We start from the raw sequence: 55,824 nt of genomic DNA, 5'->3' as shown, positions 1-55,824 counted from the left end.
CCCGTCGCGCTGGCCGGCATGTTCTCCAAGCGCATCGTGGTGCCGCTGGTGCAGCGCTTCGGCTACCGCAATGTGCTGGTGGTCAACACCGTGCTGACCGGTCTGACGATGGCGAGCTTTGCGCTGGTCGACGTGGGCCAGCCGACTTGGTTGCACATCGTCCAGTTCGCGATCTTCGGCGCGGTGAACTCGCTGCAGTTCACGGCGATGAACACTCTGGCGCTGCGCGACCTGTCAGGCCCCGAAGCGAGCGCAGGCAACAGTCTGCTGTCGATGGTGATGATGCTGGCGATGAGTCTGGGCGTCGCCACGGCCGGCGGGCTGCTCGGTGCCTTCAGCGGTGAGCCGGTCGGCGATGCGCCGGTGCTCGCGGCGTTCCGCTGGACTTTCGTCTGCATCGGCGCATTGACGCTGGCGTCGGCGGCAATCTTCGCCCAGCTCGGCCGCACCCATCGCATTCCCGGGCGCGTCGTCGACACCAGCGATCAGGCCTGACGCGATGCCTGTTTGACCGCGCGCAGTTCCCACAGCAGGTACGGTGCGCGCGGCGTATGCGCGCGACCGCGCATCCAGCGCAGCCAGCGGCGCAGCGCGCGGGCGGCGAGCTTTCGGGGGGCGTGGTTTTCAGGCGAGCCGGGCAGGGCGCTGTAGGCGGCACCGCGCTCGGTCCGGACGACCCGCACGATCTCGAAATGCCCGTGGAAGCCGTACATGCGCCCGTCGGGGTAGGGCCCGCAGAAGTACGCGTGGCTGTCGTCGGTGATGATGTTGACGTGGGTCGGATCGACGAAGGCGTCGGTATGCGGGAACGCCGGCGTGAGCGCATACATCCGGCCGTCGTGCGCCAGTACGCGCCAGATCTCGTTCATCAGCTCGATGAAGGGAAAGCGCGTGCCCCCCCAGACCGTCGGGAAAGATCCGCGGCACGTGCTCGATGAAATCGAAAGCCGACACCGAGCCGAAGCTGTCGTCGGGATATGGAATCGGCGCGACCACGAGATTCGCGGTGCGGTGTTCGTGGCCGACATCTCCGTCAGGCGCGCGGATGTCGATGCCGCACAGCTGGGCACGACCGTACGGGTTGCGCGGGGCGTCGCCGCAGCCGAGATCGAGGTGGCGGTCGGGGCATGCCATCGTCGAAGTGTGCCGCGAAACGCGTATTCAGGCGTTACGCGGCGGTTACGCCGCAGCTGGCTGTCGGTCGCGTTGAATGCGCTGCGCGGCCACGGTCGTCGCGATCGTCAGACTTCCAGCGTCGCCAGATCGCCCTTGGTCTCCAGCCATGCCTTGCGGTCGCCGGCACGCTTCTTCGCCAGCAGCATGTCGACCAGCGAGCGCGTCTGCAGATCGTCGTCGATCGTCAGCTGCACCAGGCGGCGCGTGTCCGGATGGATCGCCGATTCACGCAGCTGCGAGGGATTCATCTCGCCCAGACCCTTGAACCGGGTCACGTTGATCTGGCCCTTGAGCTTCTCGCGCGCGATCTTCTCCAGCAGCAGGCGCTTCTCTTCTTCGTCCAGCGCGTAGAACACCTGCTTGCCCACGTCGACGCGGAACAGCGGCGGCATCGCGACGAAGATGTTGCCGGCCGCGACCAGCGCCGGGAAATGGCGCAGGAACAGCGCGCACAGCAGCGTCGCGATGTGCAGGCCGTCGGAGTCGGCATCGGCCAGGATCACGACCTTGCCGTAGCGCAGGCCGGAGATGTCCTCCTTGCCCGGATCGCAGCCGATCGCGATCGCCAGGTTGTGCACTTCCTCCGATGCCAGCACCGAGGTGCTCGCCACTTCCCAGGTATTGAGGATCTTGCCGCGCAGCGGGAGGATCGCCTGGAAATCCTTGTCGCGCGCCTGCTTGGCGCTGCCGCCGGCCGAATCGCCTTCGACGAGGAACAGTTCGGTACGCGAGAGATCCTGGCTGATGCAGTCGGCCAGCTTGCCCGGCAGCGCGGGTCCTTGCGTGACCTTCTTGCGGACGATCTGCTTCTCGGTCTTGAGCCGCGCGCTGGCGCGGTCGATCGCGAGCTGGGCGATCTTCTCTCCCAAATCCGTGTGCTGGTTGAGCCACAGGCTGAAGGCGTCGTGCGCGGCGCCTTCGACGAAGCCCGCGGCCTGGCGCGAGGACAGCCGCTCCTTGGTCTGGCCGGAGAACTGCGGGTCGGTCATCTTCATCGACAGCACGAAGGCGACGCGGTCCCAGACGTCTTCCGGTGCCAGCTTGACGCCGCGCGGCAAAAGATTGCGGAAGTCGCAGAACTCGCGCAGGGCGTCGGTGAAGCCGGTGCGCAGGCCGTTGACGTGGGTGCCGTGCTGCGCGGTCGGGATCAGATTGACGTAGCTCTCCTGCACCAGTTCGCCATCGACCACCCAGGCGACCGCCCAGTCGACGGTTTCGGTGTCTTTCTTCAGCGCGCCGACGAACAGCTCCGGCGGCAGCAGTTCGCGCTCGGCCAGTTCGCCCTTGAGGTAATCGCGCAGTCCGTCCTCGAACAGCCACTGGTCGCGTTCGCCGGTCGCTTCGTCCAGCAGGGTGACGGTCAGGCCCGGGCACAGCACGGCCTTGGCGCGCAGCAGGTGGCGCAGGGCGCGCACGCTGAACTTCGGGCTGTCGAAATACTTCGGATCGGCCCAGAAGCGCACGCGGGTGCCGGTGTTCTTCTTGCCAACCGTGCCGACGACTTCCAGCGGCGAGGCGCGATCGCCATCGCGGAAGGTGATGCGGTGTTCGCTGCCGTCGCGTTTGATGTGTACTTCCACCAGCGTCGAGAGCGCATTGACCACGCTGACGCCGACGCCGTGCAGGCCGCCGCTGAAGGTGTAGTTCTTGTTGTTGAATTTTCCGCCCGCGTGCAGACGCGTGAGGATCAGCTCCACACCCGGAATCTTTTCTTCCGGATGGATGTCGACCGGCATGCCGCGGCCGTCGTCGGACACCTCGCAACTGCCGTCCTTGAACAGCGTGACTGCGATCTCGCGGGCGTGTCCGGCGAGCGCTTCGTCGACGGCGTTGTCGATGACTTCCTGCGCCAGATGGTTCGGGCGCGTGGTGTCGGTGTACATGCCGGGGCGGCGCTTGACCGGATCCAGGCCGGAGAGGACTTCGATGTCGGCTGCGTTGTAGCGGGTGTTCATTCGATGCTGCGCGGCGGGAATCGGCGCATGTTAAAGGAATTGCCGGTTCGCCGATTTGCCGGCCCGTCACAGCGCGAAATCGCGGGATCCGCGCCACCGCTGCGTGTAAACGGTTGCAGCGAAGTTAGAGCCTTGTGCACCCGTTGTAAGCAGGCTGTTGTTCAGTTCCCGGCCGGGTTGGAATGGCTAGGTTCGAACCGTCGAGCAGTCCAGCCGACACCCTTCATCCGCCGCTCCACTGCGGATGGCTTGCAAGACGAAACGCTGCTCCATCTTTCGAATTCAAATCCGGAGAGTCCTCATGAAGACCCGCAACGTGCTGTTCGCCGCCATCGTCGCCACCGCCTTTGCCGCCCCCGCCTTCGCCCAGGATGCAGCCGCCGAGCAGCAGGCTCGCGACGCCCAGGTTGCCGCGCAGCAGGCCGAGCAGGCTGCCCAGACCGCCGAGGCATCGGCGCAGGCGGCTGAAACCGCTGCGACCGAAGCCGATTACGCATCTGATGCAGTGAACGAGGCCTACGACGCGCAGGCCGAGGCCGCGGCCCAGACCGCTGAAGAGCCGGTGCCGCAGGTCGAGGAAGAAGAGGAAGATCCGGCCTGATCCAGGCGCCTGGCATCACCCACGGAACGCCCCGGTCATCCGGGGCGTTCTGCTGTCCGGAATGGCAGCGATGTGCGCCATCGGTGCGCCCGACCGGGCGCCATTCGGTCACAGCCTGTAGAATGGGGCTTTCCAGCGACCCGCTGTCCCCATGACGCCTCCTTCCAGTTCCATCACTCCGCTCGTGTTCGTGACCGGCGGCGTGGTCTCTTCCCTCGGGAAGGGCATCGCGGCCGCCTCGCTGGCCGCCATTCTCGAAGCCCGCGGTCTGCGGGTGACGATGATGAAGCTAGATCCGTATATCAACGTCGATCCCGGCACGATGAGCCCGTTCCAGCACGGCGAGGTCTACGTGACCGACGACGGCGCGGAAACCGACCTCGATCTCGGCCACTACGAGCGCTTCATCAACGTGCGCCTGTCGGGCAAGAATTCGATCACGACCGGCAAGATCTACGAGAGCGTGATCCGCAAGGAGCGCCGTGGCGATTACCTCGGTGCGACCGTGCAGGTCATCCCGCACATTACCGATGCGATCAAGCGCGCGATCGACGAAGCCACCCAGGGCTTCGATGTGGCGCTGGTCGAGATCGGCGGCACGGTCGGCGACATCGAGTCGCTGCCGTTCCTCGAAGCCATCCGTCAGATCCGCACCGATCGCGGCAGCGACAAGGCCGTCTTCATGCATCTGACCCTGGTGCCCTACATTGCGGCCGCCGGTGAGCTGAAGACCAAGCCCACCCAGCATTCGGTCAAGGAGCTGCGCTCGATCGGCATCCAGCCGGACATCCTGCTGTGTCGCAGCGAGCAGCCGCTGCCCGACGGCGAGCGCCGCAAGATCGCCTCCTTCACCAACGTGTCGGAGAAGGCGGTCATCTCGGCCGTCGATCTCGACAACATCCACAAGATTCCGATGTGGCTGCATGCCCAGGGTCTGGACGAGATCATCGTCGAACGCCTGCAGCTGGGCGGCAAGGCCGCGCCGCATGCGGACTTGTCGGAATGGGTCGATGTGGTCGAAGCGGTCGAGCATCCGATCGACGAAGTGACCGTCGGCGTCGTCGGCAAGTATGTCGATCACAAGGACGCCTACAAGTCGGTCGGCGAAGCGCTCAAGCACGGCGGCATCCGCCAGCGCACGCGCGTGAGCCTGAAATGGATCGAATCGCAGGACATCGAACGCGACGGCGCCGCCGCTTGGCTCGGTGATGTCGACGGCGTGCTGGTGCCCGGCGGCTTCGGAGATCGTGGCTTCGAAGGCAAGGTTCTCGCTTCGCAGTACGCGCGCGAAACCGGCCTGCCGTATTTCGGCATCTGCTACGGCATGCAGGCGGCCGTCGTCGACGTGGCTCGCAATGTTGCCGGTCTGGCCGGCGCCAACAGCACCGAGAACGACAAGCAGTCGCCGCACCCGGTGATCGGCCTGATTACCGAATGGCGCACGCAGAACGGCGAAGTGGAACGGCGCGACGAGAAGAGCGATCTCGGCGGCACGATGCGGCTGGGCCTGCAGGAGCAGCGTCTCAAACCCGGCACGAAGTCGCGCGAGGTCTACGGCCAGGATGTCGTCGGCGAGCGCCACCGTCATCGCTACGAATTCAACAACCGCTACCGCACCCAGCTCGAGGATGCCGGCCTGGTGATTGCCGCCAAGTCGATGGACGACCTGCTGGTGGAAATGGTCGAACTGCCGCAGCACCCGTGGTTCATCGCCTGCCAGGCGCACCCCGAGTTCCTGTCGACGCCGCGTGGCGGCCATCCGCTGTTCGTCGGTTTCGTTCGCGCATCGCGCGAGCGCAAAGCCGGCGGCGCGCTGCTCAAGGAGGCACACGCATGAAGCTCTGTGGATTCGAGGTCGGTCTCGACCAGCCCTTCTTCCTGATCGCAGGACCCTGCGTCATCGAGTCCGAACAACTGCAGCTCGACGTCGCCGGCCAGTTGAAGGAAATCACGTCCGATCTCGGCATCAACTTCATCTTCAAGTCGAGCTTCGACAAGGCCAACCGTACCTCCGGCACCAGCTTTCGCGGCCCGGGCATGGAAGAAGGCCTGCGCGTGCTGACTGAAGTGAAGCGCCAGCTCGGCGTGCCGGTGCTCACCGACGTGCACGAATACACGCCGATGGACGAGGTCGCCTCGGTCGTCGACGTGCTGCAGACGCCGGCCTTCCTCGTGCGCCAGACCGACTTCATCAAGAAGGTCTGCGCGGCCGGCAAGCCGGTCAACATCAAGAAGGGCCAGTTTCTGTCGCCGTGGGACATGAAGCCGGTCGTCGAGAAGGCCAAGTCCACCGGCAACGACCAGATCATGGTCTGCGAGCGCGGCGCGAGCTTCGGCTACAACAATCTGGTCAGCGACATGCGCTCGCTGGCGGTGATGCGCGAGACGAACTGCCCGGTCGTGTTCGATGCTACCCACTCGGTGCAGTTGCCGGGTGGGCAGGGCAACTCCAGCGGCGGTCAGCGCGAGTTCGTGCCGGTGCTGGCACGGGCCGCGATCGCCGTCGGCGTGGCTGGCGTGTTCATGGAAACCCATCCCAAACCCGAAGAGGCGCTCAGCGACGGCCCGAATGCGTGGCCTTTGCACCGCATGCGTGCGCTGCTGGAAACGATGCTTGAACTCGACTCCGTGACCAAGCGCGCGGGCTTTGCCGAATCCGATCTCTGACTGCAGCGTCGCCCGCATCATCTGCGGCTGCGCCATCGTCTGATCCTTCCCTTTTCTGCCGAACGAGACTTCCGAACCGACCATGACGACCATCGCCAAGATCCACGCCCGCGAGATCCTCGACTCCCGTGGCAATCCGACCCTCGAAGCCGAAGTCACGCTGACAGACGGTAGCTTCGGCCGTGCGATGGTGCCGTCCGGTGCGTCGACCGGCGCCCGTGAGGCGGTGGAACTGCGCGATGGCGACAAGACGCGCTATCTCGGCAAGGGTGTGCAGAAGGCCGTCGGCAACGTCAACGGCGCGATTGCCGAAGCGCTGAAGGGTTTTGACGCCGCCGACCAGGCCGGTCTCGACAAGCGCCTGATCGACCTCGACGGCACCGAAAACAAGGGCCGCCTGGGCGCGAATGCGCTGCTGGGTGTCTCGATGGCGAATGCGCACGCGCTGGCTGCGTCGAAAAAGATTCCGCTGTGGAAGCTGCTCGGCGGCGACCGCGCGCCGGTGCTGCCGGTGCCGATGATGAACATCATCAACGGCGGCGCGCATGCCGACAACAACGTCGATTTCCAGGAATTCATGGTGCTGCCGGTCGGCTTCTCGAGCTTCTACGAGTCGCTGCGCGCAGGCACCGAAATCTTCCACGCACTCAAATCCGTGCTCAAGAGCCATGGCCTGAGCACGGCGGTGGGTGACGAAGGCGGCTTCGCGCCGGACTTCCGCAGCAACGTCGAAGCGCTCGACACCATCCTCGAAGCGATCGGCAAGGCCGGTTACGCCGCAGGCGACGATGTGCTGCTGGGTCTGGACGTCGCCTCGAGCGAATTCCATGACAACGGCAAGTACCACCTGGTCGGCGAGAACAAGCGCCTGACCGGCGAGCAGTTCGTCGACTTCCTCGCCGACTGGGCCGCGCAGTATCCGATCGTCACGATCGAGGACGGCATGGCCGAGGACGATTGGGCCGGCTGGAAGCAGCTGACCGACCGCATCGGTGACAAGGTGCAGCTGGTCGGTGACGACTTGTTCGTCACCAATCCGAAGATCTTCAAGGAAGGCATTGATTCGAAGACCGCGAACGCGATCCTGATCAAGGTCAACCAGATCGGCACGCTGACCGAGACGCTCGAAGCCATCGCGATGGCGGATAAAGCCGGCTATGCCGCGGTCGTCTCGCACCGTTCGGGCGAGACCGAGGACACGACGATCGCCGACATCGCGGTCGCCACCACGGCCACGCAGATCAAGACCGGTTCGCTGTGCCGCAGCGATCGCGTCGCCAAGTACAACCAGTTGCTGCGTATCGAAGAGGCCCTGGGCAGCGCTGCACAGTACGCCGGCCGCGATGCGTTCGTATCGCTGAAGCGCTGATCCCACAGGACACAAGTCAATGCGCGCGTTGATCGTCGTGCTGCTGGTGCTCGCCACGCTGCTGGCCTGGCTGCAGTACCGGCTGTGGTTCGGCGTGGGCGGAACCGAGCAGGTCGAGGAACTGCGCGGTCGCGTTGAAGCGCAGGCGCGCCAGAACGAAGGCCTGGTCCAGCGCAATGCCGCGCTCGCGGCGGAAGTCGCCGATCTGAAATCCGGTGAGGCGGCGATCGAGGAACGTGCGCGTGGCGAACTCGGCATGATCAAGCCCGGCGAGACGTTCTACCGCGTCGTCGACGATGCGCGCATCGCGCCGCTGCCGGCCGAGCACGCGCTCGATCCCGACGCCCAGCGTCGCGCGCAGGAACAGGCGCCTTGAGCAGCTGGGTGATCGTGCCGGCAGCCGGTCGCGGCAGCCGGTTCGGTGGCGAGGTGCCGAAACAATTCCTCGACGTCGGTGGGCGCAGCCTGCTGGCGCACACGCTTGACGCGCTCGCGTCTCATCCCGGCATCGGTGGCGTTGTGCTGGTGCTTGGCACGGAAGACGCGCCTGTCGTGCCCGAGGCCGTGCTGCATGGCAAGCCGTGGGTTCGCGCTGCGGGCGGTGACACGCGTGCGGCCTCGGTACTCGCGGGTCTTCGCGCATTGCCCGAATCGGTCCGTCCGGACGACTTCGTGCTGGTACACGATGCCGCCCGCCCGAACCTGCATGCCGACGATCTCGATGCGCTGCTCGAACGCGGCCGCATGGATCCGGTCGGTGCGATTCTCGCCGCGCCCGTACGCGACACCCTCAAGCGCGCCGGCGATGATGGCGGCATCGATGGCACCGAACCGCGCGAACGCCTGTGGCGGGCGCTGACCCCGCAGCTGTTCCGCCGCCTGCAACTGGGTCGCGCCCTGGAAGCGGCCGATGCCGACGGCATCGCCGTCACCGACGAAGCGATGGCCATGGAGCGCCAGGGCGCCCGTCCGCTGCTGGTCGAAGGCCGCGAGGACAACTTCAAGATCACCACGCCGGCCGATTTCGCGCGCTTCGAGTTCGAGTTGTCGCGACGCGGATAGAGCCGGACATCCCGAGCGTCAAGATCCGAGTCCGAGCTATCGGATTGCACTATGCGACACAGCAACTCTCCCTCCGGGAGAAAGCCTGACCCGGACACGATCCGGGGTCGACGCGCACCGCGCGTCGGGTGAGGGGCGCGCGCAGCCGGCAGCCCATCGGAGCGCACTGAAAGCGCTTTGTAGGATGGGTAGAACGTCAGCGAAACCCATCGCTTGCACGTCGAGAAGTCACTCGTTCGATCGATGATGGGTTTCGCTCCGCTCTACTCATTCTGCGTTGGCGTATCGCACTCCAACTTGCCCACGCCCCGATCCATGGCAAGCTGCCTTCCCGTTTTTCTGCAGGGCCCAACCCATGACCGCCACGCCTGATTTCCGCATCGGCCAGGGCTTCGACGTCCACGCCTTCGGCGACGGCGACCACGTCATGGTCGGCGGCGTCCGCATTCCATTCGAGCGCGGCGTACTCGCGCACAGCGATGGTGATGTTGCACTGCATGCGCTGTGCGACGCGATGCTCGGTGCGCTGGCGCTCGGCGATATCGGTGTCCATTTCCCGCCGTCCGACGACCGCTGGAAGGGCGCCGACAGCCGTGCGCTGCTGTGTCATTGCAATACCTTGCTGGCGCAGCGCGGCTGGCGCGTGGGCAATGCCGACGTCACCGTGATCTGCGAGCGGCCGAAGATCGGTCCCCACGCGTCAGCAATGCGCGCGGCGATCGCCGAGGACCTCGGCATCGCGCTCGACTGCATCTCGGTCAAGGCCACGACCAGCGAACAGCTCGGCTTCACCGGCCGCGGCGAAGGCATCGCCGCGCAAGCGGTATGCCTGCTGGTGCGCGATGGCGGCTGAGCCGGACGACAGCGCCGACATCGCAACCGGCACGCCCACCGCGCACGGCGCGCCGGTGCTGTCGGCGACGATCCGCCAGCATCCGTCGGATTTCCGCGTCGACGAGATTGACGGCTTCGAGGCCAGCGGCGCCGGCGAGCACCTGCTGCTGACGGTCGAGAAGACCGGCATGAACACAGCGTTCGTCGCGCGCCTGCTCGCGCAGTGGGCCGACGTCGACGGCCGCGGGGTCGGCTACGCGGGCCTGAAGGATCGCCACGCACTGACGACGCAGCGCTTCACCGTGCAGCTGCCAGGCCGCGACGCGCCGGACATTGCCGCGCTCGAAGCCATGGCAACCGGCCACGGCCAGTCGCTGCGTGTGCTGGCGCAGGCGCGGCATTCCAGAAAGCTGCCGCGCGGTGCGCTGGCGGGCAACCGCTTCGTACTGACGCTGCGCGATGTCGTCGGCGATGTCGCGGCGATTGACGCGCGCCTGCAGACGATCGCCGCGCGCGGCGTGCCCAACTATTTCGGTGAACAACGCTTCGGCCACGACGGCGGCAACGTCGACAAGGCGCTGCGCATGTTCGCCGCGCCGCGCCGGCGCATGGACCGCGACCAGCGCGCGATGCTGCTGTCGGCGGCGCGCTCGGCGCTTTTCAACCGCGTGCTCGCGGCGCGCGTCGACGCCGGCGACTGGGACACCGGTCTCGATGGCGAGGTCTGGATGCTCGACGGCAGTCGCAGCGTGTTCGGTCCAGAACCGGTCAGCGCCGAACTCGACGCGCGCGTCGCCGCGCATGATATCCATCCCACCGCGCCGCTGTGGGGACGCGGCCCGCTGCGGAGCACGGGCGCGGCGCTCGCACGCGAAACCGCGGCGCTCGAAGATGCGCAGGCGCTCGCGCTGCGTGAGGGACTGGAAACCGCCGGTCTGTCGCAGGAGCGCCGCGCGACCCGGCTGCGACCGGGCGATCTGGAGTGGACCTGGCAGTCGCCAGACCGGCTGCAAATTGCGTTCGTATTGCCGGCCGGCTGTTACGCGACCTCGGTGCTCGCCGAACTCGGCACCATCGGCAACGCCGCCGCCCGTCGGCTGGCGCCGGATGCGCCGACCGACGGTTGATCGGCCGGCGCGCCGCGGGTGTATAGCGCAAGGGCAGGTGCGCATCGGCGGTGGGCCTGCATCCGAGCCAGTCGCCGCGGAGTACGGTCATGCGGTATCACCTCCGGGCCATCGTCCTGCTGTCCATATGCACGCTGGCGGCCTGCGCCAGCACGTCGACGCGTCTGGCGGATGCACCGCCTGCGGGCGTCCGGGTGCAGTCAGCCGATCCGCTGCGGATCACCACTGACGACGACTACGTCGCGCGGGTCAACCGCGAGGCGCAGCGCCGCGGCCTGCACGTGCAATGGATCAATCCGCCGTTGCGGCGGCCTCGCAACTGAGTCGCCTAGCCGACGACCCGCAACGCCGGATCGCTGATTTCCAGGCCGCGCAGGATCACACCGGCGTGGGTGCGGTTGCGCGCGCCGAGCTTCTCGAAGATCGCCGACATGTGCGCCTTGATCGTACGTTCCTGCACGTCGAGGCGATCGGCGATCTGCTTGTTGAGCAGCCCCTCGGCGACCAGCCGCAGCACCCGGAACTGCTGCGGCGTCAGGCTGGCCAGGCGCGCGGCGAGATCCATGTCCGCCGGCGCCGATTGCGCACGCGCGACCGCGCCGCGCAATGCAGGCGGCAGCCATTGTTCGCAGTCGAGCACCGCGCGGATCGCCTCGCGCAGTTCCTCCAGGCCGGCACTCTTGGGGATGTAACCCGCAACGCCGTGATCGAGCGCGCGGCGCACGACCAGCGGATCCTCGTTTGCCGACACCAGCACCACTGCGACCGCCGGAAACTGCGCGCGGATCGCTGCGAGCCCTGCCAGCCCGTGATTGCCGGGCATGTGCAGATCCAGCAGCACGAGGTCGATATCGTCCTCGCGCTCGAGCGTGTCGAGCACGCCATCCAGTGTCTCGGCCTCGCGCGTGGTGACGTCCGGCGCCGCATCGGCTGCCGCACCGCGCAGGGCGGCGCGGAACAGCGGGTGGTCGTCGGCGATCAGCAGCTTGGGCATTCGGGGGCCGGGATTGGGGATTTCGGAATCGGGGATTCGGCTGGGTGGCAGCGAACGCTGGCGTCAATCTCGCGTCCGGGTCCGATCGCCACACTAGCAAGCCCGGGCCGGCCGCGCGGCTGGTACCAAAGTACGATGTCCCCTGGCGAGCGCGCTGCTACGGTGCCTGCATGACCAAGACCCACATGCGCCGGCCGCTGTGCCTCGCCACCCTCGCGCTCTCGCTCGCCGCCTGTGCCGGCAGTTCGACGCGAGGCGACCCTGCCTCGATGCGCGGAGACGACGCTTTGATGTTCAGCGCCCAGCGCACCAGCCTCCACCGGGGCGACGACGATCTGCTGACCGCCGGGCTCGGTCTGGCCGGCCTGCAGGCGATGACGCCGCCGACGTTCGCCGACCCCGAGCGTCCGCTTGCGGTGGAAGCGCGCCGCCGCGCGCTGTGGGCGAACTGGCGCGGCATCGCCGATCTCGCACCGGGCGGCGGCTACGGCACGCTCTACGGCAGCTTGGCTGCCGTGCCGGGTCGCGAATTCCATGCATTGGCCACCGTGCCCGGTGCCTCGCAGCCGCATCGCGTGCTGGTGCAGGTACCTGACGGCTTCGATCGCACGCGCCGCTGCATCGTGGTGACCGCGTCGTCCGGCTCCCGCGGTATCTACGGCGCGATCGCCGTCGCCGGTGCGTGGGGGCTACCGAAGGGCTGCGCCGTCGCCTATACCGACAAGGGCGCCGGTACCGACTACTTCGACACCGACGCGGGCATCGGCATCGCGGCCGACGGCACGCCGTCCGCCGATCGCGCGCAGGCCGTATTCGCGCCCGCGGGCGCGGCGCAGGGCGTCGCGTTCAAGCATGCGCATTCCGGCGACAACCCCGAGGCCGACTGGGGCCGCCACGTGCGGCAGGCCGCCGAGTTCGCGCTGCAGGCGCTGGGCGAGGCGTATCCCGATGACGCGCCGTTCGATTTCGACAGTACGCGCGTGATCGCGGTCGGCATTTCCAACGGCGGCGGCGCGGTGCTGCGCGCGGCAGAGCTCGAAGGCGACTGGCTCGATGCCGTGGTCGCCGGCGAGCCCAGCATCCATGTCGATGCACCGGGTGCGCGTTCGCTTTACGACTACACCACCGAGGCGGCGCTGCTGATGCCGTGCGCGCTGCTGGCGGTCGACAATCTGCCGCAGCCGCCGTTGACCGCGCAGGTTGCACCGCTGTGGACCGCGCGCTGCGCCTCGCTGCGCGCGGCCAGCCTGGTCGAAGGCAAGGATGCCGCGGCGCAGGCGCGCTCCGCGTTGGAGATCCTGCGCACGCAGGGCTGGACTGACGGCGCGCTGCGTGCCGGCGCGCTGTCGGCCGGCTTCGACCTGTGGCGCGCGATCGCCGCGACCTATGCATCGGCCTATGGCCGTTTCGATGCCGACGCGCATCCCTGCGGGTATCGCTCCGCCGCGCAGGGTCCTGACGGCAGTCCGCGCCCGTCGACTGCGACCGAACGCGCGGCGTGGTGGAGCGATGGCAGCGGCATCCCGCCGGGCGCCGCTGTCGGTCTCGTGGACACGCGAATGGACGGCGCGGATCCGCTGCTCCCCGGTCTGCAGTGCCTGCGTGCGCTCAATGAAGGCGACGATGCGGCCGCGCGCCGCGTCCAGGCCGGCATCGCAGAAACCAAGGCCGGGCTGCCGCGCGCAGGCCTGCCGGTCGTCGTGATCCACGGCGCCGACGACGGCCTGATCCCGATTGCCTTCACCAGCACGCCCTACGTCGGGTGGGCGCAGGCCGCGGGGCGCGACGTGCGCCTGTGGCAGGTCGCCAACGCGCAGCACTTCGACGGGTTCCTCGGATTGCCGGACTACGCCGCGCGTTATGTGCCGTTGCTGCCGTATGTGTACGCCGCGCTCGACCGGGTCGACGCGCATCTCGACGGCAGCGGCGTGCTGCCGACGGATGCTTCCATCTCCACGACCCCGCGCGGTGCCGGCAAGGCGCTGGACGCCACCCACCTCGCCATCCCGCGCTGAACTGCGACGCCTGGCCCCCTCGCGGACGCCAGCGCTTGCACCGCCCATGCGTTAGTAGTAATACTACTCACCATGGACATCACCCAGACCCAGCACGCGATTCTCGAGATGATCGGCGAGCGCATCGCGTCCGAAGGCATGCCGCCGTCGCAGACCGAGATCGCCCGTGCATTCGGCTTCAGCGGTGTGCGCGCCGCGCAATATCACCTCGATGCACTCGAGGCTGCCGGCGCGATTGAACGGGTGCCGGGGCGCGCGCGCGGCATCCGCGTGCTGGTGCCGGTGCAGCAGGCGCAACATGCGCTGACACTGGGCGCGACGCCGGATGACGCCCTGCGCCTGCCGGTGCTCGGACAGGTCGCAGCCGGCGCGCCGATCGGTGTGGACATCGGCTCCGACGACTACCTCGTGCTCGACCGCGTGCTGTTCTCGCCGTCACCCGACTACCTGCTCAAGGTCAAAGGCGATTCGATGCGCGACGAAGGCATCTTTGAAGGCGACTTGATCGGCGTGCACCGCACCCGCGATGCGCGCTCGGGCCAGATTGTCGTCGCCCGTGTCGATGATGCGATCACGGTCAAGCTGCTGAAGATCGGCAAGGACCGCATCCGGCTGATGCCGCGCAATCCCGATTACGCGCCCATCGAGGTGCTGCCTGACCAGGACTTCGCGATCGAAGGCCTGTATTGCGGGCTGGTCAGGCCGAACCGTTGAGCGCGTTGCCGCTCCGGCGCATGGCGCGCGCGGCGTTCTCCGACGGGCATCCGCGTCGCGCGCCGCTGACCGGCGCGCATCCACCCACTTAATTTTGCATCCTCCCTGCAGCGTCGCAGCCTGTGCGACCTGTGATTGCGAGGATGCCTCTACCAGACCGGAACACGAATGACGAGGACCACCACGATGGACGAGAACAAGAAGCGCGCGCTCTCCGCAGCCCTGAGCCAGATCGAGAAGCAGTTCGGCAAGGGCTCGGTGATCCGCATGGGCGACCGCGTGTCGGAAGTGGTCCCGGTGATCCCGACCGGTTCGCTGCAGCTCGATCTCGCACTCGGCATCGGCGGCCTGCCGCGCGGCCGCGTCATCGAGGTCTACGGCCCTGAATCCTCGGGCAAGACCACGCTGACCCTGCAGACGATCGCGCAGTGCCAGAAGCTCGGCGGCGTCGCGGCGTTCATCGACGCCGAGCACGCACTCGATCCCACATACGCGGCAAAACTCGGCGTCAACGTCGAGGACCTGCTGGTCTCGCAGCCCGATACCGGCGAGCAGGCGCTCGAGATCGCCGACATGCTGGTGCGCTCGAACTCGGTCGACATGGTCGTCATCGACTCGGTCGCCGCGCTGACCCCGCGCGCCGAAATCGAAGGCGAGATGGGCGACCAGCTGCCGGGTCTGCAGGCCCGCCTGATGAGCCAGGCGCTGCGCAAGCTGACCGGCAACATCAAGCGCAGCAACTGCATGGTGTTCTTCATCAACCAGCTGCGCATGAAGATCGGCATCATGATGCCGGGTCAGAGCCCCGAGACGACGACCGGCGGCAACGCGCTTAAGTTCTACGCCTCTGTCCGCCTCGACATCCGCCGCATCGGCGCGATCAAGAAGGGCGACGAGATCATCGGCAACCAGACCCGCATCAAGGTCGTCAAGAACAAGATGGCGCCCCCGTTCAAGCAGGTCATCACCGAAATCCTCTACGGCGAAGGCATCAGCCGCGAAGGCGAGCTGATCGACATGGGTGTCGAAGCCAAGCTGATCGAAAAGGCGGGCGCGTGGTACAGCGCGGGTGACGAGCGGATCGGGCAGGGCAAGGAGAACGCCCGCCAGTACCTGAAGGACAACCCGGAAGTCGCCGCGCGCATCGAGGCGGGCATCCGCGAGAAGCTGCTGCCTGCGGCAGTGCTGGCGGCCGCAGCGGCGGGCAATGAAGAAAACGACGACGACTGAGTCGGTCGCGCCTGGCCTGCCCGGCAGCGGCGAATCGCATGACACGGACCTGCCGGCTGGCGGGTCCGTGGAAGGCTTCGACGCAGCCGGGTCTGGATCGGGCACCGAGGGTGACGCGCCTGCCACCGGCAGGCGGAAGAAACGCCGCGAACTGACGCCCGCCCAGCGGGCGTTGTCGTTGCTGGTGCGCCGTGAGCACTCGCAACCCGAATTGCTGCGCAAGCTCGCAGCGCGCGGGATCGAGCCCGACGCCGCCGCCGAAGCCGTCGAGCGCATGCGCGACGCCGGCTGGCAGGACGATGGACGTTTCGCCGCGAGCCTTGCGCGCGCCCGGGCGACCGGCGGACACGGCCCGCTGCGGATCGAGGCCGAACTGGCGACGCACCGGCTCGATGCGGGCACGATTGCCGCCGCCTTCGAATCACTGGCCGCCGATGGCGAGGCCGACTGGCCGGAACGTGCGCGCGATCTGCTCGAGCGTCGGTACGACGTGGCCGCGTTTGCGGACGATCCGGCGTTGCGGCGCAAAGCAGTGGATTTCCTGTTGCGCCGTGGATTCGATGGCGAGACCGCCTACGGCGCGGTCCGTGCGTTGCGAGGCGATTAGGCACTGCGGAAGGCACGGGCGGATATCCACCGGAAGTGCGGGCGCGCGTGGCCCCCGGACGGCCTGCTACCCTTTGCGGCTGTGGGCATGGCTCCGGACCGGCACCCGTCGACGATGGGCGCGCGCGGCTGCCGGGGGTGCCCATTCCCCTCCAGCACGTCCGTCACGCCAGGCCCATGACCACGCAGACCCCCACCAGCACCGCCCAGATCCGCAGCGACTTCCTCGAGTTCTTCAAGGGCAAGGGCCACACCATCGTGCCGTCGGCGCCGCTGGTCCCCGGCAACGACCCCACGCTGCTGTTCACCAACTCCGGCATGGTGCAGTTCAAGGATGTGTTCCTGGGCGCCGAGAAGCGCAGCTACGTGCGCGCCACCGACGTCCAGCGCTGCCTGCGCGCGGGCGGCAAGCACAACGATCTCGACGTCGTCGGCTACACCGCGCGTCACCACACTTTCTTCGAGATGCTCGGCAACTGGTCGTTCGGCGACTACTTCAAGAAAGACGCCATCGCCTGGGCCTGGGAACTGCTGACCCAGGTCTGGAAACTGCCGGCCGAGCGCCTGCTGGTGACTGTCTACCAGACCGACGACGAGGCCTACGCGCTGTGGCGTGACATGGTCGGCATTCCGGAAGACCGCATCGTCCGCATCGGCGACAACAAGGGCGCGCCGTTCGCCTCCGACAATTTCTGGCAGATGGCCGACACCGGCCCCTGCGGGCCCTGCACCGAGATCTTCTACGACCACGGTCCCGCGCATTTCGGCGGTCCCCCGGGTTCGCCCGACGAAGACGGCGACCGTTTCATCGAGATCTGGAATCTGGTCTTCATGCAGTTCGACAAGCAGTCCGACGGCACCCTGGTGCCGCTGCCTGCACCGTGCGTCGACACCGGCATGGGTCTGGAGCGCCTCGCCGCGATCCTGCAGGGCGTGCACAGCAACTACGAAATCGACCTGTTCCAGGCCCTGATCCGCAAGGCCGGCGAGCTCACCGGCACCCAGGATCTGGAAAACAAGTCGCTGCGCGTGATCGCCGACCACATCCGCGCCTGCAGCTTCCTGATTGTCGACGGCGTGCTGCCGTCCAATGAAGGCCGCGGTTACGTGCTGCGCCGGATCATCCGCCGCGCACTGCGCCACGGCTGGATGCTCGGCGTCCGCCAGCCGTTCTTCAGCGCGATGGTGGGAACGCTCGACGACGTGATGGGCGATGCGTATCCGGAACTGCGCGAGAAGCGCGAACTGGTCGAACGTGCGCTCAAGGCTGAAGAAGAACGCTTTGCCGAAACGCTCGACGCCGGCATGCGCATCTTCGACGACGTCGCCTCGCGCAGCAGCGGCGCGATTCCGGGCGAGGATGCGTTCCGTCTCTACGACACCTACGGCTTCCCGCTCGATCTGACCCAGGACATCGCGCGCGAGCGCGGTCTCGAGGTCGACATGCCCGGCTTCGACGCGGCCATGCAGCGCCAGCGCGAGACTGCGCGCGCGGCCGGCAAGTTCACCTCCAGCGCCGGCTTGTCGGCCGATCTCGTCGCCCAGCTCTTGCCGACCGTGTTTGTCGGCGACGACCAGACCGAAGCCGACGGCCTTCAAATTCTCGCGCTGCTGGTCGGCGGGCGCCCGGTCGAGTCCGCATCGGCCGGCGACGAAGTCGTCGTGATCCTCGACCGCACGCCGTTCTACGGCGAGTCGGGTGGCCAGGTCGGTGACACCGGCGTGCTCGAAGCCGACGGTATGCGTTTCGAAGTCGACGACACCCAGAAATTCGCCGGCCAGTTCCACGGCCACGTCGGCCGCCTGGTGTCGGGCACGCTGCAGCGCGGTGACCGCGTGCGCGGCGCGATCGATGTCGCACGCCGCGGCAGCATCGTGCTCAACCACAGCGCGACGCATCTGCTGCACGGCGCGCTGCGCGATCTGCTGGGTACGCACGTCGCGCAGAAGGGCTCGCTGGTCGCACCCGAGCGCCTGCGTTTCGACTTCTCGCACTTCCAGCCGGTGACCGCCGACGAACTGGCTGAGATCGAACGCCGTGTCAACGTCGAAGTCCGCGCCAACCATCCGGTGAGCATCGAGCAGATGGACATGCAGTCCGCGCTCGATTCCGGCGCGATGGCGCTGTTCGGCGAGAAATACGGCGAACGCGTGCGGGTGGTGACGATGGGTGAGTCGGTCGAACTATGCGGCGGCACGCATGTCGATCGCACTGGCCGTATCGGTTTGTTCAAGCTCGTGTCGGAGGGTGGTGTGTCCTCCGGCGTGCGCCGCGTCGAAGCGTTGACCGGCCAAGCCGCGCTCGACCACGTGCGCAGCGACGAAGAGCGCATGCGCCAGGCGGCCGGTCTGCTCGGTGGCACCGCGGGCGAAGTGGGCGAGCGTCTGCGCGCACTGCTCGACCGCCAGAAGCAGCTCGAGCGCGAGCTCGAATCATTGAAGGCCAAGGCGGCCAGCGGCGCGACCGCGGACCTCGGCGCCTCCGCGGTCGACGTCGGCGGCATCAAGGTCGTGGCCGCGCGTATCGAAGGTCTCGACGCCAAGGCGCTGCGGGATGCGGTCGATCGCCTGAAGCAGCAGCTCGGCGATGTGGTCGTGTTGCTGGCAGGCGCGAGCGATGGCAAGGCCGCACTTGTGGCGGGTGTCGGCGGCGCCGCGACCGGTCGCGTCAAGGCGGGCGAACTGCTGTCGCACGTCGCGGCGAAGACCGGCGGCAAGGGCGGCGGTCGACCCGACATGGCGCAGGGCGGCGGCGAGGATGGCCCGGCGCTGGTGGCGGCCCTCGGCGAGGTGCGTCAGTGGGTCGCGGAACGCCTCGGCTAAGCGGGCGCTAAACGCCTGTCCCGGGTTGTTGACCGGGTGCCCGGCAGGGGACATGCTTCACGACCTCATTAGGTCTGTAATCGGTTTCCACGGTCGAGAACGGTCCGAATACAGTCCACGCCGGTGCGTTGAAACGCGCCGGTTCCAGGAGATTTCTATGTTGATTCTGACCCGCCGCGTCGGGGAGACGCTGATGATTGGTGACGAGGTCTCGGTGACCGTGCTGGGCGTCAAGGGCAACCAGGTGCGCATCGGTATCACCGCGCCCAAGGATGTCGCCGTGCACCGCGAAGAGATCTACCAGCGCATCCATCGCGAAGGCGAAGAGGCCGAAGCGCAAGAAGATTTGCCGCAGACGCCATAAAGCCGGTATCCTTCGCACCGCGTTCGGCGCTTGCGTCGGACGTGTTGCTTCGGAGAGTTGCCCGAGTGGCTGAAGGGGCTCCCCTGCTAAGGGAGTATGGGGCTTAAAACTCCATCGAGGGTTCGAATCCCTCACTCTCCGCCACTGCTCGAATTCGATCGGATTTCCCCGGAAATCGCAGAGAAAAATTTCGGATAGTGGTTGACGAAGCAAACGTTTTGCTAGAAAATTCCGCTTCTGTTCAAGGCGCCCGTAGCTCAGTTGGATAGAGCACCAGGCTACGAACTTGGGGGTCGGAGGTTCGAATCCTTCCGGGCGCACCAGAACAACGAAGAGGCCAGCGAGCGATCGCTGGCTTTTTTGTTGTGTGCGTGTTTTTGCCGCGACGTTGGTGACGCTTTCGATCGGTCGCGCGAACGCGTGCTGCGCGTGTATCGCCCAGTGATATGGCGCGTCTGCGATGACATGGATTGCGCGTGGTGAGCCACGGCTCCTGTCGGCGTGTATTTGCTGCAGCGAGATTCGCCCGCGCAATGCCGCGGTGTGCGATCCGATGCAGGCGTGTGGTCTCCACAACACCTGTCGTCGACACCAGTCGATGAAAGGGAGATAGCGCGTCAGCGCGGGGCACATGGAAGCCACTACTGCACAGGCGCAATCATCCAGAAACGCGGGGACGATCGCCCAGTTCTCGTCATCCCCGTACAGGCGGGTGTCCGGGGATTCTGCGCATATGACCGGCTGCCTCTGGATGCAGCCCGCCCGGAGAGCGTGTTGCAGCGACGCGCTAGAGCCGCGCGTCCACCGCGTCGGCGGGCAGCGCGGCCTTGACGTCGAACAGCACTGCGCCCGGCTTGCCGAAAGCGCGCATACCCACAGCGCCGAGTTCACGGAACTGGGTGTGTGCAACGGCAAGAATGATCGCGTCGTACGCGCCGGCATCCGGCGTGTCGATCGGCGTCAGGCCGTATTCGTGCTGCGCATATGCCGCGGCCACCCACGGATCGTGCACGTCGACTTCGATGCTGTAACTCTGCAGTTCGCGCACGACGTCGATCACGCGCGTGTTGCGCAGGTCCGGGCAGTTCTCCTTGAACGCCAGGCCCAGCACCAGGACACGCGCGCCGGCGGTCTGGATGCCGCGCTGCTGCATCAGCTTCACCACGCGCTGTGCGACGTGCAGGCCCATGCTGTCGTTGATGCGGCGGCCGGCGAGGATCACTTCCGGGTGATAGCCGATCTCCTGCGCCTTGTGCGTCAGGTAGTACGGATCGACGCCGATGCAATGGCCGCCGACCAGGCCCGGCCGGAATGGCAGGAAGTTCCACTTTGTGCCGGCGGCTTCCAGTACTTCGTGCGTGTCGATGCCGAGGCGATCAAAGATCAGCGCAAGCTCGTTGACCAGTGCGATGTTGACGTCGCGCTGGGTGTTCTCGATGACCTTGGCGGCTTCGGCTACGCGGATGCTCGATACACGATGCGTGCCGGCTTCGACGATGTCGCGATACAGGGCGTCGACGAATGCCGCGGCCGCGTCGCTGGAACCCGCGGTGACCTTGAGCGTGTTCTCAAGCCGGTGCTGCTTGTCGCCCGGATTGATGCGCTCAGGGCTGTAACCGACATGGAAGTCCTCGCGGTAGCGCAGGCCCGACACGGCTTCGAGGATCGGGACACAGATCTCTTCAGTCGCGCCCGGATACACCGTCGATTCGTAGATCACCACGCCCCCGCGCTGCAAAGCGGCGCCGACGGCGCGGCTCGCTGCTTCCAGCGCCGACAGGTCCGGGCGTTTGTAGGCGTCTACCGGCGTCGGCACGGTCACGATGTGCACGTTGCAGTCCGCGAGGTCGGCCGTGTCGGCGCTATAGCGCAGGTGCGCGGCCGCGCGCAGTTCGTCCTGCGACAGTTCGCGGGTGTGGTCGTCGCCACGCTGCAGGCCTGCCACGCGCGTCTGATCGATGTCGAAGCCCAGTGTCGCGTGGCGGCGCCCGAATGCGACCGCGAGCGGCAGGCCCACGTAGCCGAGGCCGATGACGGCGATGCGGATGGCGTCGCGTGCGGGCAGCGGTGCAGTCATGCAGGAAGTCGCTCGTTGGACAATCGGCGCAGTGTAGCGGACGCCCGCACACTGCCTCAGCTGTCGGCGAGCCAAGCGGCGATCGCGTCCGGCGTGCGCATCCACGCGAAATGGTCGGCTTTCGCGCCCAGGCGTGCCGCATCGAAACCGTCGAGTGTGGCGTCCGCGCTGCCGAGTTTGTCCAGCAGGAAACGCAGCGACGACGGTGGGCCGAGCCAGTCGTCCGCGAGCCATGCGGCGCGGATGGGCACATCGACACGCGCCATCGCCGCATCGATGTCGACATCGAGTCCGGCCGCCGCATAACGACCGCGCAATCCACTGCGCGTCCAGTCGGCGATCACGCCACGTGACTCGTTCCCGGCAAAGCCGAGCCGGCGTCCCGGCAATACGCCGCGTGCATGCGCAAGCCATGCCATGAAGCGGTACAGCGGTGGCAAGGTGTAGCGCACGCGTGGCGGAAAGGCGCGCCAGTAGGGCGCGCCGCTGGCGACCAGCCACAGTGCGTCGGCCGCATCGGGCTGCAGCGCGAGATGGCAGCAGGCGAGCTGACCGCCGAGGCTGTGGCCGCCGATGACGCGTGTCGTGCCCGGCACGGCGGCATCCAGCGCCGCGTCGCTGCGCGCGATGTCGGCCAGCAGTTCGCGATAGCCCCAGTCGTGCGCGCGCCCGGCGCGCAGGCTGCTCGACCCGATGCCGCGCCACTCGTGCAGGCCGACGGCGATCCCGCGTGCGGCCAGGGCATCGGCGAAGGGCAGGTAGTGCTTCGCGGGCACGCCCATCGCGGGCAGCCACAGCAGCCGACGGGTCGGCGCATCGGGCAGGCGTGTGATCAGTTCGAAGCGATGGCCGTCGTCGCTCTCGACGGGCTCGATGCGGCTGTGCACTGTGCTCACGATGCCAGCGGGCCAAGGTGCCCGAGCACGCTGACCATGCTGCGACCCGGGCGATACGCATCGCGCATCACCCGGTGCACGTAGTCGATGCCCGCGCGGCATGCGGTCGCCGCGTCGTCGCCGAGCGCGAGACGCGCGGCGATTGCCGACGACAGCGTGCAGCCCGTGCCGTGGCCGTCGATGTCGAGCCGCGGGGCGCGATGCGCGAATACGGTCGAGGCATCGGTATAACGATCGACGACCTGATCGCCCTCGTCGAGATGGCCGCCCTTGAGCAGGACGCTCCGCGCGCCCAATGCGCGAAGTGCGGCGAGTGCGCCTTCCGCATCCGCGCCTGCGCCAATGCGGCGGCCGAGCAGCAGCTCAGCTTCCGGCAGATTCGGTGTCAGCACATGCGCGCGCGGAATCAGATGGGTGCGCAATGCGCCCAGCGCATTGTCATCGAGCAGCTTCGCGCCCGAGGTCGCGATCATCACCGGATCCAGTACCACTGGCACATCGGGATGCAGCACCAGCGCATCGGCCACGGCCTCGACGATCTCCGCGGTCGCCAGCATGCCGATCTTCACCGCACGCACGTCGAAGTCGTCGAAGCAGGCATCGATCTGCGCACGCAGGAACGCGACGGGCGGCGCATGCACCGCGGTGACGCCCCGCGTGTGCTGCGCGGTCAGCGCGGCGATCGCGGACAGCCCATGCACGCCGTGCGCAGCGAAGGTCTTGAGATCGGCCTGGATACCGGCGCCGCCGCCGGAATCGGAACCGGCAATAGTCAGTGCGGACGGGGGGCGGGCAGTAAGTTGCGACATGCGTGCATTGTGCCTGCGGGGCGCGGCCGACGCAGTGGGTTCAAGGTGCGCTGTCGAGTGGCACGCCACGCCAGTGTCGATAGACGGTGTAGCCGATGCCCGTCGCACCGGTCAGCGCTGCAGGCACCAACAACGCGTGGTAGCCGATCACGCCGTACAGCCAGGCGCCGACGATGCCGCCGCCGAGAAACCCGCTGATGATCAGGCCGCTGAGTGTCAATCGTTTGATCGGCAGCGGCAGGCCACGGATCAGATGGCCGAGCCCGATGCCCAGGTCGGTGAACATGCCGCTCAGATGTGTGGTGCGCACGAGTGCGCCGCTGTAGGTCGTCACCATCGCGTTCTGCAGGCCGCAGGCCATTGCAGCGAGCAGCGCGCCGTAGATCTGGGCGCGTTCGAACATCGGTACCGCAGTTGCCAGCAGCGCGGCCTCCAACGCCAGCACGGCTCCGTAACGGCGGCCCAGACGCAGTGTCTCGTCCTGCAGGATCACGCCGCTGACCGTCGCGCCCGCGCAGAACGCGATGACCACGCCCCACAGATGCAGCACCGTGCGCCAGTCCCGCTCCACGAGTGCGGCGCCGAGCAGACTGGTGGTGCCGGTCAGATGGCTCACCGCCTGGTGCTCGAACCCCAGGTATCCGATGACATTGACCATGCCGGCCACGCAGGCGAGGGCGACCGCACCGATCCACACCCAAGGCGGCAGCCGCATACCCAAGATCAGCGCTCCGGTGTCGTCTGGAGCGCCGGTGTGCCGGGTTGTCGACGCGGGTCCGTCATCCGCTGGCGCTGCCGGTACGCGCCGCGCCACGCACGTCTAAGACAGGGGCGCATGCGGCCCCGATCTGCAGCGTGCAATGACGAGGCGCATGCGGTCGCATCACAGGACTTCCGAAGCGAAATCCGCCAGGCGCGAGCGCTCGCCCCGACGCAGCGTCACGTGCGCGCTGTGCGCCCAGTTCTTGAAGCGGTCGACCGCGTAGGTCAGGCCCGACGTGGTCTCGGTGAGGTAGGGCGTGTCGATCTGTTCGACGTTGCCCAGGCACACGATCTTCGTGCCGGGACCGGCGCGGGTGATCAGCGTCTTCATCTGCTTGGGCGTGAGGTTCTGCGCCTCGTCGAGGATCAGGTAGCGCGACAGGAACGTGCGTCCGCGCATGAAGTTCATCGAGCGGATCTTGATGCGCGAGGCCAGCAGATCGTTGGTCGCCGCGCGGCCCCAGCTGCCGCCTTCCTGGTTGTGCGTCAGCACTTCAAGATTGTCGGTCAGCGCGCCCATCCAGGGCGTCATCTTTTCCTCTTCGGTGCCGGGCAGGAAGCCGATGTCCTCGCCGACGCTGACCGTCGCGCGGGTCATGATGATTTCGCGGTAGCGCTGCTGGTCCATCGTCTGCGCCAGCCCCGCCGCGAGTGCGAGCAGCGTCTTGCCGGTGCCGGCGGTACCGAGCAGGGTGACGAAATCGATCTCCGGATCCATCAACGCGTTGAGTGCGAAGTTCTGCTCGCGGTTGCGCGCATTGATGCCCCACACCGCGTGCTGGCTGTGGCGGAAGTCGTCGACGATCTGCAGCGTCGCCCGGCCGTTTTCGACGCCGACCACACGGAATTCCGATTCCTCGTCGCCGGGCAGGAAGAGGAACTGGTTGGGATACCAGCCATCGTTCTCGTCGGCCGCCAGCTCGTAGAAGGTGCGACCGCGGTCGGTCCACGAACGCAAATCCTTGCCGTGGATCGTCCAGAAATCCGCCGGCAACGCGGTCGCGCCCGTGTAGAGCAGGCTGAAATCGTCGAGTGCGCGATCGTTCTCGTAATCCTCGTTCGGAATGCCGGCGATCGCCGCCTTGATCCGCAGATTGATGTCTTTGGAGACGAATACCACCGGGTAGTCCGGCTCGGTGCGCACCAGGTCGAGAATCGCGCCGAGGATGCGGTTGTCGGGCGCGGCCGCGCCGAACGAGGTCGGGTCTTCGCTGGGCGTCGTGGTCTGGAACCGCAGCTTGCCGACGCTCTGCACGCCGCGCAGCTGCAGGCCTTGGGGACGCAGCAACGGCAGGCCGGTCGCGATCTGGTCGCTGCCCGCCGCTTCGATCAGTTCGTTGAGGAATCGGCTGACCTGCCGCGCATTGCGGCTGGCCTCGGTGGTGCCCTTCTTGCCGTTGTCGAGTTCTTCAATCACCTGCATCGGCAGGTAGACATCGTGCTCCTCGAACTTGAACAGCGCCGTGGGGTCGTGCATGAGCACGTTGGTATCGAGAACGTAGACGCGCTTGCCTTTGGTCATCATCGGAGTGTCAGCGTTCCGTGTTGAGTGGGGATGACGGAGTGGAACCTGTGTCGCACACGCACGGCCGCGCCGCCGTGACCCGCGATGCGGGACGGCGTTCGGTGCGTTCGGAAGTGGCCGTCACTGCGACTGCGCAGCCTGCAGTGCGTCGAGTACGGCCTGCGCGTGGCCCGGCACGCGGACCTTGCGCCATTCGGCTGCGATGCGGCCATCGGGATCGATCAGGAACGTACTGCGCTCGATGCCCAGCACGGTCCGGCCATACATGTTCTTTTCCCGGATCACGTCGAACGCGCGGCACAGCGCCTCGTCCGTGTCGCTGACCAGCGGAAACGCGAAGCCCTGCTTGGCGCAGAAGTTGTCGTGCGATTTCACCGAGTCGCGGGAGACACCCAGCACGTCGGCGCCGAGCGCCTGGAATTGCGGCAGCAGCGCGCTGAAATCCAGGCCCTCGGTCGTGCAGCCGGGCGTGGAATCCTTCGGGTAGAAGTACAGGACGAGCCAGCGTCCGGCGTAGTCGGCCAGTGTGGCCTTGGCGCCGCCCGACAGCGCCAGCGGCAGCTGCAGGGTGGCCTTTGCGAGCTTCTTGCGTGTTCCGCTCATCGTTCGAACGGGCGTTCCATTGCGACGGTCGTGATCACAATGCGCGCGCATGGCTGCTTTCGCAAGCGTCCGCGCGCATCACGTCAGAACTTCATCGGATCCATGATCGCGTCGAGATTCAGATGATCACAGAACTCGAGGAAATCGTCGCGCAGCGCGGCAATATGCATGTTTGCCGGGATGCCGATGGTGATCTGCGCCGAGAACATGTCGGCGCCGGTCTGCATCGCGCGATAGCGCGAGGAATGCAGGCTTTCGATGGTGATGCCCTGGCGATCGAAGAAGTCCGCCAGCTGGAACAGGATACCGGCCTTGTCGGCGGCGACCACTTCCACCACGTAGGGCAGCAGGTTCGACTGGATCGGCTTCGGGCCGGTGCGGTACCACACCAGCTTCAGGTCTTCCTCGCGCTCCAGACGCGTGAGCATCGCTTCGAGCTTGGCGACCGCGTCCCACGGCCCATTCGCCAGCGCGGTCACCGACACATCCCGGCCCACGGTCGACAGGCGCGTGTCGACCATGTTGCAACCACTGTCGGCGATGCGACGCGACACCGACAGCAGCGGCGATGCCGGATGCGTGGTGTACGCGTTGATCAGCAGGTAATTCTCGTTCGGCGAGGGCCGGGCAGCGGTGTCGGAATCGGTCAAGGGGGCGTCCGCGGCGGGAAATCTGTTCGACTGCGAGGGTCGATGGCGACTGGAGGGTGAACGGCAGTCCGGGCAGGGCCGGATGCGGCGGTCAGCATACTTGCCCGCACTTCGTGGCCGCAAGTAACATCGGCCAGCATTTTCCGGGCCAAACCGCGCGTTTGCCGGCCTCGACCTTTCTCTTCGACCGCGCCGCGGTTGACCATCGGACTCCCATCTTGCGACTTTCAGGCAGCATCACCGCACTCGCCACCCCCTTCGACGCCACCGGTGCACTCGACCGTGCGGCGTGGAAACGGCTGATCGAGTGGCAGCTGGCCGCCGGAACGCAGGGGCTGGTGGTCGCCGGCTCGACCGGCGAAGCGGCGACGCTGGAAGACGATGAATACGACTGGCTGGTCCGCAGTGCGGTCGAACTGGCCGCCGGCCGTGTGCCCGTGCTCGCCGGCACCGGTCTGTCGGCGACGTCGAAGACCATCGCCGCGACCCGGCGGCTCGCGCAGCTCGGCGCCGATATCGCGCTGGTGGTCGTGCCGGCCTACGTGCGGCCGACCCAGGCGGGCCTGCTCGCGCATTACCGCGCAGTCGCCGATGACGGTGGCCTGCCGGTGCTGCTCTACAACGTGCCCGGCCGCACCGGCACCGACATGCTGCCCGAGACCGTCGCCGAGCTTGCGCGCCACCCGCGCATCGTCGGCATCAAGGAAGCACACAGTGGCGTCGAGCGCATGCAGGCGCTGCTCGCGCTGCAGAGCGATGATTTCGCAGTGCTCAGCGGCGATGACCCGACGGCCGCGCGGGCGATGCTCGCCGGTGCCGATGGCGTCATTTCGGTTGTCTCCAACGTGGTGCCCGGTGCATTCCGCAAGCTCAGCGATCTGGCGCGCAGCGGTCAGGCCGATGCCGCGCACGACTGGGACGCGCGTCTGCAGCCACTGCATCTGTTCTGCGGCATCGAACCCAACCCCATTCCCGTCAAGGCGGTGCTGGCCAGACAGGGCCTCGGCCATGGCCTGCGTCTGCCTTTGACGACACTGGCCCAGGCGCATGATGCGCAGGCCGACGATGCGACGCGACTCGCGGCGGACCTCGAAACGTCCTGCCGTGCCCGCGCCGCCTGATTTCCCAGGAGATTCCACGATGCGTCCACCCCGTTCCTCCATGCGCTATCTCGCCATTGCCGTCGTCGCGGTCGCAGTCGTGGGCACCAGCGGCTGCCGCTGGTTCAAGAAGGACAACGCGCTGTACGCGCAGAGCCCGGAAACCCGTCCGCTCGAAGTGCCGCCGGATCTCGACCGTCCGCGTACCGACGGTGCGATGGCGCTGCCGGAAGCCCCCACGTCCGTGACGCGTTCGGGCACGGCGGCCGTGCCGGCCGATTCGAACGTGTCCTTCAGCGCGACCGGTGCGCGCGATGCGGTGTTCGCGCAGGTCGGCGAAGCGCTGGCCGCGACCGATGGCGTCACCGTCAACAGCCGCTCGCAGGTGCTGGGCACCTACGACGTCTCCTATGCCGGCAGCCAGTTCCTGGTGCGCATCGCGTCGCAGCAGGGCGGCGCGGTGGTGTCGGCAGTCGATCCGCGCGGCGTGGCCGCGACCGGTGATGCACCGACGCGTCTGATCGCTTCGCTGCAGGCGTCGCTGGCGCAATAAGCGGCTGGAGGCGACGTCCGCGAACCGGGCGTCGTCGATCACTGGCTATGAAAACGGGCGCCTCGGCGCCCGTTTTCGTGGATTCGCTCGCGGCGCGGAGATCAGCGCTCCAGCAGCGGGAGCTTGTCCGGCTTGCCTTCCCAGTCCTTCGCGTCGGGCAGGGCATCCTTGCGTGTCGTGATCACCGGCCAGGCCTTGGCCAGATCGGCATTGAGCGCGACGAACGCTTCCTGGCCCGCCGGCACATCGTCTTCGGGATAGATCGCGTTGATCGGGCACTCGGGCTCGCACAGGGTGCAGTCGATGCACTCGTCGGGATCGATGACGAGGAAGTTCGGCCCTTCGTGGAAACAGTCCACCGGGCAGACCTCGACGCAGTCGGTGTACTTGCACTTGATGCAGTTTTCGGTGACGACGAAAGGCATGGATTCGGATCGGGCGGGGCGACGACGGGCTGCAGTTTAAGGCAGCACTGCCGGCACCGGTGCGAAGTGTTCGCATTTTCGGCAATCATCGCGTCCCGGCACGCGCAGGCGACCCGTCAGGACTGTCGCCACGCGAATGCTGCGCAATCCATTGAATGCCAGGTGCCGCCGCGCTGCCGCAACGGTACAAACGCAGACAGCCCACGCCTTGCGGCATGGGCTGTCTGCTTTGATATGGTGCTCCCTACGGGATTCGAACCCGTGTTTTAGCCTTGAGAGGGCCACGTCCTGGGCCTCTAGACGAAGGGAGCTGGGGTGCCGCGAGCGGCTCCGGTTGGACGACCGGTCTGCAAACGCGTCTAAGTCGTTTGCAGCTTGCTAGTATAGCAGGCTTGCTGGCGCCGCAACGGCCGCCTGAGAAAATTTTCAGACTTGATGCATACCGATCCCACTCCGATTCCAAGCGACGTGTCTGCCGAACTGCGGGTCATTCCGCGCGACCAGCACACCATCTCGCGGCGGCAGATCAGCCAGAACGCGTTGCGTGTGTTGTACCGCCTGCACGAGGCCGGCCATCAGGCCTATCTGGTCGGCGGGGCGGTGCGTGACGTGCTGGTCGGCCTGACCCCGAAGGACTTCGATATCGCGACCGACGCGACGCCGGAGCAGGTCAAGGGACTGTTCCGCAACTGCCGGTTGATCGGCCGACGGTTCCGGCTGGCGCATGTGGTATTCGGTCGCGAGATCATCGAGGTGGCGACATTCCGCGCCAATGTCGACGACGGCAGTGGCGACCGTGAAGTCCACGACGGCGGGCGCCTGCTGCGCGACAACGTCTACGGCACGATCGAGGACGACGCGGTGCGCCGCGACTTCACTGCCAACGCGCTGTATTACGCGATCGCCGATTTTTCGGTGCGCGATTACACCGGCGGCTTCGAGGACGTGCAGAACCGGGTCATGCGCCTGATCGGCGATCCCGACACGCGCTACCGCGAAGACCCGGTGCGCATGCTGCGCGCAGTGCGCCTGGCGGCCAAGCTCGACTTCACCATCGAGCCGGGCACCGCCGAGCCCATCCCGCGTCTGGCGGCGTTGCTCGGCGAAGCGGCGCCGGCACGGCTGTTCGAGGAATGCCTGAAGCTGTTCCTGTCGGGGCACGCGGTCGCCAGTTTCGAGGGTCTCGAGCGTCACGGTCTGCTGTCGGCGCTGTTTCCCGAATCGGCTGCAGCACTCGCCAGCAACCGCAGCGGCGCGTTGCGGTCGATGGTGCTTGCGGGCCTCGCGTCGACCGATGCGCGTGTCGCCGCGGGCGATCCGGTCTCGCCGGCCTTCCTGTTCGCGACGCTGCTGTGGCCGGCGTTCTGCCGCGCCTGGATGAAGCTGCAGGCCGACGGTGTGCAGCCGGTCGAGGCGCAGCGCCGCGCGGCTGACCGCGTCACGCTGCATCAGGTGACGACGGTTGCGCTGCCGCGTCGCTTCTCGCTGCCGATGCAGGAGATCTGGCTGCTGCAGGCGCGCTTCCCGCTGCGTCAGCGCAAGCGGGTCACGCGCACGCTGTCGCATCCGCGCTTCCGCGCCGCGTTCGATTTCCTCGTGCTGCGCCAGACCGCGTCCGATGCGCATGCAGCCGATGTGGCGTTCTGGGAAGAAGCCCAGCACGATCCCGACCATGCGATCGCGCTGTATCCGGGCGAGGAGGAGGCGGCAGGCGACGAAGACGTGCCGCGTCGTCGCCGTCGGCGTCGCCGCACGCCGGCCGCCGCTGGATGACACCCCGCGCCCTGCGCGGCGTGCAAGCGAGCGCCTGCGCATGAGCGTGCGTGCCTACATCGGGCTTGGCGGCAATCTGGGCGACGTGCCGCAGGTGCTGCGCGACGCCGCGGCAGCGTTGGCGGCGCTGCCCGACATCCGCGACCTGAGACTGTCGCCGCTGTACCGCACGCCGGCCTGGGGGCGCACCGACCAGCCTGATTTCGTCAACGCGGTCGCAGTGCTCGACACCAGCCGCGCGCCGATGGATCTGCTCGACGCGCTGCTCGACATCGAACGCAGGTTCGGCCGTACCCGTAGCGACGAGGCCGGCGACCAGTGGGGTCCACGCACGCTGGACCTCGACCTGCTGCTCTACGGCGATGCGGTGATCACACTGCCGGGACTGACCGTTCCGCACCCGCGCCTGCACGAACGCGCCTTCGCCCTCGTGCCGCTGCTGGAACTCGACGCCGAGATCGTGATTCCGCGCATCGGCGCGGCCGCGGATGCGCTCATCCGCGTGGATCGCGCCGGCATCGAAGCGCTACGCTAGCGCCATGAACACTTCATCTTCCGCGCCCGTCACCGTCCCCGCGCTGTTCGAGGCACGCGCCGCCGGTCGCCGGCTCGCGATGCTGACCGCCTACGACGCCGGCTTCGCCCGCACGTTCGATGCCGCAGGTGTGGACCTGCTGCTGGTCGGCGATTCGCTGGGCATGGTGGTGCAGGGCCACGGCTCGACGCTGCCGGTCACCGTCGACGACATCGCCTATCACACCGCCTGCGTGGCCCGGGCAGTGCAGCGTGCACTGGTCGTCGCCGATCTGCCGTTCCAGGCCGACGCCACGCCCGAGCGCGCGCTCGATGCCTCGACGCGGCTGCTGCAGGCGGGTGCCGGCATGGTCAAGCTCGAAGGTGCGACGCCGAACAAGTGCGAGGTGGTGCGCTTCCTCGTCGAGCGCGAGATTCCGGTCTGCGCGCACCTGGGCCTGACCCCACAGTCGGTGCTGCGCTTCGGCGGCTTCAAGATCCAGGGACGCGGCGACGCCGCTGCCCAGGCGCTGCGCGACGATGCGCGCGCGATTGCCGAAGCAGGTGCGACGCTGATCGTGCTTGAAGGCGTGCCGGCTGCGCTCGCCGCCGACATCACCGCCGCCTCGCCGGTGCCGACGATCGGCATCGGCGCAGGACCGGATTGCGACGGTCAGGTGCTGGTGCTGCACGACATGCTGGGCCTCGACAGCGGCCATCGCAGCCCGAAGTTCGTCCGCGATTTCCTTGTCGACGGCGGCTCGGTGGCGGGCGCTGCGCGCGCCTACGTCGCTGCAGTGCGCGACGGCAGCTTCCCCGGCCCCGAACACTCCTACCGGTAGCCGGCGATGCACAGCGGCAGTTGCCTGTGCGGCGATGTGCGGTTCGAGGTCGCGGCCGAACTCGCGCCGCCCGATGCCTGTCATTGCGTCGCCTGCCGAAATCGTCCGGTCATGTGTTCGCCTCGACCGACGTGCCGGTCGAGGCGCTGACGATCCATGACCCGCAGGCCGTGCTGCGCTGGTACGCCAGCTCGGCGCGCGTGCGCCGCGGATTCTGCGGGCGCTGCGGTTGCTCGCTGTTCTGGGCGCCGGTGGGCGGCAGCAAGACCGCGGTAGCGATGGGGGCATTCGATACACCCACCGGTACCCGGTTGCACATGCACATCTTCGTCTCCGAGCAGGGCGACTATTACGCGCTCGACGACGACCTGCCCAAGCACGCGCGCTGACGCCGGACGTCGCCGATCTGCGAAAATCGGCGCTCACCCATCGCTGGACCCGCCGTGATCGACACCGTGCATGACCTCGCCGCGCTGCGGACCCGGATCGCCGGCTGGAAGCGTGCGGGCCTGCGTGTCGGCCTCGTGCCGACGATGGGCAATCTGCATGCGGGCCATTTCTCGCTGGTGGAGGCGCTGCGCGCACGCGTCGACCGCGTGGTCGCCAGCGTGTTCGTGAATCCGACCCAGTTTGGCCCGAACGAGGATTTCGCCCGCTATCCGCGCACGCCCGAACAGGACGCGCAGGGCCTCGCGGCGGCCAGCTGCGACCTGCTGTGGCTGCCGTCGGTCGAGGCGATGTATCCGCTGGGCCTGCACAACACGGTGACCGTGCGCGTGCCCGGCATCACCGAAGTGCTGGATGGCGCGCACCGCCCGGGACATTTCGACGGCGTCGCCACCGTGGTCGCACGCCTGTTCAACCAGGTGCAGCCCGACGTTGCCGCGTTCGGCCGCAAGGACTACCAGCAGTTGGCGGTCATCGCGCACATGATCGCCGACCTCGCGTTCCCGGTGGAACTGCTGCCGGTCGCGATCGCCCGCGAGGCCGACGGTCTGGCGATGAGTTCGCGCAACCAGTACCTGGATGCCGATGCGCGCGCGCGCGCGCCGGGGATTCATCGCGCCCTGTGCGCGTTGCGCGATGCCATGCAGGCGGGCCAGCCCGCGGCCGAAGCGAGCGCGCATGCGATCGCGACGCTGCGCGATGCCGGCTTCGAGGTTGATTACGTCGAGGTGCGCGCGCCCGACCTGTCGCCGCACGGCGAGGCGCAACCGGCCGCCGTCGCTCTGGCAGCGGCGCGCCTGGGCACCACGCGCCTGATCGACAACCTCGAATTCAGTCTTCGCCGGACGCCTGCGGCCCGCTGAATCTGCTCCGCTGCGCCGCGCCGCTGATGTTGCGATGCCGCAGATGGTCCCTATACTTCGCGGTTCCTGCGGGCTTCCCGCGTTGTCCGCTGCCGTGATCCGGCCGCCTACGCCATGCAACTCACCCTGCTGAAAGCCAAGATCCACCGCGCCTCCGTGACCCATGCCGAGCTGCATTACGAAGGCTCGTGTGCGATCGACGGTCGCCTGCTCGACCTGTCGGGCATCCGCGAGTACGAGCGCATCGAGATCTACAACATCAACAACGGCGAACGCTTCGCGACCTACGCGATCCGCGCCGATGTCGGCAGCGGCATCATCTCGGTCAACGGCGCTGCCGCGCACAAGGCCGGCGTCGGTGATCTGGTGATCATCTGCGCCTATGGCACGCTGGACGAAGCCGAGGTGGCGAAGTTCAAGCCGAAGCTGGTGTACGTCGACCGCGACAACCGCATGACCCACACCAACGATTCGATTCCCGCGCAGGCCGCCTGATGACCATGGCGGTGCGACTGATCCGAGACACGCTGGCGCCGCACGCGCGGCGCCTCGATTCGGCGCGCATCGCCGACCTCGTCGAAGCCGATGCGGCGCGTCCGCAGGATTTCGCACTGCGCATCGGCGGGCTGTATGCCAGCTTCGCGCGCCAGCGGCTCGACCGCGAGACACGCGATGCGCTGGTCGCGCTTGGCGAAGCCGCGGCCTTGCCGCAGGCGTTCCGCGCGCTGTTCGATGGCGTCACTGTCAACACGTCCGAGAATCGTCCGGCGCTGCACGTCGCGCTGCGATCTGCGCTGTCGGAGACGGCAGTTGCCCGCGATGCCCACGCACAGGCCGCAGAGGCACGCGTGCGCATGGCGGAACTGGTCGCGCAACTTGAAGCGTCCGATGTCACCGACATCGTCAACGTCGGCATCGGCGGCTCGGATCTGGGTCCGCGCCTAGTCGTCGACGCGCTGAAGGACTTTGGCACCGGTCGTTTCCGCGTGCATTTCCTGACCAACGTCGACGGCAGTGATGCGCAGCATCGGCTGGCCAAGCTCGACCCGGCGAAGACCGCTGCGATTCTGGTCTCCAAGACCTTCGGCACGCAGGAGACCCTGCTCAACGGCGCAGTCGTGCGCGACTGGCTCGGCGGCAGCGAACGCCTGTACGCGGTGAGCGCCAATGTGCCGCGCGCCGAGGCCTTCGGCGTCGCGCCCGAGCGCGTGCTGCCGATGTGGGACTGGGTTGGCGGTCGTTATTCGCTGTGGTCCGCGGTGGGGTTCTCGATCGCGCTCGCAGTCGGCATGGACGGCTTCGAGGCACTGCTCGCCGGCGCTGCCGAGATGGATGCGCATGCGTTGCAGGCGCCGCTCGCCGGGAATCTGCCGATGCTGCATGCGCTGACGGGCGTGTGGAACCGCAATGCGCTTGGCCTCGCCACGCATGCGGTGCTGCCCTACGACGAGCGCCTCGCGCTGCTGCCGGCATATCTGCAGCAGCTGGTCATGGAAAGTCTCGGCAAGTCGGTCACGCCTGATGGCGAAGCCGTCGGTCTCGATACCGTGCCGGTGCTGTGGGGCGGACCGGGGACCAATTCACAGCACAGCTTCTTCCAGGCGCTGCACCAGGGCACGCAAACGATTCCGGCCGATTTCATCGGCGTGGTGAATCCTGCGCATCCGCATGCCGACAACCATGCCGCGCTGCTGTCGAACCTGCTCGCGCAGACAGAAGCGCTGGCCAACGGTTACTCGGCCGATGATCCGCAGAAGTCGTATCCGGGCAACCGCCCGTCGACGCTGTTGCTGCTCGACCGCCTTGACCCGCGCAGTCTCGGCGCACTGATCGCGCTCTACGAGCACAGCGTCTACGCCCAGTCGGTGCTGTGGGGCATCAATGCGTTCGACCAGTGGGGCGTGGAACTCGGCAAGCGCATTGCCGGCGAACTGATGCCGGCGGTGCAGGGCGATGACGTGGCGGTGGCCGACCCGGTCACGCGCGCGTTGCTGGACGAGATCCGCGCGCGCCGCGCGCGCCGCGCGCGCTGAATTTTTGTAGGAGCGCGCTCGCGCGCGATACGGCTTCACCGGGAATGCTCCATCGCGCGCGAGCGCGCTCCTACAGGACGCCGTGGCGCGCCAGCGCCCATTCGACATGTTCGTCGACCAGCGTGTCTCCGCTGCGGCGGCGCGTGCGCAGCGCGGTGATGGTGTCCGGGGTCGTCGGCGCATTGCCGAGCGCGACCGCGAGGTTGCGCAGCCAGCGGCGGTGTCCGCTGCGGCGGATCGGCGAGCCTTCAGTGCGCTGCAGGAACTCGTCCTCGTCCCACGCGAACAGCTCGGCCAGGCTCGCGGTGTCGAGGCTGTTGCGCGCGCGGAAGTCCGGCTCATCGGTGCGCTTGGCGAACTTGTTCCAGGGGCAGACCAGCTGACAGTCGTCGCAGCCGAAGATGCGGTTGCCGATCAGCGGGCGCAAGGACGCGTCGATCGCGCCTTCGTGTTCGATCGTCAGATACGCGATGCAGCGCCGCGCATCGAGCCGGTGCGGCGCGGTGATCGCGCGCGTCGGACACACGTCGATGCAGCGCACGCAGGTGCCGCAGTGGGCGGTCGCCGGAGGATCGACCGGCAGCGGCACGTCGACATAGATCTCGCCGAGGAAGAACCAGGAGCCGCCGTCCTTGTCGATCAGGCAGGTGTGCTTGCCGATCCAGCCCAGGCCGGCGTTGCGCGCAAGCGCGCGTTCCAGCACCGGCGCCGAATCGACGAACACGCGGTGGCCGAACGGACCGATTTCCTCGGCAATGCGATGCGCGAATTTCTGCAGCCGGTTGCGCATGAGCTTGTGGTAATCGCGGCCCAGCGCATACCGCGCCACGTAGGCGCGGCTGCCGTCGGCCAGCGTGTCCCAAGCGCTTTCGTCGTCGTTGCGGCCGTAGTCGAGCCCGACCGACAACACGCGCACCGTACCCGGCAGTAGCTCGTCCGGGCGGGCGCGCATGTCGCCGTGGCGCGCCATCCAGTCCATGGTGCCGTACAGACCCTGCGCCAACCAGTCGCGCAGGTGCGCTTCGTCCTCGCGCAGATCGATGCCGGCAATGCCGCAGCGCTGGAAGCCCATCTCGCCAGCGATCGCCTTGATGCGCGCGGCGAGCGCGTCGGGCGCTGCTTGGGACGGAACGGCGGTGGCGGCGGAAGGCATCACGATGCGCGAAGTATAGAATCCGCGCGATGAGTGCTTCCTGTGCCACGCCTGCGCCCGGCGCTTCGCTGCCGGGCTCCCTGTTGTACGACGCAGCCGCGCTGCGCGCGATCGAGGCCGCCGCTCTCGCGCACGCAGGCGAGGCCACAGCGCTGATGCAACGCGCCGGGCAGGCCGGCTGGCGCACGCTGTTGTCGCACTGGCCGCAGGCGCGTCGCATCGTGGTGGTCTGCGGGCCGGGCAACAACGGCGGCGACGGCTATGTGCTGGCGACGCAGGCGCTGGCGTCGGGATGCGACGCGGTCGTCGTCCGGCTCGAACCGCATGCGCCGCGCACGGAACCATCGCGGGCAATGTGCGCGGCCTTCGAAGCGGCGAGCGGCAGGATCGAAGCATTTGGTGGCGCGTTGCCGCCTGCAGACATTCTCGTCGACGCCCTGTTCGGCATCGGCCTGTCGCGGGCGCCCGACCACGCGACTGCCGCGCTGATCGACGCCATCAACGCCGCCGGCGTGCCGGTGCTCGCGCTCGACACCCCCAGCGGCCTGTCGGGCGATCGCGGCAGCGCGGATGGCGCCGCCGTACGTGCGACACGCACCTTGCAGTTCCTCGCCCCGCAGCTCGGCCTGCAGACCGGCGATGGTCCCGATCACGCCGGCGCCCTGTCGCTGGACGTGCTCGGCGTCGATGCGCACTGCTTCGAAGCAGCGCAGGCACAGGCGCGACGGATCGACGCGCAGGATCTCGCGCACTGGCTGCAGCCGCGTCCGCGCAATGCACACAAGGGCAGCCACGGTCGCGTGCTGTGCATCGGTGGCGATCACGGCACCGGCGGCGCGGTGATGCTCGCGGCCGGGGCCGCGCTGCGCGCCGGCGCCGGACTGGTGGAAGTCGCGACCCAGGGCGTGCATATCGCGCCGTTGCTCGCGCGCTGGCCCGAGGCGATGGTCCGCCGCACTGACAACGTGTCCGCATTCGCCGGCGCCCTCGACGCGGCCGATGTCATCGCGCTCGGTCCCGGTCTGGGGCAGGGGAGTTGGGGGCACGCGCTGTTCGACGAAACACTGGATGCGGCCAGCGCAGCCGACACGCCGCTGGTGCTCGATGCCGATGCGCTCAATCTGCTCGCCGCCCGTCCGCGCGGACTGCCGGCAGGCGCGGTGCTGACCCCGCACCCGGGCGAAGCCGCGCGTCTGCTCGAGACCGATACCGCCACGGTCCAACATGACCGCCCGGACGCGGTGCGCGCACTCGCCGCGCGCTGGAATGCGGTCGTCGTGCTCAAGGGTGCCGGCACGCTGGTCTGCGCCCCCGGCGGACTGCCCTGGCTCATCGCTGCCGGCAATCCGGGCATGGCGACCGGCGGCATGGGCGACGTGCTGACCGGCGTCATTGCGGCGCTGCGCGCCCAGGGGCTCGACGCCGAGCACGCGGCCGCCTGCGGCGCCTTGCTGCATGCAGTGGCCGGCGACCGGGCCGCGCGCACGGCGGGCGAGCGCGGGCTGCTGCCGGGCGATCTGATCGATGTGCTGCGCGCCTGCGCGAATCCGGAGCCTCACCCATGATCCGCCGTCGTCTGCCCGACGAGGCCGCAACGCAACGGCTCGCCGAAGTCCTCGCCACGCATCAGCCCAGAGGCGCCGTCGTGCACCTGCAGGGCGATCTCGGCGCCGGCAAGTCCACGCTGGCCCGCGCCTGGCTGCGTGCGCTCGGTGTGACCGGCACCGTGCGCAGCCCGACCTATACGCTTGTCGAGCGTTATCCCGTCGACGGCGGTGAGGCCCTGCATCTTGACCTGTACCGGATCGGCGACGCCGGCGAACTGGATTTCCTCGGCCTCGACGACATCGACGCCGCGCTGTGGCTGGTGGAATGGCCCGAACGCGGCGCCGCAGCGCTGCCGCCGGCCGATCTCGAGATCCGTCTGGCGATCGACGGCACGGGGCGTTCGGTCGAATTGTTGCCGGATGGAGCGGCCGGGACAACGTGGCTGGCCGCTCTGATCGATGATCACCGTTTGTCGACGCTTCCTGAACCGAAACCATAGGAAGGATCTGCAGGCCACGGATTTGAAAGGAAAAACGGCTTGCAATGTTCCGGGTGCGGTGATTGACTAGCCCGCATGCGCATCCGAGGGATCAATCTGTCTCAGCTCGCGTTGGCGGTCGCCCTGATCGCTGCGTTGTGCTGGAACATCGCCTACGGCGCCGAGCTGCGCGGGATCGATGTGCGCTCCGGCGCCACCGGCACCCGCGCCGAGCTCAAGCTCGATGCGCGCGCCGAATATTCGGTGATTTCCCTCGCCAATCCCGACCGCCTGGTCGTCGACTTGCCCGGTACCCGGCTGCGGACGACGGCGATGCCGGCCGGCGCCGGCACGATCCGCTCCGTGCGCAGCGGACAGCCGGTCGCTGGCACCACGCGCATCGTGTTCGACCTGGCGTCGTCGGTGAAGGCCATGCCGCCGCGGATCGAAGACAATCCGGACGGACCGACGCTCGTCATCGAATGGCCGGGTGATGGCACTGCGGATCCGATTGCACGCATCGCCGCTGCGACCGCGTCGACGCCCGCCGCCAGCGCAGCCCCGACTGCAACGCCTGTGGCCGATCCGGCGCTGGCGTCGAACGATGCGACCTCGCGTCTGATTTCGAGCATGGGTCCGCAGCAGGGCCCTGCGCCTTCTGCGCCTGCGCCCGAGACGGTCACCGCGCAAGCACCTGCTACGCAACTGCCCCCGGCGCCCATTCCGACGCCGCCGCCTGCCGTGCAGCGCGACATCGCGCCGGCGGCGCAGGTGCCGATGCCCGCCGCGGTCGGGCCGGGCATGCGTCCGCTGGTGATCGCGATCGATCCCGGCCACGGTGGCCGCGATCCCGGCGCCATCGGGCCGGCCGGCACGCACGAGAAGAACGTGGTGCTGGCGATCTCGCGCGAACTCGCGCGGCAGATCAACGCCACGCCCGGCATGCGTGCGCATCTGGTGCGCGAGAACGACAGTTACATCGAGCTGCCGCAGCGTGCGCTGCGTGCACGTCGGGCCAAGGCCGACATGTTCGTTTCGATCCACGCCGATGCCGCGCACAATCGTGCGGCTTACGGTTCGTCGGTCTACACACTGTCCACGCGCGGCGCCTCGTCGCAGCAGGCGCGCTGGCTGGCGGATCGCGAAAACAGCGCCGATCTCGTCGGCGGTGTGTCGCTGTCGCAGGACACACTGTCGAACGTGCTGCTGGAGATGGCGCAGAGCGGCCACATGCGCGCCTCGCAGGACGCCGCGACCCATGTGCTGTCGGGTCTGCGCAATGTCGGCAAGACCCACAAGGCAAACGTCGAATACGCGAACTTCTCCGTGCTGCGCAACGCGGACATGCCGGCGATGCTGGTCGAGACCGGGTTCATCTCCAATCCCGAGGAAGAACGTCGTCTGCTTGATCCGGCGCACCAGCGCCGTCTTGCCAGCGCCGTACTCAACGGCATCAACGCCTATTTCATCGCCCAGCCGCCGCCGGGCACGCTGTATGCCGCGCGCGCCGCCGCGGCCGATGCGAACGGCGCCGCCGGCGGCAGCCCCTGAGACCCGGGTGCGACGCCCAAGCCGGTATCATCCACGTTGATTCCTGCCGCGACGAGCCAGCGTCGCCGATGCCCACGTGCCGATCCGCCAGCTCCCCGACATCCTCGTCAACCAGATCGCCGCCGGCGAAGTGGTCGAACGCCCTGCGTCCGTGGTCAAGGAACTGGTCGAGAACGCGCTCGATGCCGGCGCGCTGCGCGTCGATATCGATCTGGAGGAAGGCGGCGTCCGCCTGATTCGTATCCGCGATGACGGTGGCGGCATTCCGCCCGAAGAACTGACGTTGGCCGTGCAGCGCCACGCGACCAGTAAGATCGGTTCGCTCGACGATCTGGAAGCGGTGGCCACCCTCGGTTTCCGCGGCGAGGCGCTGCCGTCGATCGCATCGGTGAGCCGCTTCTCCCTGATCTCGCGCCGCGAGGACGAGACCCACGGCTCCGCTTTGGACGTCGAAGGCGGCCGCGTCGGCGAAGTCACGCCGCGATCCCATCCGCGCGGGACGACGGTCGAAGTGCGTGATCTGTTCTACAACGTGCCCGCGCGCCGCAAGTTCCTGCGCGCCGAGCGCACCGAACTCGGCCACATTGAGGAATGGTTGCGCGCGCTGGCGCTGGTGCGGCCCGACGTCGAACTGCGCATCAGCCACAACGGCAAGCCTTCGCGCCGCTACAAGGGTGACGAGGATCTGTTCTCGGGCGCGCGCCTGGTCGAAACGGTGGGCCGCGAATTCGCCGACAACGCGCTGCGTATCGATCACAGCGCCGCGGGTCTGCGCCTGCACGGCTGGATCGCCAAGCCCGCGTACTCGCGCGCGAGCGCCGACCAGCAGTATCTCTATGTTAACGGCCGCGCGGTGCGTGACCGGAGCGTGGCGCATGCGGTGAAGCAGGCATTCGCCGATGTGATGTACCACGGCCGTCAGCCGGCCTACGTGCTGTTTCTCGAGCTCGATCCGACGCGTGTCGACGTCAACGTGCATCCGGCCAAGCACGAAGTGCGCTTCCGCGATGCGCGCCTGATCCACGATTTCGTCTACCGCACGCTGCACGAGGCACTGGCCGATACGCGCGCAGGGCAGACGAACCACGCGCCGGCAGATGCGGCGATGCAGGCATTCGCCGCCGTGCCCGCGTCCGGCACCGCGGCGATGCCCGACTGGTCGCGGCCGATGCCGCAGCCGAATCTCGCGCTGCGCGTGGACGAAACGCGCGCGGCCTACGCCGGGCTGTATGGACCGACGCCTGCGCAGATCGCATCGGGTGCCGAGACCTGGACATCGTCGCCGATGGCACCCGACGCCGCCGTCGACGATGCCGGCACGCTGGTGCCGCCGCTCGGTTACGCGGTCGCGCAGTTGCACGGCATCTACATTCTCAGCCAGGCAGCCGACGGCATGATCGTCGTCGACATGCACGCCGCGCACGAACGCATCGGCTACGAGAAGCTCAAGACCGCGCACGACGGCGAAGGTGTGCGCACGCAACCGCTGCTCGTGCCGCAGACCGTCGCGGTGTCGGAGCGCGAAGCGGATGTCGCCGAAGCCGAAGCGGCGACGCTCGCCGAGCTCGGTTTCGAAGTGTCGCGCACCGGTATCCAGTCGTTGTTGCTGCGCGGCGTGCCGGCCCTGCTCGCGCAGAGCGACACCGAAGCCCTGCTGCGCGACGTGCTGGCCGATCTTCGTGAGCATGGCGAGAGCCTGCGGGTGCGCTCGGCACGCGACGAACTGCTGTCGACGATGGCCTGTCACGGCGCGGTTCGCGCCAACCGGCGCCTGACGGTGCCCGAAATGAACGCACTGCTGCGGCAGATGGAAGCGACCGAACGTTCCGGGCAATGCAATCATGGCCGTCCGACGTGGGCGCATTTTCCGCTCGCCGAGATCGACCGCTGGTTCCTGCGAGGACGCTGACATGCTGCGATGGCGCCACTGCTGCACGATCGGCCTGTTGGTGCTTTTCGCTGGCTGCGGGGAGACCGTCGAGAGTGAGGATCCTGCCGCGCGGGCCGACGCTGCGCGACTCGATGTGATGTTCTCCGCGCAGACCCGCGTCTGGCAGGACACGCGCCGCGCCGAACTGGTCGCGCCTGATGGCTGGCTGAGCCTGATCGGTCTGCATCGCATCGAGCTGAAGTCGCATTTCATCGGCAGCGGACAGACGGCCGGCATCCGCCTGTCGATGGGGCCGGAGAAGCTCGGCCTGCTGCAATCCGACAACGGCGCGTATGCGTTCACGCCCGAGCGCGGCGTCGCGGTGACGCTCGATGGCGCGCCGGTGCGCGGCCGCGTGCTTCTGCAGACCGACACCAGTGCTTCGCCCAGCGTGCTGGGCTTCGACGATGGCAAGGACACGCTGACGATCATCGAACGTGGCGGCTCGGCGTTCGTGCGGGCGCGTCATGAAGAGGCGCCCACGCGCAGGCGCTTCACCGGGCTGGAGTACTGGTCGACCACACGCGACTGGCAGGTCGATGCGGAATTCGTGCCGGCGGCATCCGGTGCGACGCTGCCGATCGCCAACATCCTGGGCATGGTCGAAGACACACCGACGCCGGGCTCGGTCGCCTTCGAACGCGACGGCAAGCGCTACACCTTGCAGGCGCTCGAAGGCGGTGACGGCAGCTTGTTCCTGATCTTCGCCGACCGCACCAGTGGCCACGGCAGCTACAGCGCCGGCCGCTACCTCGATGCGCCTGCACCGGGCGCCGACGGGCGGCTGCAGATCGACTTCAACCGCGCCTACAACCCGCCGTGCGCGTTCACCGCGTTCGCGACCTGTCCGCTGCCGCCGGAGGGCAACCGCCTCGACCTCGCGATTCCCGCGGGCGAGAAGACCTATATCCCGGCCACCACGGTATGACCCCAGATTTCGAACAGGACCGCTCCTACATGCGTCGACCCGCGCCGTTTCGTTTGCTCCGCTCGTGTGCACTACTGATCTGCCTGTTCGCCGGTGGCGCGAGCCAGGCCGAGCTGCCGTTGCTGGAGGCGCCTGCGACGCTGCTCTCGCCGATGGTCGTGCCCGCCGACGGACTGCAGGAAACCCCCGCAATCGGCTACGGCGCGTTGGCCCCTGCGCCGGTGCCGCTGCTGTGGCGGGTGAGCGGCGAGCACGGGGCGTTGTATCTGCTCGGTTCGTTCCATTTCCTCACGCCGGCCGACTACCCGCTGTCCGAAGACGTTGCACGGGTGATCTCCGGCGCCGGCGAAGTGGTGTTCGAGCTTGCACCGGAGGAGCTGCATTCGCCCACGCTGGGCCTGCAGATGATGCAGGCCGGCCTACGCAGCGACGGCAGCAAGCTCGACGACGAGATTCCTGCGCAGACTGCGACGCAACTGCGCGCATGGGCGGATGCGAACGCGGCATCGCTGCAGGGCGCAGGCGGCGGCTCGAGCCTGCAGCTGTTTGAACCCTGGTTCGTCTCGTTGCTGGTCACGACGACCGAGCTTGGTCGTTTTGGCCTGGAAGCGAAACTGGGGATGGACGCGCAACTCGCGCGTCAGGCGCAAGCCGCGGGTACGCCGACCGCAGGCCTGGAATCCGCGCAGCAACAGATCGAATTGCTCGACGGCATGGGCCGTGTCGAACAGACGCAGATGCTGCAGGAGGCGCTGGAGCAGGCGGGTGCGGGGCCCGAATCGATCCAGGCACTGCATGAGACCTGGCGCGCGGGCAACGCGGATGCGCTGTGGCAGGAGATGGGTCTCGACATGCAGGCGCGTTTCCCCGCGCTGTATGCGCGCATCAACACCGAGCGCAACGACGCCTGGCTGCCCAAGCTCGAACAGATGCTGCAACAGCCGGGCGACATCCTCGTCGTCGTCGGCGCGCTGCATCTCGTCGGCCCCGACGGCGTGGTCGAGAAGCTTGCGGCGAAAGGTTACTCGGTGGAGCGCGTGTGTTCGGCCTGCGCACCGCCCGACACGACCCTACCTGCAACGCCTGCTCAGGTGCAGCCCGAAACGGGTAGCTGACGCAGGCGGTCGCCTAGGCGGCCGCAACCAGCTCGATGCAGTCCACCGGACACGCCGGCACGCACAGCGCGCAGCCGGTGCAGGCATCGACCAGCACGGTGTGCATCAGTTTCGAACCGCCGACGATGGCGTCGACCGGGCAGGCCTGGATGCACTTGGTGCAGCCGATGCAGTCGGCCTCGATGACCAGCGCGACCGGCGGCAGCGCGTGGTGCACGCCGCGTTCACGGTCGAACGGCAACGCGGCGGTATCGAGTGCGCGGGCGAGCGCGCGTGCCCCCGCATCGCCGCCGGGCGGACACCGGTCGACGTCGGCCTCGCTGCGGGCCATTGCCTCGGCGTAGGGGCGGCAGCCGTCGAAACCGCACTGGCCGCATTGGGTCTGCGGCAACAGGCGATCGAGACGTTCGACGAGGGACGGCGGCATGCGTGGCGTTCGGCTGGGCGTGCGGTCTGTGTAGTCGCGGCGATGCCGCGCCGGCTCAGCGGACCGGCATGCCCGGCTGCGCTGCGGCGTCCGCATCCAGCAGTGCGAGCGCGCCGCCATCGAAACCGGCGGACAGGATCATGCCTTCGCTGATGCCGAAGCGCATCTTGCGCGGCGCCAGATTGGCGATGAACACCACGTTGCGACCCACCAGCGTGTCCGGCTCGCCGTAGCTCGCGCGGATGCCCGAGAAGATCTGGCGCGTGCCGAGATCGCCGGCGTCGAGTTCGAAGCGCAGCAGCTTGTCCGAACCCTCCACGAATTCGCAGGCAACGACCTTGCCGATGCGCAGGTCGAGTTTCACGAAATCGTCGATCGAGATGTGCGTCGGCGCATCCGCGTCTGCAGCTTTCGCGGGCGCCGCAGCAGGTGCTTCGACCGGCTTCTTCGCGGCGGCGGGTGCAGCCGGTGCGGCAGCGAGGGTGTCCCTGGAGGCGTCGGTCATGGCGTCGATCTGCTTGGGGTCGATTCGGGTGAAGAGCGGGGCATACGGTTGGATCACGTGGCCGAGCAGCGGCGCGTCGAGCGCGGACCAGGTGTCGGCCGGCGCGGCGAAGAACGCATCGACCTCGCACGACACGCGCGGCAACACGGGCCGCAGCGCCGTGGCCAGCACGCGGAACAGATTCAGGCCCTGTGTGCAGACCGCCTGCAGTTCGGCATCGCTGCTGTCCTGCTTGGCGATCACCCACGGCTTGCGGTCGTCGATGTAGCGGTTGGCCTCGTCAGCCAACGCCATCACCTGGCGCAGCACGCTCGCGGGTTCGTTGCGCGCATAGCTCTCGCGGATCGGCGCGAGCGATTCAATGAAGCGCGCATATGTTTCCGGCTCCGGTAACGCCTCGGCCAGACGGCCGTCGAAGCGCTTGCCGATGAAGCCGGCGCAGCGGCTGGCGAGATTGACCAGTTTGCCGACGACATCGCTGTTCACGCGCGCGATGAAGTCGCCGAGGTTGAGGTCGAGATCGTCGACACCGCCCGAGGACTTCGCGGCGAAGTAGTAGCGTAGTGCTTCGGGATCCAGACCCTGGTCGAGATAGGTGCGCGCCATGACGAAAGTGCCGCGCGACTTCGACATCTTCGCGCCGTCGACGGTCAGGTAGCCGTTGACGTGCAGACGCGTCGGCGCGCGCAGACCGGCGCCGTGCAGCATCGCCGGCCAGAACAGGCCGTGGAAGTTGACGATGTCCTTGCCGATGAAGTGGTGCAGCTCGGCGCCGCCTTCGGGCGCGAGCCAGGCATCGAAGTCCAGGCCTTCGCGCGCGCACAGCGCCTCGAAGCTGCTGAGATACCCGATCGGCGCGTCCAGCCAGACGTAGAAGAACTTGCCTGGATGGCCGGGAATCTCGAAGCCGAAGTAGGGTGCATCGCGGGAGATATCCCAGGCGCGCAGGCCGCCTTCGCCATCGAGCCATTCCGCGAGCTTCGCCTTGACGCCCGACACGGCGACATCGCCGGCCAGCCACTCGCGCAGGAAGGCTTCGAAATGGCCGAGTTCGAAGAAGAAGTGTTCCGACTCGCGCACTTCCGGGGTTGCCCCGCTGACGACCGAGACCGGATCGATCAGGTCGCTCGGCGAATACGTGGCACCGCAATTTTCGCAGTTGTCGCCGTACTGGTCCGGCGTGCCGCACTTGGGGCAGACGCCTTTGACGTAGCGGTCCGGCAGGAACATGCCGCGCACCGGATCGAACAGCTGCGCGACATCGCGACGCGCGATATGGCCGCCAGCATCGAGCCGTCCGTAGATCGTCTCCACCATGCTGCGGTTTCCCGCCGAATGCGTCGAATCGTAGTGATCGAAGTCCACGCCGAACGCTGCGAAATCCCGCTCGTGTCCAGCCTGAATGTCTGCGATGAAAGCCTCGGGCGTCGTGCCGGCCTTCTCCGCCGCGAGCATGATCGGCGTGCCGTGCGTGTCATCCGCGCAGACGAAGCGCGCCATGTCGCCATCCATGCGCCGCGCCCGCACCCAGATGTCGGCCTGGATGTAACCGACCAGATGGCCGAGATGCAGTGGGCCGTTGGCATAGGGCAGGGCAGTGGTGACGAGCAGCGTGCGCGGCATGGGGCGGGGCTTGATGAGCGGGCGGAGCGGGATTATCGCATGGGGTCGGCGCGGGACTTCGTGGGCGCCGTGAGGCCGCGAGGTTGCTGACAGTCCCCGGCCGTGTCGACGCCCGAATGCGAGGGCGACCGCGATTTTTCAAGGATCGCGCTTTGCCAGAAATCAAGGTCGATTCGCTTCGTCACGTCTAGGCGGTGCGCGCCGGATGCGCTCCGCCCGATCGTTGCCGTTTCGCCACGTCTCGCAAGGAGAGGCTTTGCAATCCGAAGCGAAAAAAAGCCCGGCAGTTGCCGGGCCTTTCCCTCACAAGTTGGAAGCCGATGTCACTCCCGCTGCCAGACCTGCTCACGGCAGATGAAGGCGACGCAGCCCGACACCCCGATGCGATTCGCGTCGAGCATCTTCGCCTTGGACTTGTACGTCTTGCCGTTGGCCGGATCGAGAATCGTGCCGCCCGACCACTCACTGCCATTCGGCTTAAGATCCCACAGGATCGTCATGCCGGTGATCGGCTGGTTCTGGCGGCTGCCCGTGCACTTGTCGCAGACCGGATTCGGCCCGCGATCGGACTGCAGTACCTGCGCCACACGACCGCTCAGCGTGCCGTTCGCCGCCTGCGAGATCTCGACGATCGACTTCACCCGACCGGTCTCGTCGTCGATGGTTTTCCAGCGGCCGGCTGGCGACTGCGCCGCGACGACCATGGATGCGAGCATCAATGGCATACCCACCACAGCAGTCAACCACATCTTTTCCTTGTTCAACATTCAGACCCCTCCCTCGAAGCTGCGACCAGCACAGGCGCCTGCGCAGATGGCGGAGTTATAGCCGATAAGACAGGTTCTATGAGGGCTTGGCGACTATTGTTCAGCTACTGATGCTGAACATTAGTAGGAACGAATCGGCTTTGTCGCTCGTCGGCTCTGGTCTCGCTTGCAGGACCCTGCGTCTGGGCCTGCGCAGCGTGATGATCGCGCCAAGCAATCCGATGGTGGGACAATGGAACGCTTCCTCGGATCGTCGTTGTTCTTTTTATGACTTATGCACCTGTTCTCGCTCGCGCGGTGCAAAACGCACTCTCGCCACTCCCCCGCATCCGCAACATTCTCGCCATCGGGTCGGGGAAGGGCGGGGTGGGCAAGTCCACGACCGCGGTGAACATCGCGCTCGCGCTCGCGGCCGATGGAGCGCGGGTGGGCGTGCTCGATGCGGACATCTACGGTCCGAGCATCCCGGTGATGCTTGGGTTGTCCGGCAAACCCGACAGCCCTGATGGGAAGTCGATCCTGCCGATGCACGCGCATGGCATTGAAGCGATGTCGATCGGGCTGCTGGTCGATCAGGACACGCCGATGATCTGGCGTGGGCCGATGGCGACCTCGGCGCTGACGCAGTTGCTCAACGACACGCTGTGGGGCGGCGACGAGGCGCTGGACTACCTACTGGTGGATCTGCCGCCGGGCACGGGTGACATCCAGCTCACGCTGGCGCAGAAGATTCCGGTGGCCGGCGCGGTGATCGTGACGACGCCGCAGGACGTGGCGACGCTCGATGCGCGAAAGGCACTGAAGATGTTTGAGAAGGTCGAGGTTGCGGTGCTTGGGCTGGTCGAGAACATGGCCCAGCATGTGTGCTCGAACTGCGGGCATGTCGAACACTTGTTCGGCGACGGCGGTGGCCAGCGCATGGCGACGCAGTACGGCGTACCGCTACTGGGCTCCCTGCCCTTGGAAATCAGCATCCGGGCGCAGGGCGATGCCGGGGTGCCGATCGTCGTCGCGGCGCCCGATTCGGCTGCCGCGCAGGCGTACCGCGCGACGGCGCGGCGGCTGGTGGAAGAACTCGAGAAGCGGCCGCGGGCGCCGATGTCGATTTCCGCGTCGCTCGTCTGACACGGGTCGGGTCGGGTCCCCAGCGGATGACGCGGACGTCCAAGGCGGCGACAATGCGCGCCCAGGCCGCCGCGCCGCAGGAATCCCACGATGAGCATCAAGAGCGACCGCTGGATCCGCCGCATGTCCGAGCAGGGCATGATCGAGCCCTTCGAGCCGGGCCAGGTCAAGCAGGACCCGGCCGGCCAGCGCATCGTCAGCTACGGTACGTCGAGCTATGGCTACGACGTGCGCTGCTCGCGCGAGTTCAAGATCTTCACCAACATCAACTCGACGATCGTCGATCCGAAGCATTTCGACCCCGGCAGCTTCGTCGACATCGAGGCGGACGAGTGCATCATTCCGCCGAATTCGTTCGCGCTGGCGCGCACGGTCGAGTACTTCCGCATCCCGCGCGACACGCTGGTGGTGTGCCTGGGCAAGAGCACGTATGCGCGTTGCGGCATCATCGTCAACGTCACGCCGCTGGAGCCGGAATGGGAAGGCCACGTCACGCTGGAATTCAGCAATACGACGCCGCTGCCGGCGCGCATCTACGCCAACGAAGGCGTCGCGCAGATGCTGTTTTTCCAGTCCGATGCCGATGACGTGTGCGAGACTTCGTACAAGGATCGCGGCGGCAAGTACCAGGGCCAGCGCGGCGTCACGCTTCCGCGAACCTGATCTTTCCCACCATTACGCAAGGACGCTGCGATGCACGATTCCAACCCCTATCAGGCACCGACCGCACAGCTGCATGCCGATGACGTCGAGCAGCTCGCGGAGCGCGGCACGCGCCTGGGCGCGGTGCTGATCGATGGTCTGATCGGGCTGGCCGTCATCACGCCAGTGATGTGGCTCGGCGGCTACTGGAGTGCGGTGATCGAGGCGGCGCAGCGGGGAGAGCAGGTCGGATTGGGCTTGCAGGCGGTGTGGATGTTGATCGGAATGCTGATCTTCGCTGCGATCCACGCCTGGCCGCTGCACGTTGGCGGCCAGACCTGGGGCAAGCGCCTGCTCGGCATCCGCATCGTCACGCTCGATGGCCGGCCGGTGACGGCGCTGCGCGCGATCTTCGCGCGTTATTTCCCGCTGCAGATCGTGGGCGGTATTCCGTGCCTGGGTGCGCTGGTCGTGCTCGGTAGCCTGGGCATGATCTTCCGTCAGGACCGCCGTTGCGGCCACGATTTCGTCGCCGGCACGCGCGTGGTCCGCGCGCGCTGAGCGCGCTGAATCAGCGGGGGAGCGCGGCCTGTAACTGGCTGACCCGCGCGACGAGTTGCTCTGGCGAATAAGGCCGCGCAGCGACCCGGCCCCACACCGGCGCCGGCCAGGCCGGATCGTCCTGTTCGCGGCCGATCACGTGCACATGCAACTGCTCGACCATGTTGCCGAGCGCGGCGATGTTGAGCTTGTAGGGCTGACATACGGTGCGTAGCAGGCGCGCGGCGATGTCGATCTCGTCGGTCAACTGGCGACGCTGATCGGCGTCGAGATCGATCAACTCGCGCGCGTTCGCAATGCGCGGCACCAGCACCAGCCATGGATAGTTGGCGTCGTCCATCAGCCGCAGCTCGCACAGCCTGAGCGTCGCGAGGGGATGGGTGTCGTCGGCGAGCTGCGAATGCAGCGTGTAAGCAGGGGTCATGGCGTCGCATCCTGCCGCAGCGCGGCGTCGAGGAAGGCGAGGGTGGCGCGTCGCGCGGCAGCGGCGCTGGCCGGATGGTAGTGGTCGGGATCGACATCGCGGTTGAAACCGTGTCCGCCGCGATGCACCAGGACTTCCGCGTCGGGCTGGGCCGCGCGGTGACGCGCGATGTCGTCTGGCGAAATGGCGGGGTCGTCCGCGCCGAACTGGAACAGCATCGGCGCCTGCAGCGGTTCGTCGAGAAACGGCACGGTGCGCGCGCCGTAATAGCTGACCGCGGGCAGGCCCAAGCGTGTATTGGCGAGAAAGGCCAGCGTGCCGCCCCAGCAGAAGCCCACCACGCCGGTGCGGCGATGTCCTTCGCCTTGCAGCGCGTCGCGGCAGGCGCGGAGGATGCCGAGTGCGCGCTCCAGTCCCAGCGCGTCGACCAGTTCGCGGCCGCGCGCAAAGCCGTCGGCGTCATAGGCAAGTTCGACATGGCGGGCGACGGGGTCGAACAGTGCCGGCGCGAGCGACAGATAGCCCGCGGCGGCATATCCGTCGGCGACGCTGCGGATATGCGCATTGACGCCGAAGATCTCCTGGATCACGACGACCGCGCCGAGGGCCGCGGCGCCGTGCGGCGGTTCGGCACGCCAGGCGTTCACCGGTCCGGAGGGCGTGGCGAGGACGACATCCCGGCCCATGGCGGATTCCCTGTTCAGGTGGCGACCCGAGTCTAACCGAGGCAGCAATGACGTTTCCGTGCGCCCGGTCCATGGCTGGCCCGGCGCTATACTGCGCAGCCATCGCGCGCGGGCCCCGCGCCGTGCGACCGCGATTCCAGCCGCCCTCGGCGGCCATCTCCAAGCCACGGTTCCCATGTCCGCAGCCAATCCCAAGGTCGGGTTCGTCAGCCTCGGCTGTCCGAAAGCCCTCGTCGATTCCGAACGCATCCTCACCCAGCTCCGCGTCGAGGGCTACGACATCGTCCAGACCTACGACGATGCCGACGTCGTCGTCGTCAACACCTGTGGCTTCATCGATTCGGCGGTCACCGAATCGCTGGACGCGATCGGCGAGGCCATCGCCGAGAACGGTAAGGTCATCGTCACCGGGTGCCTGGGCAAGCGCGAAGATGTGATCCGCGAGGCGCATCCCGGCGTGCTGTCGATCAGCGGCCCGCAGGATTACGGCTCGGTGATGCGCGCGGTGCACTCGGCGGCGCCGCAGACGCACAATCCCTTCCTCGACCTGGTGCCGCGCCGCGCAGCCCTCGACGATATCGGCATCAAGCTCACGCCCAAGCACTACGCGTATCTGAAGATTTCCGAAGGCTGCAACCACCGCTGCAGCTTCTGCATCATTCCGTCGATGCGCGGCGACCTGGTCTCGCGCCCGGTTGACGACGTGCTGCGCGAAGCCGAGAAGCTCGTCCGCGGCGGCGTGCGCGAACTGCTGGTGATCTCGCAGGACACCTCGGCCTACGGCGTCGATGTGCGCTACGCCGAGCGCACCTGGCGCGAGCGCCAATACGCCACGCGCATGAAAGCGCTGTGCGAAGGGCTGTCGGAACTCGGCGTGTGGACGCGCCTGCATTACGTATATCCGTACCCGCACGTCGACGACATCATTCCGCTGATGACCGAGCGCCACGCCGACGGCATGCCGAAGCTGCTGCCGTATCTCGACGTGCCGCTGCAGCACGCCAGCCCGCGCATCCTCAAGTTGATGAAGCGGCCAGGCGCGATCGACAAGACCCGCGAGCGCATCGCGCGCTGGCGCGAGATCTGCCCCGAGCTGACGATCCGCAGCACCTTCATCGTCGGCTTCCCGGGCGAGACCGAGGACGATTTCCAGCAGTTGCTCGATTTCCTCGACGAGGCGCAGCTCGATCGCGTGGGTGCGTTCGCGTATTCGCCCGTCACCGGCGCAACGGCCAATGCGCTGCCCGACGCCGTGCCCGAAGAGGTGAAGCAGGAGCGCCTCGCGCGCTTCATGGAGAAGCAGGCGCAGATCTCGACCGCGCGCCTCGAAGCCAAGGTCGGCACGGTGCAGATGTGCATCGTCGACATGGTCGACGGCGATCTCGCGATCGCCCGCTCGATGGGCGATGCGCCCGAGATCGACGGCGTGGTGCAGATCCAGGATGGCCGCGAGGCCGACCTGCAGCCCGGCGATTTCGTCGATGTCGCGATCATGGGCAGCGACGAGCACGATCTCTACGGCGAGGTCGCCGAGGTGCTGGCGTGATCCGCCGCGCGGTGCTGCTCGCGGCTGGGTTATGCGCGACCGGTGTCGCGCAGGCCGCCGACGGATTGAGCGGGACGTATCAGCCGGCCGGCGAAGGCGGGGCGGCGTTTCCCGACGACGCGCAGCTGGTGGTGCGCGCAGAAGGCCGTGGCTGGCTGGCGATGTTCCGTGGCGAGGGCCTCGCGTTGTTGCCGCTGAGCGCGATGGAACAGCACGGGTTGTTCCCGGGCATCGGGCCGGAAGCGCGTCTGCAGTGCGCGTATTCGCGTGCGTTCCTGTTCTGCCGCGTATCGCCGGGCACCGAGTTTCCGGACAAGAACTTCACGTCGACGACCGGGTATTTCACTGCGTTGTCGGACGACGGGATCTTCGAGATGCGACGCGTCGATTGAGGTAGGTCCGTGGCGATCTTCCGACCGCATGACCGTTTGCGTGTCTGAGTTTTGCTGCACTCGACCCGTCCCGCAGTGTGCGCTCGTACCGTCCGTCGTGCTCGCGGTCAATCCTGTGCTCGGCCGAGCCGCCAGTAGCCCATGCAGGCCACCGCGCGCTTGTCGATGCCCAGCGCGGTGGTGAGGTGTCGGCGCATGGCCATCGCTGCGCCGGATTCACAGGCGATCCAGGCTTGGAAACCGTGGTCGCCCGCTGCGCTGCGCATCCCCAAGATCTCCATGTCCAGATCGATTTCCGCGTGAGCGTCGCTCGCATGTACATCGGGCGAGGGAGCAGCCGGCATCAGCAGGCGCAACGCCGACTGCAGCCGCGCGCCATGCGCGGCGCCACTCGTGGCACGCGGTAGCCAGTGAAGCGCGGCATCGCGGGGCGCGCGCAGTTCGAGGCGGTCGGCGTCTTCCGGAATTTCGAGTAGGGCGACGACGCGCGGTGGATCCGGCTGGGCGGCCAATGCCTCAAGAATGCCGGCGATCGCCGGCAGCGCAGTCTTGTCACCGGCCAGCAGCACCTGTCGTAGGCCGGCAGATGGACGCCATTCGAAGCCGTCCGGCGTGCCGTCGAAGGCCGCATCGGGCGCCAGCATCAGCAGCGGATCGCCGACGTTCGCGCGCGTGGCCCAGGCCGACGCGGGACCACCGTCACCGTGCAGCACGAAGTCCACATCCACCTCGCACTGCGCCGGGCGCAGCGCGCGGATGGTGTAGGTGCGCATAGGCGGTCGCGTTCCGGCGGGCATTTCGCGGTAGCGCGCATACCAGTCGTCGCCATCGGGCAACGCCGGCATCGCGCCGTCCTGGAGGGGAAAGAACAGCTTCACCCGTTGATCGGGCGCGTGCGTGGTCATGGCGGCGACCGAGGTGTCATGCAAGGTGATGCGTACGAAGCTCGGCGAGAGCGCGGTGCGGCGACAGACGTGGAGCGAGAATTTGCGGTACGAGGCGCGGGACATGCAGCGGATCCGGTTCGATGTGGACGGGATGGCTGCGTCGTACGACGTGGCTGGACGGCGATCGAGCGCTGTCGGCCTTGATTCTAGGGGATCGGGATATGCGGGCAACCGAAGCGTTGCCCGGGGGTTGTGTGCATTCGCGATCCCGGGGCAATGGCGAAAGCGACTCAGCGCGTCGCCTCGACCGCGTCTACGTAGTCCCAGGTCGCGACCTCGATCGCGTCGATCGACGCGATCGCCCATGGCAGCAGGCGGCGGCCTTCGTCACCACCGTCGTCGCGCATCGTGCCTGCGGCGTTGTAGTCGACCAGGGCCTGCCACGCCGGCAAGCGAACTTCCACGGTGTCGCGCAGCTGGCGTAGCGCGGCGTCAGCGGCCGGCGTCGAGCCCGGTGCGGCCAGCGCGATATCCGCGCGCGACTGGAAATCGGCGCCGAAATGATGGGTGTCTGTGCGGGCACGCCAGAACGCGCCGAGCCGAAAACGTTCGTCGTCGGCCGCCATCGGTCCGCGCGCGATGCCGGGCGCGGTGCGGGTGATCAGGAAACGCCGCAGGCGATGCGCGAGATCCGCGTGCGCCAGCGTCTTCGCGTCGGGTGCCGGGGGCGTCGCACGGTCCTGCGAGGTCGTCGGCGATGCGTCACGCGTGCATGCGGGCAGGGCGAACAGGGCGGCTGGCAGCAGCAGCGCTGACAGAACGCGCGCAGCGAGGCGAATGTTCAAGCGCCGCCGCCACGCCGGGACAGCAGACGCGCTCACGCCGCGCGATAGTCCACGGCGAGCACCGCGAAGCGCACCAGGCCGCCCGGCAGCTGCGCTTCGAATTCGTCATCGACGCGCTTCTTGAGCATCGCGCGCGCCAGCGGCGAATCGATGCTGATCCAGCCGGCTTTCGCGTCGGTTTCGTCGGGTCCGACGATCCGGTAATGCGCCAGCTCGCCGCTGTCGGTGTCTTCCAGCTCGACATGCGCGCCGAAGAACACGGCCTCGGGATCGCTCGGAGCGGCGTCGATCACGTGCAGCGACTCCAGCCGCTTCGACAGATAGCGCACGCGCCGGTCGATCTCGCCGAGCTGCTTCTTGCGGTAGGTGTACTCGGCGTTCTCGGAGCGGTCGCCTTCGGCCGCCGCGGCCGACAGGGCGCGCACGACCTCGGGCCGGCGCACGCGCCACAGATCGTCGAGTTCAGCCTTCAGGCGCGCATGGCCTTCGGGCGTGATCAGCGCGGTGCTCTTTTCAGCGGGTGGGCGCCAGCGGCTCATCGATTGCTCACTTGAGCCGGATCCCGCCGAGCAGATTGCGCACGATGCGGTTGGTGATCGTGCGCACTGCCTGCTTGCCGGCTGCCTGCACCGCGCCTTGGCGGCGCCCGGTGCCGAACAGGAATTCGTTGATCGAGCGGCCGACGCCGCCTTCGCCCTCGTCGGCCTCGGCTTCGCGTGCGGTCTTCGCCGGCGGTGTCTTGGTCTGCGCGGTCGCATCCTCGGCGCGCTTGGCGAGCAGTTCGGCTGCGGATTCGCGATTGATCGCCGTGTCGTACTTCCCGCCGACCGGGCTGTTCGCGCGCACCTGCGCGCGCTCTTCGGGCGTGATCGCGCCCATGCGGCAGCGCGGCGGCGCGATCAGCGTGCGCTCGACCGGCGTCGGCACGCCCTTGTCCTGCAGCGTGGACACCAGCGCCTCGCCGGTACCGAGTTGCGAGATCGCGCGGGCGACATCAAGCGCAGGATTCGGCACGAAGGTTTCGGCCGCGATGCGCACGGCCTTCTGGTCGCGCGGGGTGAACGCGCGCAGCGCGTGTTGCACGCGGTTGCCGAGCTGGCCGAGCACGTTGTCGGGCACGTCGTCGGGAAACTGCGAGCAGAAGTACACACCCACGCCCTTGGACCGGATCAGGCGCACCACCTGTTCGATACGCTGCTGCAGCGCGGCTGGCGCATCGTTGAACAGCAGATGCGCCTCGTCGAACACGAAGACGAGTTTGGGTTTGTCCAGATCGCCCACTT

General features: G+C 67.6%; 56 protein-coding genes, 3 tRNA genes and 1 pseudogene (2 of these 60 running past the window's edge). 38 read left to right on the top strand and 22 right to left on the bottom strand.

What is annotated here, in order from left to right; all coding sequences use genetic code 11:
- Positions 1–495: the end of a multidrug transporter subunit MdtD gene (gene mdtD, locus J2W68_RS12855; RefSeq protein ID WP_310236483.1), read on the top strand. The gene continues 933 nt to the left of window position 1, outside the view; only the last 495 of its 1,428 coding nucleotides appear in the window; its start codon lies beyond the left edge, outside the window; the stop codon is at positions 493–495.
- Here the strand turns inward: mdtD and J2W68_RS12850 are convergent.
- Together J2W68_RS12850 and parE are read right to left on the bottom strand one after the other, a co-directional pair.
- Positions 486–869, bottom strand: coding sequence for a hypothetical protein (locus tag J2W68_RS12850; RefSeq protein WP_310236481.1), 384 nt, complete (start codon positions 867–869; stop codon positions 486–488). The two genes, mdtD and J2W68_RS12850, sit on opposite strands and share 10 nt — an antisense overlap.
- 372 nt (positions 870–1,241) lie before the next feature.
- A complete protein-coding gene (gene parE, locus J2W68_RS12845; protein ID WP_310236479.1) occupies positions 1,242–3,131 on the bottom strand; it encodes a DNA topoisomerase IV subunit B in 1,890 nt (629 codons plus the stop codon).
- A 301-nt stretch (positions 3,132–3,432) separates the two neighbouring features.
- On the opposite strand from parE, the gene J2W68_RS12840 reads away from it, so the two are divergent.
- The 9 genes from J2W68_RS12840 to J2W68_RS12800 all read left to right on the top strand — a co-directional run bounded on the left by J2W68_RS12840 (position 3,433) and on the right by J2W68_RS12800 (position 11,114).
- The gene (locus J2W68_RS12840) at positions 3,433–3,732 is read left to right on the top strand and encodes a hypothetical protein (RefSeq protein WP_310236477.1); all 300 of its coding nucleotides are present in this window, start codon (positions 3,433–3,435) and stop codon (positions 3,730–3,732) included.
- 172 nt (positions 3,733–3,904) lie between these two features.
- Positions 3,905–5,569: a CTP synthase gene (locus tag J2W68_RS12835; protein ID WP_310236528.1), complete on the top strand. Its 1,665-nt coding sequence runs from the start codon at positions 3,905–3,907 to the stop codon at positions 5,567–5,569.
- Positions 5,566–6,399 (top strand): 3-deoxy-8-phosphooctulonate synthase, encoded by an 834-nt coding sequence (kdsA, locus tag J2W68_RS12830; protein ID WP_310236475.1) that lies wholly within the window; start codon positions 5,566–5,568, stop codon positions 6,397–6,399. Before J2W68_RS12835 ends, kdsA begins: the two co-directional genes overlap by 4 nt.
- An 82-nt stretch (positions 6,400–6,481) precedes the next feature.
- On the top strand, positions 6,482–7,768 hold the full coding sequence (gene eno / locus J2W68_RS12825; protein WP_310236471.1) for a phosphopyruvate hydratase: 1,287 nt from the start codon (positions 6,482–6,484) through the stop codon (positions 7,766–7,768).
- Between the two features lie 19 nt (positions 7,769–7,787).
- A complete protein-coding gene (gene ftsB, locus J2W68_RS12820; RefSeq protein ID WP_310236469.1) occupies positions 7,788–8,144 on the top strand; it encodes a cell division protein FtsB in 357 nt (118 codons plus the stop codon).
- Positions 8,141–8,830, top strand: coding sequence for a 2-C-methyl-D-erythritol 4-phosphate cytidylyltransferase (gene ispD, locus J2W68_RS12815; RefSeq protein ID WP_310236467.1), 690 nt, complete (start codon positions 8,141–8,143; stop codon positions 8,828–8,830). The genes ftsB and ispD overlap by 4 nt, the downstream gene beginning before the upstream one ends.
- Positions 8,831–9,185: 355 nt before the next feature.
- Positions 9,186–9,683 (top strand): 2-C-methyl-D-erythritol 2,4-cyclodiphosphate synthase, encoded by a 498-nt coding sequence (gene ispF / locus J2W68_RS12810; protein WP_310236465.1) that lies wholly within the window; start codon positions 9,186–9,188, stop codon positions 9,681–9,683.
- Positions 9,673–10,791: a tRNA pseudouridine(13) synthase TruD gene (truD, locus tag J2W68_RS12805; protein WP_310236463.1), complete on the top strand. Its 1,119-nt coding sequence runs from the start codon at positions 9,673–9,675 to the stop codon at positions 10,789–10,791. Before ispF ends, truD begins: the two co-directional genes overlap by 11 nt.
- A gap of 89 nt (positions 10,792–10,880) precedes the next feature.
- A complete protein-coding gene (locus J2W68_RS12800) occupies positions 10,881–11,114 on the top strand; it encodes a hypothetical protein (protein ID WP_310236461.1) in 234 nt (77 codons plus the stop codon).
- 5 nt (positions 11,115–11,119) lie between these two features.
- On the opposite strand, the gene J2W68_RS12795 is transcribed toward J2W68_RS12800, so the two are convergent.
- Positions 11,120–11,785 (bottom strand): response regulator transcription factor, encoded by a 666-nt coding sequence (locus J2W68_RS12795; RefSeq protein WP_310236459.1) that lies wholly within the window; start codon positions 11,783–11,785, stop codon positions 11,120–11,122.
- A 170-nt stretch (positions 11,786–11,955) separates the two neighbouring features.
- On the opposite strand from J2W68_RS12795, the gene J2W68_RS12790 reads away from it, so the two are divergent.
- The 8 genes from J2W68_RS12790 to J2W68_RS12755 all read left to right on the top strand — a co-directional run bounded on the left by J2W68_RS12790 (position 11,956) and on the right by J2W68_RS12755 (position 19,860).
- Positions 11,956–13,800, top strand: coding sequence for a 3-hydroxybutyrate oligomer hydrolase family protein (locus tag J2W68_RS12790; protein ID WP_310236458.1), 1,845 nt, complete (start codon positions 11,956–11,958; stop codon positions 13,798–13,800).
- Positions 13,801–13,872: 72 nt separating this feature from the next.
- Positions 13,873–14,514, top strand: coding sequence for a transcriptional repressor LexA (lexA, locus tag J2W68_RS12785; protein WP_310236456.1), 642 nt, complete (start codon positions 13,873–13,875; stop codon positions 14,512–14,514).
- A gap of 186 nt (positions 14,515–14,700) precedes the next feature.
- Complete coding sequence (gene recA / locus J2W68_RS12780) at positions 14,701–15,744, top strand: recombinase RecA (RefSeq protein ID WP_232137357.1); 1,044 nt, start codon at positions 14,701–14,703, stop codon at positions 15,742–15,744.
- Complete coding sequence (locus J2W68_RS12775) at positions 15,722–16,351, top strand: regulatory protein RecX (protein ID WP_310236454.1); 630 nt, start codon at positions 15,722–15,724, stop codon at positions 16,349–16,351. The genes recA and J2W68_RS12775 overlap by 23 nt, the downstream gene beginning before the upstream one ends.
- Before the next feature lie 176 nt (positions 16,352–16,527).
- Positions 16,528–19,173 (top strand): alanine--tRNA ligase, encoded by a 2,646-nt coding sequence (gene alaS / locus J2W68_RS12770; RefSeq protein ID WP_310236452.1) that lies wholly within the window; start codon positions 16,528–16,530, stop codon positions 19,171–19,173.
- 157 nt (positions 19,174–19,330) lie between these two features.
- Positions 19,331–19,537, top strand: a complete 207-nt coding sequence (gene csrA / locus J2W68_RS12765; RefSeq protein WP_310153587.1) for a carbon storage regulator CsrA — start codon at positions 19,331–19,333, stop codon at positions 19,535–19,537.
- A gap of 51 nt (positions 19,538–19,588) precedes the next feature.
- Positions 19,589–19,681 (top strand) — tRNA-Ser (locus J2W68_RS12760).
- Between the two features lie 102 nt (positions 19,682–19,783).
- Positions 19,784–19,860: transfer RNA gene (locus tag J2W68_RS12755), tRNA-Arg, on the top strand.
- 464 nt (positions 19,861–20,324) lie between these two features.
- On the opposite strand, the gene J2W68_RS12750 is transcribed toward J2W68_RS12755, so the two are convergent.
- From J2W68_RS12750 to J2W68_RS12720, 7 genes are all read right to left on the bottom strand, one after another.
- Positions 20,325–21,614, bottom strand: a complete 1,290-nt coding sequence (locus J2W68_RS12750; RefSeq protein ID WP_310236450.1) for a nucleotide sugar dehydrogenase — start codon at positions 21,612–21,614, stop codon at positions 20,325–20,327.
- 56 nt (positions 21,615–21,670) lie between these two features.
- Positions 21,671–22,510: an alpha/beta hydrolase family protein gene (locus J2W68_RS12745; protein WP_430539728.1), complete on the bottom strand. Its 840-nt coding sequence runs from the start codon at positions 22,508–22,510 to the stop codon at positions 21,671–21,673.
- On the bottom strand, positions 22,507–23,319 hold the full coding sequence (thiD, locus tag J2W68_RS12740; protein ID WP_310236448.1) for a bifunctional hydroxymethylpyrimidine kinase/phosphomethylpyrimidine kinase: 813 nt from the start codon (positions 23,317–23,319) through the stop codon (positions 22,507–22,509). The genes J2W68_RS12745 and thiD overlap by 4 nt, the downstream gene beginning before the upstream one ends.
- 40 nt (positions 23,320–23,359) lie before the next feature.
- The gene (locus J2W68_RS12735) at positions 23,360–24,040 is read right to left on the bottom strand and encodes a YoaK family protein (protein ID WP_310236446.1); all 681 of its coding nucleotides are present in this window, start codon (positions 24,038–24,040) and stop codon (positions 23,360–23,362) included.
- Positions 24,041–24,202: 162 nt separating this feature from the next.
- Positions 24,203–25,603 carry a PhoH family protein gene (locus J2W68_RS12730; RefSeq protein WP_310153579.1) on the bottom strand — a complete coding sequence of 467 codons (1,401 nt, stop codon included), beginning with the start codon at positions 25,601–25,603 and terminating at the stop codon, positions 24,203–24,205.
- 123 nt (positions 25,604–25,726) lie between these two features.
- Complete coding sequence (locus J2W68_RS12725; protein ID WP_310236444.1) at positions 25,727–26,209, bottom strand: peroxiredoxin; 483 nt, start codon at positions 26,207–26,209, stop codon at positions 25,727–25,729.
- Positions 26,210–26,292: 83 nt separating this feature from the next.
- Entirely contained in the window at positions 26,293–26,859 is a 567-nt protein-coding gene (locus J2W68_RS12720; RefSeq protein WP_310236442.1) for a glycine cleavage system protein R, read from the bottom strand.
- A 218-nt stretch (positions 26,860–27,077) separates the two neighbouring features.
- Between J2W68_RS12720 and dapA the strand changes: the two genes are divergently transcribed.
- Both dapA and J2W68_RS12710 read left to right on the top strand, forming a co-directional pair.
- A complete protein-coding gene (gene dapA / locus J2W68_RS12715) occupies positions 27,078–27,980 on the top strand; it encodes a 4-hydroxy-tetrahydrodipicolinate synthase (RefSeq protein WP_310153572.1) in 903 nt (300 codons plus the stop codon).
- Between the two features lie 19 nt (positions 27,981–27,999).
- Positions 28,000–28,512 carry a hypothetical protein gene (locus tag J2W68_RS12710; protein WP_310236440.1) on the top strand — a complete coding sequence of 171 codons (513 nt, stop codon included), beginning with the start codon at positions 28,000–28,002 and terminating at the stop codon, positions 28,510–28,512.
- Between the two features lie 101 nt (positions 28,513–28,613).
- Here J2W68_RS12710 and fdxA read toward each other — a convergent pair whose 3' ends face one another.
- The gene (gene fdxA, locus J2W68_RS12705; RefSeq protein WP_310236437.1) at positions 28,614–28,937 is read right to left on the bottom strand and encodes a ferredoxin FdxA; all 324 of its coding nucleotides are present in this window, start codon (positions 28,935–28,937) and stop codon (positions 28,614–28,616) included.
- Between the two features lie 235 nt (positions 28,938–29,172).
- Positions 29,173–29,248, bottom strand: a tRNA-Glu gene (locus J2W68_RS12700).
- A 169-nt stretch (positions 29,249–29,417) separates the two neighbouring features.
- Between J2W68_RS12700 and pcnB the strand changes: the two are divergent.
- The 7 genes and pseudogenes from pcnB to pgi form a co-directional block, all read left to right on the top strand.
- A pseudogene (pcnB, locus tag J2W68_RS12695) lies at positions 29,418–30,710 on the top strand (polynucleotide adenylyltransferase PcnB); the annotation flags it as partial.
- 40 nt (positions 30,711–30,750) lie between these two features.
- A complete protein-coding gene (folK, locus tag J2W68_RS12690; RefSeq protein ID WP_310236433.1) occupies positions 30,751–31,245 on the top strand; it encodes a 2-amino-4-hydroxy-6-hydroxymethyldihydropteridine diphosphokinase in 495 nt (164 codons plus the stop codon).
- A gap of 4 nt (positions 31,246–31,249) precedes the next feature.
- On the top strand, positions 31,250–32,065 hold the full coding sequence (panB, locus tag J2W68_RS12685) for a 3-methyl-2-oxobutanoate hydroxymethyltransferase (RefSeq protein ID WP_310236431.1): 816 nt from the start codon (positions 31,250–31,252) through the stop codon (positions 32,063–32,065).
- Positions 32,066–32,148: 83 nt separating this feature from the next.
- A complete protein-coding gene (locus tag J2W68_RS12680) occupies positions 32,149–32,454 on the top strand; it encodes a GFA family protein (RefSeq protein ID WP_310236429.1) in 306 nt (101 codons plus the stop codon).
- Positions 32,455–32,508: 54 nt separating this feature from the next.
- Positions 32,509–33,375, top strand: coding sequence for a pantoate--beta-alanine ligase (gene panC / locus J2W68_RS12675; protein ID WP_310236427.1), 867 nt, complete (start codon positions 32,509–32,511; stop codon positions 33,373–33,375).
- A gap of 114 nt (positions 33,376–33,489) precedes the next feature.
- Entirely contained in the window at positions 33,490–33,870 is a 381-nt protein-coding gene (gene panD / locus J2W68_RS12670; RefSeq protein WP_310236426.1) for an aspartate 1-decarboxylase, read from the top strand.
- A gap of 5 nt (positions 33,871–33,875) precedes the next feature.
- Positions 33,876–35,408 carry a glucose-6-phosphate isomerase gene (gene pgi / locus J2W68_RS12665; RefSeq protein ID WP_310236524.1) on the top strand — a complete coding sequence of 511 codons (1,533 nt, stop codon included), beginning with the start codon at positions 33,876–33,878 and terminating at the stop codon, positions 35,406–35,408.
- Between the two features lie 70 nt (positions 35,409–35,478).
- On the opposite strand, the gene queG is transcribed toward pgi, so the two are convergent.
- Positions 35,479–36,561, bottom strand: a complete 1,083-nt coding sequence (gene queG, locus J2W68_RS12660) for a tRNA epoxyqueuosine(34) reductase QueG (RefSeq protein ID WP_310236424.1) — start codon at positions 36,559–36,561, stop codon at positions 35,479–35,481.
- Positions 36,562–36,590: 29 nt separating this feature from the next.
- Here queG and J2W68_RS12655 point away from each other — a divergent pair, with 29 nt between their 5' ends.
- The 6 genes from J2W68_RS12655 to J2W68_RS12630 all read left to right on the top strand — a co-directional run bounded on the left by J2W68_RS12655 (position 36,591) and on the right by J2W68_RS12630 (position 44,111).
- Positions 36,591–38,126 (top strand): NAD(P)H-hydrate dehydratase, encoded by a 1,536-nt coding sequence (locus tag J2W68_RS12655; RefSeq protein ID WP_310236423.1) that lies wholly within the window; start codon positions 36,591–36,593, stop codon positions 38,124–38,126.
- The gene (tsaE, locus tag J2W68_RS12650) at positions 38,123–38,608 is read left to right on the top strand and encodes a tRNA (adenosine(37)-N6)-threonylcarbamoyltransferase complex ATPase subunit type 1 TsaE (RefSeq protein WP_310236421.1); all 486 of its coding nucleotides are present in this window, start codon (positions 38,123–38,125) and stop codon (positions 38,606–38,608) included. Before J2W68_RS12655 ends, tsaE begins: the two co-directional genes overlap by 4 nt.
- A gap of 75 nt (positions 38,609–38,683) precedes the next feature.
- Positions 38,684–40,138: an N-acetylmuramoyl-L-alanine amidase gene (locus J2W68_RS12645; RefSeq protein WP_310236419.1), complete on the top strand. Its 1,455-nt coding sequence runs from the start codon at positions 38,684–38,686 to the stop codon at positions 40,136–40,138.
- A gap of 76 nt (positions 40,139–40,214) precedes the next feature.
- Positions 40,215–42,047: a DNA mismatch repair endonuclease MutL gene (mutL, locus tag J2W68_RS12640; RefSeq protein ID WP_310236417.1), complete on the top strand. Its 1,833-nt coding sequence runs from the start codon at positions 40,215–40,217 to the stop codon at positions 42,045–42,047.
- Position 42,048: 1 nt separating this feature from the next.
- The gene (locus tag J2W68_RS12635; RefSeq protein ID WP_310236416.1) at positions 42,049–42,996 is read left to right on the top strand and encodes a DUF1684 domain-containing protein; all 948 of its coding nucleotides are present in this window, start codon (positions 42,049–42,051) and stop codon (positions 42,994–42,996) included.
- The gene (locus tag J2W68_RS12630; RefSeq protein ID WP_310236415.1) at positions 42,993–44,111 is read left to right on the top strand and encodes a TraB/GumN family protein; all 1,119 of its coding nucleotides are present in this window, start codon (positions 42,993–42,995) and stop codon (positions 44,109–44,111) included. The genes J2W68_RS12635 and J2W68_RS12630 overlap by 4 nt, the downstream gene beginning before the upstream one ends.
- Before the next feature lie 13 nt (positions 44,112–44,124).
- Here J2W68_RS12630 and rnfB read toward each other — a convergent pair whose 3' ends face one another.
- From rnfB to J2W68_RS12615, 3 genes are all read right to left on the bottom strand, one after another.
- The gene (rnfB, locus tag J2W68_RS12625) at positions 44,125–44,538 is read right to left on the bottom strand and encodes an Rnf electron transport complex subunit RnfB (RefSeq protein ID WP_310236413.1); all 414 of its coding nucleotides are present in this window, start codon (positions 44,536–44,538) and stop codon (positions 44,125–44,127) included.
- 55 nt (positions 44,539–44,593) lie between these two features.
- Positions 44,594–46,666: a methionine--tRNA ligase gene (gene metG / locus J2W68_RS12620; RefSeq protein WP_310236411.1), complete on the bottom strand. Its 2,073-nt coding sequence runs from the start codon at positions 46,664–46,666 to the stop codon at positions 44,594–44,596.
- A gap of 323 nt (positions 46,667–46,989) precedes the next feature.
- Positions 46,990–47,433, bottom strand: a complete 444-nt coding sequence (locus J2W68_RS12615) for a DUF2147 domain-containing protein (protein WP_310236410.1) — start codon at positions 47,431–47,433, stop codon at positions 46,990–46,992.
- Between the two features lie 267 nt (positions 47,434–47,700).
- Here J2W68_RS12615 and apbC point away from each other — a divergent pair, with 267 nt between their 5' ends.
- From apbC to J2W68_RS12600, 3 genes are all read left to right on the top strand, one after another.
- Entirely contained in the window at positions 47,701–48,558 is an 858-nt protein-coding gene (gene apbC / locus J2W68_RS12610) for an iron-sulfur cluster carrier protein ApbC (RefSeq protein WP_310236408.1), read from the top strand.
- Between the two features lie 90 nt (positions 48,559–48,648).
- Entirely contained in the window at positions 48,649–49,221 is a 573-nt protein-coding gene (gene dcd / locus J2W68_RS12605; protein ID WP_232117224.1) for a dCTP deaminase, read from the top strand.
- A gap of 30 nt (positions 49,222–49,251) precedes the next feature.
- Positions 49,252–49,761, top strand: coding sequence for an RDD family protein (locus J2W68_RS12600; RefSeq protein ID WP_310236406.1), 510 nt, complete (start codon positions 49,252–49,254; stop codon positions 49,759–49,761).
- 10 nt (positions 49,762–49,771) lie between these two features.
- Here J2W68_RS12600 and J2W68_RS12595 read toward each other — a convergent pair whose 3' ends face one another.
- Both J2W68_RS12595 and J2W68_RS12590 read right to left on the bottom strand, forming a co-directional pair.
- Positions 49,772–50,185 carry an HIT family protein gene (locus J2W68_RS12595; protein ID WP_310236405.1) on the bottom strand — a complete coding sequence of 138 codons (414 nt, stop codon included), beginning with the start codon at positions 50,183–50,185 and terminating at the stop codon, positions 49,772–49,774.
- Complete coding sequence (locus J2W68_RS12590) at positions 50,182–50,871, bottom strand: dienelactone hydrolase family protein (protein WP_310236403.1); 690 nt, start codon at positions 50,869–50,871, stop codon at positions 50,182–50,184. Before J2W68_RS12590 ends, J2W68_RS12595 begins: the two co-directional genes overlap by 4 nt.
- A gap of 175 nt (positions 50,872–51,046) precedes the next feature.
- Between J2W68_RS12590 and rimO the strand changes: the two genes are divergently transcribed.
- Entirely contained in the window at positions 51,047–52,417 is a 1,371-nt protein-coding gene (gene rimO / locus J2W68_RS12585) for a 30S ribosomal protein S12 methylthiotransferase RimO (protein WP_310236402.1), read from the top strand.
- Positions 52,414–52,809, top strand: a complete 396-nt coding sequence (locus J2W68_RS12580) for a hypothetical protein (RefSeq protein ID WP_310236400.1) — start codon at positions 52,414–52,416, stop codon at positions 52,807–52,809. The genes rimO and J2W68_RS12580 overlap by 4 nt, the downstream gene beginning before the upstream one ends.
- Before the next feature lie 107 nt (positions 52,810–52,916).
- Here the strand turns inward: J2W68_RS12580 and J2W68_RS12575 are convergent, their stop codons facing one another.
- The 4 genes from J2W68_RS12575 to J2W68_RS12560 form a co-directional block, all read right to left on the bottom strand.
- Positions 52,917–53,819, bottom strand: coding sequence for a siderophore-interacting protein (locus J2W68_RS12575; RefSeq protein WP_310236398.1), 903 nt, complete (start codon positions 53,817–53,819; stop codon positions 52,917–52,919).
- 167 nt (positions 53,820–53,986) lie between these two features.
- The gene (locus J2W68_RS12570; protein WP_310236397.1) at positions 53,987–54,541 is read right to left on the bottom strand and encodes a hypothetical protein; all 555 of its coding nucleotides are present in this window, start codon (positions 54,539–54,541) and stop codon (positions 53,987–53,989) included.
- A gap of 32 nt (positions 54,542–54,573) precedes the next feature.
- The gene (greB, locus tag J2W68_RS12565) at positions 54,574–55,080 is read right to left on the bottom strand and encodes a transcription elongation factor GreB (protein ID WP_310236396.1); all 507 of its coding nucleotides are present in this window, start codon (positions 55,078–55,080) and stop codon (positions 54,574–54,576) included.
- A 7-nt stretch (positions 55,081–55,087) separates the two neighbouring features.
- Positions 55,088–55,824 carry the 3' portion of a helicase HerA-like domain-containing protein gene (locus tag J2W68_RS12560; RefSeq protein ID WP_310236394.1) on the bottom strand. Its footprint extends 763 nt past the window's final position, so 737 of the gene's 1,500 nt are visible here — the last part of the coding sequence; its start codon lies off the right edge, out of view; the stop codon is at positions 55,088–55,090.

The sequence above is a fragment of the Luteimonas terrae genome (assembly GCF_031457535.1).
GTDB classification, from domain to species: domain Bacteria; phylum Pseudomonadota; class Gammaproteobacteria; order Xanthomonadales; family Xanthomonadaceae; genus Luteimonas; species Luteimonas terrae_A.
Note: the sequence above shows the minus strand (reverse complement) of the source record. Positions and strands in the feature narration are given on the sequence as shown.

Coding starts and splice junctions, on each gene's coding strand:
- J2W68_RS12850 (WP_310236481.1), bottom strand. CDS start 869: ATGAACGAGATCTGGCGCGTACTGGCGCACGACGGCCGGATGTATGCG.
- parE (WP_310236479.1), bottom strand. CDS start 3,131: ATGAACACCCGCTACAACGCAGCCGACATCGAAGTCCTCTCCGGCCTG.
- J2W68_RS12840 (WP_310236477.1), top strand. CDS start 3,433: ATGAAGACCCGCAACGTGCTGTTCGCCGCCATCGTCGCCACCGCCTTT.
- kdsA (WP_310236475.1), top strand. CDS start 5,566: ATGAAGCTCTGTGGATTCGAGGTCGGTCTCGACCAGCCCTTCTTCCTG.
- eno (WP_310236471.1), top strand. CDS start 6,482: ATGACGACCATCGCCAAGATCCACGCCCGCGAGATCCTCGACTCCCGT.
- ftsB (WP_310236469.1), top strand. CDS start 7,788: ATGCGCGCGTTGATCGTCGTGCTGCTGGTGCTCGCCACGCTGCTGGCC.
- ispF (WP_310236465.1), top strand. CDS start 9,186: ATGACCGCCACGCCTGATTTCCGCATCGGCCAGGGCTTCGACGTCCAC.
- truD (WP_310236463.1), top strand. CDS start 9,673: ATGGCGGCTGAGCCGGACGACAGCGCCGACATCGCAACCGGCACGCCC.
- J2W68_RS12800 (WP_310236461.1), top strand. CDS start 10,881: ATGCGGTATCACCTCCGGGCCATCGTCCTGCTGTCCATATGCACGCTG.
- J2W68_RS12795 (WP_310236459.1), bottom strand. CDS start 11,785: ATGCCCAAGCTGCTGATCGCCGACGACCACCCGCTGTTCCGCGCCGCC.
- J2W68_RS12790 (WP_310236458.1), top strand. CDS start 11,956: ATGACCAAGACCCACATGCGCCGGCCGCTGTGCCTCGCCACCCTCGCG.
- lexA (WP_310236456.1), top strand. CDS start 13,873: ATGGACATCACCCAGACCCAGCACGCGATTCTCGAGATGATCGGCGAG.
- recA (WP_232137357.1), top strand. CDS start 14,701: ATGGACGAGAACAAGAAGCGCGCGCTCTCCGCAGCCCTGAGCCAGATC.
- J2W68_RS12775 (WP_310236454.1), top strand. CDS start 15,722: ATGAAGAAAACGACGACGACTGAGTCGGTCGCGCCTGGCCTGCCCGGC.
- alaS (WP_310236452.1), top strand. CDS start 16,528: ATGACCACGCAGACCCCCACCAGCACCGCCCAGATCCGCAGCGACTTC.
- csrA (WP_310153587.1), top strand. CDS start 19,331: ATGTTGATTCTGACCCGCCGCGTCGGGGAGACGCTGATGATTGGTGAC.
- J2W68_RS12750 (WP_310236450.1), bottom strand. CDS start 21,614: ATGACTGCACCGCTGCCCGCACGCGACGCCATCCGCATCGCCGTCATC.
- thiD (WP_310236448.1), bottom strand. CDS start 23,319: ATGTCGCAACTTACTGCCCGCCCCCCGTCCGCACTGACTATTGCCGGT.
- J2W68_RS12730 (WP_310153579.1), bottom strand. CDS start 25,603: ATGACCAAAGGCAAGCGCGTCTACGTTCTCGATACCAACGTGCTCATG.
- J2W68_RS12725 (WP_310236444.1), bottom strand. CDS start 26,209: ATGAGCGGAACACGCAAGAAGCTCGCAAAGGCCACCCTGCAGCTGCCG.
- J2W68_RS12710 (WP_310236440.1), top strand. CDS start 28,000: ATGCGTCCACCCCGTTCCTCCATGCGCTATCTCGCCATTGCCGTCGTC.
- fdxA (WP_310236437.1), bottom strand. CDS start 28,937: ATGCCTTTCGTCGTCACCGAAAACTGCATCAAGTGCAAGTACACCGAC.
- folK (WP_310236433.1), top strand. CDS start 30,751: ATGAGCGTGCGTGCCTACATCGGGCTTGGCGGCAATCTGGGCGACGTG.
- panB (WP_310236431.1), top strand. CDS start 31,250: ATGAACACTTCATCTTCCGCGCCCGTCACCGTCCCCGCGCTGTTCGAG.
- panD (WP_310236426.1), top strand. CDS start 33,490: ATGCAACTCACCCTGCTGAAAGCCAAGATCCACCGCGCCTCCGTGACC.
- pgi (WP_310236524.1), top strand. CDS start 33,876: ATGGCGGTGCGACTGATCCGAGACACGCTGGCGCCGCACGCGCGGCGC.
- queG (WP_310236424.1), bottom strand. CDS start 36,561: ATGCCTTCCGCCGCCACCGCCGTTCCGTCCCAAGCAGCGCCCGACGCG.
- J2W68_RS12655 (WP_310236423.1), top strand. CDS start 36,591: ATGAGTGCTTCCTGTGCCACGCCTGCGCCCGGCGCTTCGCTGCCGGGC.
- tsaE (WP_310236421.1), top strand. CDS start 38,123: ATGATCCGCCGTCGTCTGCCCGACGAGGCCGCAACGCAACGGCTCGCC.
- J2W68_RS12645 (WP_310236419.1), top strand. CDS start 38,684: ATGCGCATCCGAGGGATCAATCTGTCTCAGCTCGCGTTGGCGGTCGCC.
- J2W68_RS12635 (WP_310236416.1), top strand. CDS start 42,049: ATGCTGCGATGGCGCCACTGCTGCACGATCGGCCTGTTGGTGCTTTTC.
- J2W68_RS12630 (WP_310236415.1), top strand. CDS start 42,993: ATGACCCCAGATTTCGAACAGGACCGCTCCTACATGCGTCGACCCGCG.
- rnfB (WP_310236413.1), bottom strand. CDS start 44,538: ATGCCGCCGTCCCTCGTCGAACGTCTCGATCGCCTGTTGCCGCAGACC.
- metG (WP_310236411.1), bottom strand. CDS start 46,666: ATGCCGCGCACGCTGCTCGTCACCACTGCCCTGCCCTATGCCAACGGC.
- J2W68_RS12615 (WP_310236410.1), bottom strand. CDS start 47,433: ATGTTGAACAAGGAAAAGATGTGGTTGACTGCTGTGGTGGGTATGCCA.
- apbC (WP_310236408.1), top strand. CDS start 47,701: ATGACTTATGCACCTGTTCTCGCTCGCGCGGTGCAAAACGCACTCTCG.
- dcd (WP_232117224.1), top strand. CDS start 48,649: ATGAGCATCAAGAGCGACCGCTGGATCCGCCGCATGTCCGAGCAGGGC.
- J2W68_RS12600 (WP_310236406.1), top strand. CDS start 49,252: ATGCACGATTCCAACCCCTATCAGGCACCGACCGCACAGCTGCATGCC.
- J2W68_RS12595 (WP_310236405.1), bottom strand. CDS start 50,185: ATGACCCCTGCTTACACGCTGCATTCGCAGCTCGCCGACGACACCCAT.
- J2W68_RS12590 (WP_310236403.1), bottom strand. CDS start 50,871: ATGGGCCGGGATGTCGTCCTCGCCACGCCCTCCGGACCGGTGAACGCC.
- rimO (WP_310236402.1), top strand. CDS start 51,047: ATGTCCGCAGCCAATCCCAAGGTCGGGTTCGTCAGCCTCGGCTGTCCG.
- J2W68_RS12575 (WP_310236398.1), bottom strand. CDS start 53,819: ATGTCCCGCGCCTCGTACCGCAAATTCTCGCTCCACGTCTGTCGCCGC.
- greB (WP_310236396.1), bottom strand. CDS start 55,080: ATGAGCCGCTGGCGCCCACCCGCTGAAAAGAGCACCGCGCTGATCACG.